This is a genomic window from Fibrella aquatilis, from assembly GCF_017353255.1.
Classification (GTDB): Bacteria; Bacteroidota; Bacteroidia; order Cytophagales; family Spirosomataceae; genus Fibrella; species Fibrella aquatilis.
Genome location: NZ_JAFMYU010000010.1, coordinates 1 through 57,671, shown reverse-complemented (window position 1 = coordinate 57,671; position 57,671 = coordinate 1). Strand labels below are relative to the sequence as shown.

Below are 57,671 nucleotides of genomic sequence, written 5' to 3'. Positions count from 1 at the left end.
TGACATCTTCGTTTCGGCACAAGCAAATGTGTTGTGTTGCGGCTATTTCGGCGTCTTCTCTGGATCGAAAAGCTAAGAGGAGTATAGGGTTGAGCATAACGCCACGCATTAGAATAGCTCGTGGCCGTTCCAAGCCCCCTTTTCGTTTGTTCCAGCCACGTGGCTGTGTCTGCTCCTGCTGCATCGACAGACCATTATAAGACAATCGATGCGTTGCAATTCGGTATAGGCCAAACGGTTCGCTAAGAAGTTCAGGAAACAGCTTGCGCTCAATACCACAGAGGATAGACGGAGTTAGGAATTGCTGACTAAACGTTTCGCTATCCCGAACGGCAGTCCAAGGTTTAATAAAACCAAACGGACCAGAATACTTGACGATGTATAGTGTGTTTTCCATTAACGTAGGGCACCAAAGCCAATACCTGTTGAATTGCCTACGCCTACGCACCAGGCAAAAGCCACCTGTTCTGACGTACCCGATACTATCACCGGGCACATGCTTGCTCGGTTTTGAATACCATTGAATGTGAGAAGTTTAGATTGTGCCTTTGAATATGAGCTGTCAAACACTACTTGAACACCATCATCTGGTAGGTCCGCTGCCCGTAATTTCCGCCGTAGTGTTTCGGTCAGGAAATCATTTGCCTGCGGGTGGTCGTAGAGGATATGCTCAACGTTGCCGTTAATTGTTCGTTTGATGAAAACAGGGCTGGCTACCGTAAAGCGTTGCTCACTGCTAAAGTCAGGCAATGCCTGAATAGTCAGCGAACGAACAGACATGCCAAACGCTATCTCCGGGTCTGTCTGAATGCCATGAACTACTTTCAAGAGCAACTCAGTATTGTAGCTGCTGATGAACCACGACGCTCCATGATCGAAGCGTAAGCCGGTACGTTGTTTGTTGACACGCCCATTCGAGAGCCACGAAAGAGAATAAAGAGATAGCCCGTCGTGTTGCTCATTGTCGCCCAACCATTTGTGGAAGGCTCCAACCAAACGCTGTTGGTAGTCAAACGGAATAAGTTGACGAGTAGGGGTCAGGGAAAGGTTGAGTCTCATAGTTCCGTAAAGAAGAATATTGGTAATGGGGTTAAGGGGAAAGGATTAAAATAAACTCCTCCGCAATTTAATAGCATTTCCGTATGTTTGCTACGGCCCCTGATGGAATTGCAAGTAAAGTCGAATGGTTGTCGTGGGATATTATCCAAATCGAACCTTGGGGGCCACTTTCCCTTTCAATAACACTAGACCTGATTCGCAAATGGAAGACATTGACTTAAGTGATTACGAAAATTTCAAACCAGACTTCAACCTATCACTCTTAAATCTTATGGACTTAAAGAGTCAGGGTGTCTTGAGTCAGGATATCAAAGATGTCTGTATTAACCCGCGCTCTCGATGGGCCAACCTTGAGGGGTTTCCAACAGAAGAGTGTTTCTTTAAGGTGATAGGATTTAGCCGCTTGAATTTCCGGCCTCTATTGGTAGCTTTGAGTTATCAGGATAATAAGATAACAGTTCACCAAGTTGAGCCAGCAAATGAAGACGACATCGAAACCGACTACTGCGGTCAATAAGATTATAGGAAAAACTATCGGCGAAATGACTTGGGATGACATGCGCAAAGTAGCTAAGCCTATTTCGCGTGAAGAGGCTATTAGAAAGATGAAAGCGACTAAGTAATGAATTAGTACTCAGGTTATGAGGTAGTTGTATAAGAATAGTCCTCAACGATTTGAAAAAGAAAACTATCCACATCCGTAACCCTTTTGCTTGGGCCACCGATGAGAAGTTGGTTTGGAAAAAGATATCCGAGAACTCACGCCCAGTGTCTAAAGAAAAATTTATAAAGAAAGCAAAGGCCTCTCGCAAGGAGAAGTAGGCAGGCGTCTTACAAATTTTTGTAAGATTCATAGATATAACCATCGTACTACGGAAGTACGATAGGTGCAGACTCCATGACCGTTCTAAGACTAATTTTCTGGTTACTACATCAGAGCGATATAGGTCGCCTATGTCAAGCCCACACTTACACGAAGTGGGCCAGCCCCTTTTTTGGGCAATAAAAAAACTGGTTGATCCTCCTGCTCCTGTGCCAATACTGGCAACCCCCAACATGAGCTGAGTTATGGAAACAGGCCTACCAGCCAGTTGATGACAAAGATAATTGATGTTGTTCATATCGTACCTGAGTGGAATTGAAATAGCAACTACTGTCCGTTAACCACGTGCGCCCACACACCCGAACCCCTCGGCGTTGTAACGGCCCAATCCGGCCAGGAAACCGGCTTCCAGGACCTCGGCGGGGCCATGTAGCCGGAAATCGAGGCTGTGCCAGCCGCGCACTTTGGTTTCCTGCGGGCTGCCTTCCTTGATCGTCACAAGCCTTGATCGGAGTCGGTCGGGTTTGGTAAGGGGTTCAAACGAGAAATTTTTTAGATTAGGCTCGTCAGTGTCAAAATTGGCGTCGATTCGGGTGCTCCGATACTTGTCGATGAGGTTAATCAGCAGCAACGGGCCAAAGGCGTCGTCGTAGGGATGTAGGTACTGATCCATGCCCGTATTATCCTTCTGGGCCACCACAATGGGCGAGAGCGTCCGCAAAGTCAGTGTGTCGGTCAGGGACGGTAGCGCAAGCGTTTCCACACGTTCAACGGCTAACTCGGTTTGGAAATGGCGGTTCACCAGCGTTAAGTGCTGATCCTGAAACAGGCCCATGATAAACGCCTCCGCCGCCTGCTCGACATAAAAACTCAGCGTCCAGTCTACCACCGGCGAGGTCAGCACAAAGCAGCCTTCTTTGGGCCTCACTTCATACCCATGCATGCGTAAGTCGCTGAACGTAAACAGCTTAAATGTCTTCCGCGACCACGTGCCCGACGCTACCTGATAGCCGCGCTCGTGCAGAAACCGGGCATAATCCCCATCGGCGTCGGCCAGTACGCGGTAGAGCCAGCCCGTGAGCAGGTACTGGTAGTTGAACGGTATTCGGGCCGAAGATTCAGTGGCCAGCAGGCGAAGGGTAAACTGCATGAGAAGAAAAGTAAAGGCTAATTCGGCTGTGGGTCATCACTGTATCGGGCAAAGCACGGAAAGGTGAGTGACAGAATACGTCAAAAGTTGAAGCTGCCCAGTTTTTCTTTCAGGAACGCTTTGAATGGGTCGGGTTCGATGACGCGGACCTGATCGGCCATGCCCAGCACAAACCGACCAATGCCCCGCCAGTCGCGCACCTCGCCCCGAAACTGATACGGAAAATCAGCGTCGTGGGGGCGGGGTTCCAGGTAGGGGCGGGTGAGGGGGCGCTCTTCCAATAGCAGGTGATAGGCGCGGCGGTTGAGGTAGAGCACCACCAGCAGCGGCTCGGGGCCATCCATACCAAAGGCATCGACCGGCAGCTGCGCCGCTACCGTAGGTGCGTGTACGTTACGCTGTTCCAGAACGGCTACGTCTTCTATCCGTTTGATCTTGAAGGTCTTCTCTTTGCCATCGCCAGGATCGTAAGCCTTCAGCGTGGCGTAATTGTCGATCAGTTCCAGCGGCTCCACCAGCCTGTCGGTGATGGTGTTGGAATTGGCCGAGTGGTAGCGCAGCAGCCGTACCTGCCGCCCGGTACGCAGGGCATCGGCCAGGCGCTCTACCAAAACGGCCCGGTGGCGGTCCTGCAACTCGTCGGCAAAGGGCAGCAGTTCAGAGGTGACAAACAACTTCCGCCGAATGCTGTCAGTCAGCGGGTGTTCGGTGGGGAGGGCCGTCAGCAGCCGACTCACCAGCGCCGACTCATCGGCCGTGAACGTGGTCCGCTGTTTGGCGTCGGCTTCGAAGAGAAAATACTGCTTTGTTTGCGGGTGAACGTCTACCGCATAGCCCACGGCTTCCAGCGTTTCTAGGTAGCGGTATACGGTGCGGGTAGTAACGGCCAGCAGCCGCGCCAGTTGCGCAACGGTCTTGCCGGGGCGGTCGGTGAGCAGGCGGATGAGGTTAAGCGTACGTAATAGCTGGGTGTGGTCAGGCATAAGAATGTAGAAAGCTAAATGTATTCATTTGCTACCTACTTGGTATACTCTTGCCGCGTATATTGATTGACCGTTACACCGTAGCCAGCAGTACGTCGAGGCGCTGCATCAGTTCGTCGGGGTCACCCACCACGTTCTAACGATGACTTGTCATTCGTAAGGTGATTTTCGTAGTTGCAAAAGCAAAATCTCGGAAGTGATGCCTGCTGTCACAAAAAATGGATCTTTGTTGTTATCAATCAAAAACTACTTACGCCATGATCGCCAACCAGCCGTCTATCTCTGAAACGCCCGATGCGTTTATTGTTAATGGCATCGCTGTGCCTAAAATGAAGCGAGGGCAGATGAACACGTATGACCCGGCGATCATCAAGGCTATTGGAACCGATTTGTTCTTTCAGTTGATTGGCCCGAAAGAAGCGCTCCCTATTCCCGATCTGGGTTTTTCAGATGCTGAGTGGGACGATTTGGAAAGTCAAATCCATACTGATCAATGATTTACGACACGAACCTGATTATCCGGTACGTCCGTAATCAGACCATGTTGCCCATTCGCGTTGTGATTCCAATTGTTGTTGCTGGTGAACTGGAAGCATTGGCGTTAAAGAATGACTGGGGCTACCAAAAGGTGAAATTTCTACAGCATCTAATCGACTCATACCCTGTTGCTGATCTGAACCGTGAGGTAACACGCGTCTATGCCGAGATCGACGCTTATAGTCAGGGGAAGTCAAAACAGATGCCACTTCCAGCAGGTATCACCGCCCGTAATATGGGCAAGAATGATCTCTGGATTGCGGCTATCGCCCTATACCTCGACATGGAGTTGCACACGGCTGATGGTGACTTTGATCATCTGGTTCACAATGGATTAAAGCTGATTAAGCACAACGCCTGATATTGATTGACCGTTACACCGTAGCCAGCAGTACGTCGAGGCGCTGCATCAGCTCGTCGGGGTCAACCACCACGTTCTGATCTACGTTGCTGTGGTGGCTCTCCTGAACGGGGCCGTGGCAGTAGGCGGCGTAGGGCATACTGAGCTTGGGGGCCAGGTACCGGAAATATTCGGGCATGTAGCCCGCCGGAAACAGCTCGAACAGCCGCGTGCCGGGGCGACACCAGAGGATGTTGGCAAACGAAGCCCCGTGTGGCCCCACCACCACCGACGCGCTGCTGTAGAGCGCATATTGCTCAGCCACGCTGCGCGGCAGGTCGTCGATGATCTCGAACCCGTAGGCCCGCAGGCGCTCCAGCAGGGGTTCTTCGTAAATCACGCGCCGCCGCCCCGCCCGCCTTATATACAGGCGCCGGTCAGCCGTGGGTTGGGGCGACATGTAGGCGTCGGCGTTGCGCTTCAGGCACTGCACGTCGGCAAAGCTGGGGTAAAACCAGCTGCTGTTGTTGGCCACCACACATTCGTCAAACTGCACGTCTACTTTCCGGGTGTCGTAGATACGGTCGTCGCTAAAGCCAATCATGTGAAGCAGTTCGCGCTCGAAATCGGTGTGGAAGAGGGGGTAGGCCACCACCGCCCGGCCAAACACGTCGGGGGGTAGCGCCTGCTTGATGCGGCAAAGCTTGGCGGCAATAAACAGCAGGTAGTCGAAATAGCCACCCCAATAGTGGCTCCAGGGTGCAATGAGCACGTCTGCCTGCACCACCCGACGGCGCGTAGGCCGCAGGCGATCCTGCAAGACTACGCTGTTGCCAAAGTCAGTATTCAGAATAGATTGCCCAATGCGCAGGGCACCGCAACGCAGCAGCCCCGCCTGTCGGTCGGTGTTGGGGTAGCGCCACACAAAATCGGGGGCCGTCACTTCACGCTTATGGTCGAACATGACCTTGTCGGTCTGCACGAGGTCCACTACGGCCTCCAGGTTGGTCACCACCTTCGGTATGGCGTAGATCTGGTAGGGCAGCATCCGCGCCTCGGTCTCGTCTTTGGTCAGCAGCCGCCGCCCCAATAAGCGCAATAATCCCCCGGAGTGGCTTTTTAAGGCCTCCCGAAGGTACAGGGCGAAGGGCGAAAGCGTGAACGAGCGAATAGCGAAAGAGTGAAAGAGTGAATGGCGAACGAGTAAATGGTGAAAGAGTGAAAGAGTGTGGTCCGGCAAGGATTTGCGCTACAGCAAGCACTCTTTCACCATTTACTCGTTCGCTCACCTTGGCCTCGTGAGGATGATGGCAACGATAGACAAAATGCCAAGTACAATGGGTGAAATCTGGTATAACCGGTCGGTGCTGGCAATGCGGGCCTTGCCGGGTTCTACATAGACAACGTCGTTGGGGTGCAGGTAATAAAACGGCGACTGGAAGGCATTGCGGTTGGTAAGGTCAATCCGGGCAAACGTTCGTTTGTTGCCTTCTTCCCTAATAATCAGCACGTTGTCGCGACGGCCATAGATGGTCAGGTCACCGGCAAGGCCCAGGGCTTCGGGCAGGGTGAGCTGCTCGTTGGGGATCGTGAACAGCGACGGGCGGGTTACTTCACCCAATACCGACACGCGGAAATTCTGGTTTCGCACACTCACCGTGGGTTCTTTGAGGTAAGTGCGCAGCTTGGTCCGAATCACCTCGGCGGCACGGCCGTTGCTGAGGCCTTCCAGCTTCACCTGCCCAATCAACGGCAGGGCCACCGTACCGCTGTCGCCCACGAGGTAGCCCGACGTTTGCGGTAGCGAGGTGTTAGTGCCGCGCACCGTGTTACCGTCGCCCACCGAGATGCTCGAATAGGGGTTGAAAATAGCCGAGGCTTCGGCGCTCAGGCTGCTCACCTGAATCGACAGCACGTCGCCGCGTTTAATAGGCGGCACATACCGGTCGCCCAGGGCCAGCGTGTCCTGAGCAGAGGTGGCGGTCTGGAAGTAGGCCAGCTGCCGGGAGTTTACGCAGCCACCCAAAAACAAGGAGACCAACGCAAAACAACCAACAAGAAAAAGGATATTGAAGCGAAACTGGAGTGCGTTCATTATTGGATGCAATTTTTCATTAGCTGAGTGTAAAAACAGGCCAGAAAGGCCCAAAAAGCAGATTTTTCCTAATCGAAAGTACGCTATAAACCGCCCGACAGATGTTTGTCGACTGCTAATCTGAGGTAGTGGTCAGCTGGCTTTGTACTAAATCAACAGCGTAATCATGGCTCAGTGGGCGTGACGCTGCCTGGGGCCGCAGGCTCATATTATGAACGAAACCGGAAAAGGGATCATCTGCCTTGTGTTCTATTGCGTATATCCTCGTACTACTATGTCCTTACAGCTCAACACCACTACTTCTTGCCTGTCTATCAGCCAGTCGCAACTCAGCTTCGTGCCAACGGAGGTGGGCGAAGAGCAGTTCTTGCTCCTCAAAGTAGGGCAGGATGGGGTCACCGAACCCGTCCGGGTGGTGGCCGAGGCGGGCTATTTTCAGGTAGCCGTGCAGGCCAGCCCGCTGCGATTCAGCACCGATGTCACCTTCATACCCGCCCCCGGCGGCACGTTCCTGCACGTGCGCTACGCCCCCAAACAGGCCGGACGGCACATGGGCAAACTACAAATTGAGTCGGACCACGGTGGGCAGACGGTTGCACTTGAGGGGCGTACCATGGGTCTGCTCACCCGCGTGTTGCCTCAGGCCGGACGTTCGTCAGTGGGCGTTGGTCAGGTGCGTACGCTACCCGCGCCGGTGCCCGACAGCCCAACTGCTGGTAGTCGCCCGTGGTTAAATGTAGCCGTTGCCGTAGCACTGCTGGGCGGCGGTGCGCTGGCCTATTGGGGCCTGATGCGCCCCGCACCTACGCCACAGGCCCTGCCGCAAACGACGCAACAGCCCCCGGTAACTGCGCCAGCCCCCGTCGTTATCTCGCGTGAACAACGCGCCCCAAAAAAGACGAAGCCTGTTAATAATGAAGCTGTTGACGAACCTGTTGCCCGGCGTACGCCTGTTGCGCGCCGCGAACGGCTCACACCAACACGTACTGAACCAACTAACGCTGAATTAACCCAAACAGAACTCGAACCCGCCGCCACCGCGCCAGCATCCCGCCCGGAACGTAGCCAGGCTGAAGCACCCGTTGCCCGCGCCGCCAGCACCCGTACTCCCGCAGAACCCGCCAAAAAACGGGTGGCCCCCAAGCCCAAACCTGCCGAAACCCCCGCCGCCGAGTCGGACCTGGAGCGGGAACTGAATAAGAATCAATGAGAAAAGAGTGGTAAGTGCTAAGCGGTAGGTGGTGAGTTTGCTTCCGCCAGCGTATCTGCTCTGGCGGAAGCAAACTCACCACCTACCGCTTAGCACTTACCACTAACTAAATGACAGACGTGATGAAAAAAGGTATTCTTCTGGCCATAATGGCCTTTTTTTCGGTAACTGCCAGCGCTCAGAAGGCCCGCAGTACCACCCAGGCATTGCAGTTTATTAAACTGGCCAACACCCTGCGGGCACTCGACAAACCCCGCGAAGCCACGGCCCTGCTGCTGCGGGCACTGCCCACCGTGCGCGGGCGTGATGCCTACCTGGAGGCCGTTACCAACGAACTGCTGGGGCTGACCTACAACGAGCAAAACAACAAGGCCAGCGCCCTGGTATACCTCGAAAAAGCCCGCGCTCAGTACGGCAAGCTCAAATACGTGGCCAGCGCCTGGGGCGTCAATGAACTGGTGCGCGAAATCAGCGGCAAAAACGTCTACGCCGGGGTGCAGATCGGGACGTCGGCGATTAAACTGGCCATTTTCAAGACCGACTACGAAAGCGATTTCTACGAAAAAGACATTCGGTCGCGCATCGAGATTCCCACCAAGGTACAGCTAGCCGACGCGTCGGGGGGAGGTTTTAAGGCGGAAAAAAGTGCCCTCATGGCCTGCATCGACACCATTCGCCGCTACAACATTCCCGACGGGCGAGTGTTTGTGGTGCTCAGCAACGACGTGCGCGAACGCCTGGCTGCCCAACCCGCCTACCGCCGCGACTTCTATGCCCAGCTGGCGCAGGTGCTGCCCAACGCCAGCATGAAAATAGACACCACGCTCACCGCCACCCGCGAAGCCGAACTGTTTACCGTTGGTACCATCCCCCGCAAAGTGTGGCCCACTACCTCGGCCCTGACCATCGACGACAACCGCATCATTGGCGGCTATTTCGATGCCAACAAAACCTTCACGCCGCTGGTGATTCCCACTGGACCGGGGGCGCTCATTGCGCAACTGGAACAGAAAAAGACCCTGGGCATGGAGGCCTTCCGGCGCGAGGCGCAACGGGCCGTCAATGCCCTGGCTGACTCGCTGCTGGCCGTGCGGATCAACGCCAACGACCGGGGCCTGCAACAGCGCCGCACGGTGGGCGTGGGTGGCGACGTGGCCTTGGCCATGGTGTCGTACCTCTATCCCGAACGGGCCGAAATAGATGCCGTGCCGTTGTCGATAGATGACATCGAGCGGTTTAAGAACATGGCGCTTAACCACTACAAAGACCTCATCTCGCCTAACCTGAACGCCATCACCGACCCTGCCCTCCGCGCCCGCGCCGAGCAAAACCTGACCACCATACAAAGTCGGCTGAACGAAAAGCAGGTGGTGGCAGGTGCTCTGCTGCTCGATGCCCTCTCGCGCACGTATTCGGGCAGGCTGGGTGCCAAGCGGTTTGTGTTCGTCCGCGACTCGGAGGTGGGCTGGGTGACGGGTAAATTCCTCGAAACTATCAGCGGTGAGTACGAAGCGGCCATTGCCCACGGCGCATTGTACACGCGGTAAGCGCCTTCAAATACACATATTTTTCTAAAAGCAGGAAGCAAAATTTAATTGTCAGAGCAGGTCTGTTTTGGCAATCGAATTTCACTTTCTGCTTTTTTTACATTGATTAAACGTATGGGTGATTTTTACGTGAAAATGATAGTAACCGTAAGAAACTGCTTGAGTAATGGCGGGTAACGTAAGTCGTTATACGTGTTCACGTAATAAACTGATTAATAGTAAGTTGTAAGATTTAATTGAGTAAATGAGTTACATAAATTTTTCTAAAAATTTAAGGATATAATTTTACTTAGAAATAGCTGTAATTATACATGAACATATCGTGATTTCGACAATCAAATATTAATTTATTGGGCGGTTATTTCACTTATCGAAGACGTTGTTACCTTTGGCTTACTAAAAAAGAGTGCCCGTTAACCACTAACAGCCTTATTCGTTATGCGTCTTCTTTCCACAACCACACTGTTAATAAGTACTCATCTCGTAAGCCAGCGTTCGTCTGGTGAATCTGCTTTTTTCAGACCCTGTAGCTAACACTGCGCCGGGCTGATTTTTCCCTCAGTACACATCCTGCATTTTCTGGAATCGTATGGAGCGATAATGGCTATTGCCATGCTTGCTCAACCGTAACGGTGTCGTATATACGACTATACCGATAGGTTATATATGTCAAAAAGACCATGTCGTGATCTGACAGACGTTGACCTGCTGCGCTTTTGGTTTGGGTATGGAATGACTCCTAATGACAGCATTGCCGCCCTACAGACAACTTACTTCATTTCTTTTCACTTATCTATGAAAAAAGTACTCCTTACTGGCGCGGCCCTGATGGCTTTCGCCGCAGCGGGCTTCGCCCAAAACACCTCAACGCTGAACCAGAATGGTACCAGCCAAACGGGCATCGTGAACCAAAACGGCTCACTCTTAAACTCAACAATCAACCAGGTGTCGGGGTCAAACGGCACCAACTTCGGTAACTACGGAGAAACCACGCAACGTGGCACGGGGGGTGGCTATAATAGTTCGAAAGACAATGCTGCCGTTATCAATCAGAATGGCGGTTCGGCGGGGGCCTCCAGGTCAAACCGGGCCATTGTTGAGCAGAGTAACCAAACCGGCTACAGTGGCATCAACTCCGGGACCATCAACCAAAATAACAACAGCGGTGGGGGTAGCGTGCAAACAAGTCGGGCCACTCCCGACGGAACTATCAAGGCCGCCGGTGGTAACGACGCGTATATCCAGCAGGTTGGCTACTACGAAACGGGCGTAATCAACCAGAACAATACCTCGTCGTCGAACCGGGCCACGCTGCTTCAGAACACCATCATACCCGGTAGTCAGCGTCAGTCGGGCACGATCAACCAGGAAAACAACTCCACCGGCAACGTGGCCGTGATGAGCCAGACGGGGTCAGGCGCGGGGGCGGCCAACAACACGGCCACCACCAACCAGTCGAATAACTCGTCGGGCAATACGGCCCGCACCACGCAGGGTAGCGCGGGGGCAGGTATTGCCGGGTCTACGGCTACTATTTTCCAGGGCAAGGCGGCACCGGGCGATGCTAACTATACACCTATGGTAGCCGCCGAGTCACTAAACAACAACGCCACGATCAGCCAGACAGCCGACAACAATACGGCCACCATCAAACAGGGATCAACGGGCGATCTGGACGGCGACATGGCTATTTCGGCGGGCCGGTCATCGGGTAGTACGGCTGTCATTACCCAGTCGAACACGGGCAACACCGGCTCTATTGACCAGGGTGTTGAATCGGGTAACGCCGTGGGCAGTCAGGCCAACCTGACGCAGGCAGGTACCAGCAACACCGGCGAGATTGTGCAGGGTGGATTGAATTATGGTACCGACCAGGGTAGCACCGCCAACGTAACCCAAAACGGAACCGTCAGCACGGTAGGCGTCTACCAGGGCTACCTGGGCACGTCGACCGGGAATACGGCTACGATTACCCAAACGGCCAACGCCAACAGCGCCGAAGCCTATGTGTATCAGGGTTTTGGCGGCTACTCAACGTCGACCAACGACAAGGCCACGATTACGCAGGGTGGTAGCGGCGACAACTACGCGCAGGTGGTGCAGGGTGACGCGGATATCACCGGTACGGCATCGAGCAACAACAACACCGCCGCCATTACCCAGGCCGACGGTACCAGCAACAGCGAAGCCCTCATTAACCAGGGTCGCGATGCGGGCGGCTTTGCGCAGGGCAACAATGGTACGATCAACCAGCAAAGCGGCGATCTGAACCAGGCCCTCATCAGTCAGGGTCGGGCAGTGGGGATCACCACCATGGGCGGTGCCATGAACACCGGCGTATCGTCGACCAACAGCGACGCCACCATTACGCAGTCGGGCAACAGCAACGTCGGGAAGATGTACCAGGCGGGTGTCAGCAATGATGTGACGCTGACCCAAAACGGCAACGGCAACGAGGCACGGCTGTATCAGAACAGCACGGGTATGACAGGCAACAGCGCTCTGATTGGCCAAACGGGCAACGGCAACCTGTTGCAGGGCGGCTCGGCCGGTACGGTTGCCTTGCAGTCGGGTGATAGCAACACGCTCAACCTGACTCAGAACAGCACGGCGGGGTCATTCAACGTGTCGAACGTCAGTCAGATGGGCATGGGTAATGCCAGCGTAATTACGCAGACAACCAACAACTAACGTTAGGCTTCATCCACAGCCTGAAAGCCGCTCCCAACTGGGGGCGGCTTTTCTATTTAGTGGCCCAAACCGCCCCTGTTACATTCCGTTAAGTAAGTAGTTTTCATCAGTCACTCATTCAGTTTTTCGCACATGAAGAAGCAACTACTCAGCGGCCTTATAACAATCGCAGTAGCAACGGCGGGCGTGGCCCAAAACAACACGACCAACAACCAGGTTGGCGATCACCAAAAAACAAGTCAGTACCAGACGGGCAACCTCCAGACGTCGTCTATTAATCAACTTGAGGGTACGGGCCAGAACTACGGCAACCAGGCGCGCACCAATCAGTCTGGCCTGCGGGCCAACAACGCCACGGTGAATCAGAATGACGGATCGTCATCAAACTACGCCGACGTGAACCAGACGGCCGGTGCGGCGGTGGGCAACGCGGCGCTGGTGAGCCAAAGTAAAAACAGCGGTGGTGGCACGCCCACAACACCCGTGGGGGGCGGGCAACCGCTACCCGGCTCGCGCGAGGGTAACTATGCGTACGTGCAACAAATAGGCAACAACGGGGTGGTAGTCTTGCAGGAAGGTGGCCCGCGGGGTGGCAGCAACGGTAACGTGTCGGTCACGAGCCAGGTTGGCACCAACACCACCTCGGTGTATCAGCTCGACAATTCAGCTAATAACCTGTCGATGATTGAGCAGGGCACCACGGGCACACCGGTGGTGGGTAGCGACGCCACGGTAAGCCAAACGGGCGGTGCCCTGGGCAGCAGCAACGGCAATAGGGCTACCATCACTCAGCGCCAGGGTGGGCAAACGGCCACCGTATACCAGACCAACTACAGCGCAGACAACAAGGGAACAATCAACCAGGAGGCTGGGGCAGGCACCGGGTTGATCCTGCAAAACAACCTGTCGTACGCCAACGATGCCCAGATCAACCAATGGACCGGGGCTGGGGCCAATACCGCCACGATTACTGAAACCACCAACAGCCACGACAACAGCGCCACCATCAACCAATATGACGCAGGCAGCACAGCCACCATTGAGCAAATTGCCGAAACGGCTAACAATAGGGCCACGATAAACCAGGGGTCGGCGCAGACGCAGGGGCTGGGCAACGTGGCATTCATCCGCCAGTCATATGCCTATGCCGAGGGGAGCCTCAACGGAAATCAGGCTACGGTAAACCAAAATACCACGGCCGGTGGCGGCGGCAACATCGGCGAGGTGTATCAGGGCCAAAGTCCGGCGTCGGTGGGGTATCCGCGCATTGAGGCGCTGGGCATTTCGAGCCAAAACACGGCTACCGTAAGCCAGCAGGGCAGCAGCAACCGGGGGCGGGTGTTTCAGGTGGGCGACGGTCAGACGGCCACTGTAAGCCAGACTGGCAACAACAACGTGGTGCGCGGCACGGGCCTCAACGAGTTTTACGAGTATGCCACGCAGTACGGCGCGGGCAATACGCTGAGCATCACACAAACCAACCTGACCGCTCCCAACACCGCCGCCTCATTTCAGTACGGTACGGGCAATGCCAGTACCGTGGTGCAGACAGGCAGCAATTAACTAACGCTGAATTATATACGTTGAAATGCCGCTATTGAAAAATAGCGGCATTTTTTATGAACGAATCATGCAATTAATATAATCATACCTTATAATTGAGGCGTTGTTAATGATTACTTTTAGGCACCTATACTCAACTACCACTACTCATGCACAAGCTACTACTGACCGGCACCCTACTCATGGCTGTTGCCGCCACTTGTTTTGCCCAGACCACCTATCAGGCGGGTGTTGCCCAGAAAAGTGTACAGACACTAATTGGCAGCAATCAAGTTTCACTCATCGATCAACGGGAAGGGGCAGCACACAACTATGGCAACATGGCCGTAACGACGCAGTCAGGAATCAGCAGTAACAGGGTCACTATCAATCAGACGGAAGGTTCAGCCTCGAACTACGCCGAAGTAACCCAGGCCGACGATGCGGCGCAGGGCACGGGTGGCAACCTGGCCTTTATCAGCCAAAGTAATAATAGCGGTGCGGGTAACGCCACGGTAACCGTGTCGAGTGCAGAACCAGTCCCCGGCACCCGCGACGGTAACTATGCCTTTGTCCGGCAGGTGGGACATAATACGGTCACCATTGCGCAGGATGGCGGTCTGTTTGGTATCAGCAATGGTAACGTAACTACCGTAGATCAACTTGGGGAAGATCACGCAACGATCACGCAGGGTAACGGATCGTTTGGCAACTCAGTCATCATGAAGCAAGCTCCTGCATCGCCTGGGTTGGCTGGCTGGGGCTACGCAACCATTGAGCAAACAGGTGGACTGACCGGTCGTTCGGAGGGTAATACGGCTACGCTGGAACAGCAGGGACAGGGAAGCTACGGCACTATTAGTCAGAACAACCTGAGCCTCGGCAATAATGCCCATATACGGCAGGTTAGCAATGGCCATATGGGTACGATTATCCAGAGCAATGATGCCCGAAACAACGATGCGCGTATTACACAACAGGCGAATACCCTGAACCAACGGGCACTGATTACGGAGGCAGACAATAGCCATAATAACGTGGCTGTTATTGACCAGTCCGGACTTGGTAGCAATAACGCGCAGATTGACCAGACAAATCACTCAAAAAACAACACGGCTTCGATCGTGCAGGGTCGTACCGGCCTGCTGACCTTAACAAACATGGCCAAGATCAGCCAGTCAAATGCTTACGCCGTTGGTGGATCAGGAGGTAATACCGCCATCATTGAGCAGATTGATGGGACCGTTACTACTACCAACAATAACGCTGAGGTATACCAGGGGCGCAATGCGGCGTCGGCCGGCATTGCCCGTATTGAGGCATTGGGCGTCTCTAGCCAGAACGTTGTTCGTATAAGCCAGCATGACGCCGATAATAGTAGCAAGGTGTATCAGGTGGGTAATAAGCAGGAGGCTACGATCACACAAACGGGGAACCGCAACCTTGTGAAAGGCACGTCACTGGCTGATTTCAGCAATTACGCCACGCAGTATGGGGTTGGTAACACGCTGATGATTAACCAAATGGATGGTCAGACGGCAGGTGTATTCCAGTATGGCACGGGCAATTCGGGCATCATCAATCAGTCGAATAACTAAGAAAACCACCACTACCGCTCGGCAAACAATTCTTGCAAACACAAACTTTAGCCCCTAAACTTGCGTTTGTTTAAATGAAGTCTAAATAAGGATACCATGAGCAACCGCACTGTAGCAGACCTGAAACCTGGCGAAATTGCCCGGATCAAGTCGTTTAGTGACCAATGGGCTTCAATCAAATTGCTTGAAATGGGTTGCCTGCCTGGTGAAGAAGTTTGCCTGCACTGCAAAGCACCCATGGGTGACCCCATCTGCCTCAACGTGTCGGGCTATTGCCTGTCATTGCGCCGGGCCGAAGCCGCCACCATTTTACTTGAAGGGGAATAAGCGTTTGGTGCATCCACCGTGCTCAATTGGGGCAATCTGCGCCAAACGCGGTAACTGTGTACATAAACCTTGGCATCGTCTTCCACACTGGCCCTGATTGGGAATCCCAACGCCGGTAAATCATCTCTCTTCAATCAGCTTACGGGCCTTCGTCAGAAAACGGGCAATTTCCCCGGCGTGACGATGGACAAAAAATCGGGCACCTGCCAGCTCACGCCCACCACGCCCATTACCGTGGTTGACTTGCCGGGTGTGTATTCGATCTACCCCAAGTCGCCCGACGAACAACTCGTTACCGACATCCTGGCTAACCCCCGCCACCCCGATTACCCCGACGTGGCCGTGGTGGTGCTCGACGCCTCGAACCTGCGGCGTAACCTGCTGTTATTCACCCAGATCATGGATCTGCACGTGCCGGTGGTGCTGGCGCTGAACATGCTCGACGTAGCCAAACAGCAGCAGCAGGACGTCAACGCCGTGCGGCTGTCAATGCGGCTGGGTGTGCCCGTAGTGCGCATCAACGCCCGCACAGGCGAAGGCGTTGAGCTGGTGAAAAAAGCCGTATTGCAGCAACTAGAGGAGCCAATCGTGGCCGAATCGCTGTTCTTCGACCCCGAAACCGACCCTGTTCTGGCCGAAGCTCTTGCTGCTGGAAAGCCCGGCCTGCTGGCCGAAACCAAAGCGCAGTATGGCCTCGACAACAGCTACCTGGCCCTGCAATACGTCATTCAGCACGACGGCTTCACGTTCCTAAACCGGCAGCAGCGCGAAGGCCTGGACGTACTAATCGACAGCTACCAGTTCAGCGAACCGGCCTTTCAGGTGCGCGAAACCATCCGGCGCTACGAGCTGATTGCGGGTGTCATTACGGATGCCGTCACCAGCAACCGGCCAGTAGGGCAACCTACGTGGAGCCAGAAACTCGACCGGTTTTTGCTGCATCCGGTCTGGGGGTATGTCATCTTCGGGGCTATTTTGCTACTTATTTTCCAGGCTATTTTTGCCTGGGCCACGCCCTTTCAGGATGCTATCGACGAGGGTATTGCCTGGATCAATGGGTCGCTTAAAGACGGTCTGCCCCCTGGCCCGTTGTCTGACCTGCTCACCGACGGCGTCATTGTTGGCATTGGGGGCATTCTGGTCTTTATTCCGCAAATCGCGCTGTTATTCTTGCTCGTCTCACTGCTCGAAGAGTCGGGCTACATGTCGCGGGTGATGGTGCTGATGGACCGGATCATGCGCAAGTTTGGGTTGAACGGGCGGAGCGTGGTGCCACTTATTTCAGGCGTGGCCTGCGCCGTGCCCGCCATTATGGCCACCCGCGCCATTGCCTCGCGCCGCGACCGGCTCATCACCATTTTGGTCACCCCGCTGATGAGCTGCTCGGCTCGGTTGCCCATCTATACCATCCTGATTGCCCTGGTCGTGCCCGACCGGCGCGTGGGGGGGCTGTTCAATTTGCAGGGGCTAGCCCTCATGAGCCTGTATCTGCTGGGACTGGTGTCGGCCCTGGGGGCAGCGTGGGTATTTAAAAAGCTGCTGAAAACAAAGGAGCGGAGCCTGTTTGTGATGGAGTTGCCTACCTTCAAATGGCCTCGCTGGAATCACGTAGGCCTTACGGTCTGGGAAAGCGTACGCTCGTTTGTGTGGGAGGCCGGGCGAGTTATTCTGGCCATATCCATTGTGCTGTGGGTGCTGGCAAGCTACGGCCCCGGCAACCAGATGGAGCAGGCCGAAGCCCGCGTTCGGCAGCAGCATCAGGGCAAACCCATCACCGACGACGTGGCCAACGCCATTGCCGCCCAACGCATGGAGGCCTCCTACGCTGGTCACTTCGGCCATTTCATTGAACCGGCCATTCGACCCCTGGGCTACGATTGGAAAATCGGCGTGGCCTTACTGGCTTCCTTCGCCGCCCGCGAAGTGTTTGTCGGCACCATGTCGACCATCTACAGCATCGGTGCGGGCAACACCGAAGACAACCCCACGATCCGTCAGCGGCTGCAAAACGAGCGCAACCCCGAAACGGGCGGACCGCGCTACACCCCTGCCGTAGCCTGGTCGCTGCTGGTATTTTACGTCTTCGCCATGATGTGCATGAGCACAATTGCCACTACCTACCGCGAAACCAAAGGATGGACCTGGCCCCTGGTGCAACTCGGCTATATGAGCGTGCTGGCTTACGTCTCGGCGCTAATAACGTACTTGATTCTGAAGTAATTAACCCGTTCTGCCAGGCAGAATCAATACGTCGGTGCCTCGGAGACTACTAAACTTTTCGTCGGCGGTAACGAGTGGTAAACCCGTCTCAATGGCTGATGCACCAACAATGGCGTCCATCAGTTCAAGGCGTGCAGAAAGGCGCACTTTGACGGCCCGGTTTTTAATGGCCGCTGTAAGATCAATGATTGTCAGGTAAGTCAGCAATTCCCGAATGATGGCGCGTTCCGCAGCCTTCATGTCTGGTTTACATTGTAGTTCCATCTCTGTGATCGCCGAGATGAACAACCGCTTTCCAGAAAGCAGTGGGACTACTGTTTCGTCATTTTCCAGAAACCGAATGAGGGCGTTTGTGTCGCAGAAAAGTTGCTCCATTTACTCTTCTCGCCGTAGTTCTCTCTGAAATTCGACAGCATCCTGCCCCCATGTCAGCGCACCGGCGAATCGACTGATATCGAATGGTTTATGTGTCTCTTTTGCTTTGTGCAAAATAGCTTTGACCTGCTTTTGTGCCGTTTTCGGCTTAAGTCGAACGACCATTGTTGGCTGTGCTTTATGAGCGAAGAATAAGTTTAAAGATACGAAACTAACGGCTCTGTCAGCACCATTGCTACCACCTATCGCGAAACCAAAGGCTGGATCTACCCCTTGGTGCAACTCAGCTATATGAGCGTGCTGGCTTACGTCTCGGCGCTGATAACGTACCTGGCTTTGAGTTGATGTCAAACACGAAGACAAAGAGAATTCATAGAGCGCACAGGGCAACCGTATTTTTTCTCCGCGTTCTCCGTGGAACCTCTACGTCTTCGTGTTTAATCGTATCCAAACGAAAAAGCCCGCTCAGAAGAACGGGCTTTTTGCAGGAGTGGAAAGTAGTGCAATAACAAACTATAAAATGCTTAGAAGAGCAGACCTTTGGCCACGAGGGGATAAACGAAATGATACACGATATAGGCAAACAAAGCTACTGTCGTGCCGCCCAGCGCGGCTGTTTGGCCTAAGTCGGCCCGCGATTTGGAGGGGGACTGACTAAGCCGCCACTCGCGTTGTGTGTAATTTCCCATGTTTCTCGTGATTGTTGTTAAGTGAGGCTGTGTGCACAATCACAAGTCAAATTTGGTGCCTGATCGTTAGGCGAGATAGCGTATAACTACGCGATTCGCTCAACTGACAGTAAACTGTTGATTAAGCGGTAGTTAAGTAAGTTGTACGCTTCACAAAATTGCATTATAGACACATGTATTAGTATCTATCTTAGGAAAAAAGTGGCATCAACTGGGGATTTTTTTTCACAATTCTGTAGAAAATCATCACTCCATTACCACGTCCATTGCAGGCTGTCGGTTACGTCAGAGGCGGTCAGACCAACCTCGCCATGTTGCTTGGCAGCCAGATCGCCAGCATGGCCGTGGGCAAAAACGCCCAGCACCGCTGCCTCAACGGGGTCGTACCCCTGAGCCAGCAAGGCCGTTAGTACACCCGTTAGCACGTCGCCGGTGCCGCCGGTGCTCATGCCAGGGTTGCCCGTTGAGTTGAAATGCACATCGCCGTTGGGAAGGGCCACGGCCGTGTGGGCACCTTTCAGCACCACAATCACTTGCTTGCGCTGGGCAAAATCGCGGAGGATTTCGAGCTTGTCGTAGTCGTTCTGCCAGCGCTGAGTGAGCCGTTCAAACTCTTTGGGGTGGGGGGTCAGAATGCTGTTTTCGGGCAACAGACCCATCAGGTCCCGCTGTTCGGCCAGCAGGTTCAGGGCGTCGGCATCTACCACCACGGGCTTGCGGCAGTTGGTGAGCACTTCGCGCAGAAAGCGGGCCGTTTCGGGTGCTTTGCCAATGCCCGGCCCAATACCCACGGCGGCGTAATCGGCCAGGGCGGGACCTTCTACTTCGCTGGGGCCGGTGAGCAGGCGTTCATGCACGTCGGGGCGGCACATGACTTCGGGCACCGCCGTTTGCAGAATGCCGTAGCCGCAACGGGGCACCTGCACCGTGAGCAGCCCTACCCCCGACCGCAGGCAGGCCCGCGCCGCCAGCACCCCCGCGCCAATTTTGCCGTAGCTGCCCACCAGCAGCAGGGCATGACCAAAGGTGCCTTTGTTGGAAAACCGTTCGCGCCGCCGCAGCAGCAGCCGGGCTTCGTCGCGGGTGGTATAATAATACGGTGTCGGCGACTGGTCGATGAAGCGTTGGTGCAGGCCGATGTCGACCACGTGCCACTCCCCAACCGACTTGGCATTGCCCGGCAGCATCATGGCCAGCTTGGGCATCTCGAAGGTTACCGTGTGGTCGGGCGTAATGGTGATCTCGCCCGGTTCGGTAGCTGAGTTGGCGTATAACCCGCTGGCCATATCGACCGACACTACGCAGGCCGGGGCGCGGTTGATGGCTTCGATAACGGCCCTGACAATGCCCTCGGCCGGCCGCGAAATGCCCGAACCCAGGATGGCGTCGATCACCACATCGCTATGGCGCAGGGTGGGAATATCGCCCCCATTTTCGATGTAGATGGGGTTGGTAAGCAGTTTGAGGCGGCGGTGGTTATGCGCAAAATCGTCAGACTCTCGTGGGGCATAGCGTACCACAAATACCTCTACATTATAGGCTGCCTGAATGAGCATCCGGGCAATGGCCAGGCCGTCGCCGCCGTTGTTGCCTAGTCCGCAGAAGACCTTAACGGCGGTTTTTGTGTCGTAATGGGCCATAAACCAGTTGGTAAAGGCCTGCGATGCCCGCTCCATGAGCTGAATAGGGGCAATGGGTTCGTTGAGTATGGTGTACTGATCGAGTTGCCGAATCTGGTCAACGTCAAGGATTTTCATGCGGCTGTGTCAACTGTATTCGACAAAACTATTTTCTATGACTGAATAAACTACTATCTTTGCGCCTCGATTTAGAAAATCTTACCTGCGATATACGATTACGGTCATGAGTGAGCTGATTAAATTAGTGGAAGCCGACAACGCCCAGCGGCGCACCGAACTGCCCGTATTTCGGGCCGGTGATACGGTCAATGTACACGTGAAGATCCGTGAAGGCGCCAAAGAGCGTATCCAGATTTTCACCGGTACGGTAATTCAACGCCGCAACCCGAATACGGGTGGTGAGACGTTTACGGTACGTAAAATTTCAAACGGTATTGGTGTAGAGCGCATTTTCCCGCTGCTGTCGCCCAACGTTGATAAGATTGACGTAGTACGTCTGGGCAAAGTACGCCGCGCCCGGTTGTTCTACCTCCGTGGTCGTCAGGGTAAAGCTGCTCGTGTGAAAGAGCGTCTGCCCAAAGCTGCCAAAGTAGCGTAATCTTTCCCTTAGCTGGAACACAGAAAAGGCTACCCTAGGGTAGCCTTTTCTGTGTTCCAGCTAAGGGAAAGATTAGTTCAACGTCCAAGGTCTGATGTCCAAGGTTGCTTCGCATACGGTACTCTAAGCGCGAAACCACCTTGAACATTAGACCTTAGACCTTAGACCACCTTCTCATGACCTTCTTCAAATACCAGGGCACCGGCAATGACTTTGTGATGATCGACGACCGGGCGCGTACGTTTCCGTCGGCTGACCAGGCACTGGTAGCGCAGCTGTGTCACCGGCATTTTGGCATTGGAGCCGACGGCCTGATTCTCTTGCAAACTGCTCCTGATGGTGCGTTGACGATGGTGTATTTCAACGCCGACGGGGCCGAGGGCAGCATGTGTGGCAACGGGGGGCGGTGCTTTGTGCGCTTTGCCCATGACCTTGGCCTCATCACCGACCAGGCCCGGTTCATGGCCGTCGATGGCGAACATGAAGCGGAGGTGCGGGGCACCGACATTCACCTGCGCATGAGCGACGTAGCCAGCCTGGAACACCATACGGCCTTCAGCTTTCTCAACACCGGATCGCCCCACGTGGTGCAGTTTGAAGCCGACGTAGCCAGCCTCGACGTGGTGGCGGTGGGCCGTCCCATGCGCTATGCTGCCCAGTTTAGCCCCGGTGGTACCAACATCAATTTCGTAGAAACGCAGTCTGACCAGACGCTGTTTGTGCGTACGTATGAGCGCGGCGTGGAAGACGAAACCTATTCCTGCGGTACCGGTGTGACGGCCGCCGCCCTGGTAGCGCACATACAACTGAACCTATCCAGCCCTGTGGCCATCCGCACGTTGGGGGGCAACCTGCGCGTAGCCTTTACCGCTCAGCCCGGTGGTGGTTTCACCTCTATTTACTTAATCGGCCCTGCCCAGCGTGTCTTCGAGGGAGAAATAACCGTTTAGCCGTTGGCTGAGTTAAGAGAAGCAAGAAGTAAGAGGCAAGAGGTAAGAAATGAGAGGTCAAAGCTGAGAGATAAAATTGACCAAAATAGTCTTTTGGGTCTCACCTTTTACGTCTCGGTTCTTGGCTCTTGCTTCTCATTTCTTGCTTCTCCCTTCTCAACGTGATTATCTACCAAAAAGACGACTGGTTTCAGGCCATCTGGCATTTCCATTCGGGGCGCACGGCCCTGTCTATTTTCAAGCGGCTGTCCTGGGTACTCGCCTACCTGATTGTTGTTACCATTGTTGAACTGCACTACGCCGACCTACGGCTGAAGAATACGCCGGGCGAGTTTTTATCGGGCATGGGTATTTTGCTGAGTCTGATGTTGGTGTTTCGTACCAATACCGCCTATGATCGCTTTTATGAAGGCCGCCGGGCGTGGGGCACGCTGGTGAACACCAACCGTACGCTGGCTACGTACCTCAATGCGCTGCTACCTGCCACCCGCCACAACGACCGCTTGTTTTTTGCCAAAATGCTTTCGAACTTCTCGTTTGCCCTCAAAAACCACCTCCGCAACTCGCGTGACCTGACGGAACTGGAAGACGCCGACGGTCAGCAGCTAAGCACGCTGCAACATTACGACCACCTCCCCAACGGCATTATGGCGCAGATACAGGTGCGGAAGCAGCAACTCTACACCGAGGGGTTAATTACTGATTCGCAGCTTATTAGCCTGGACAGTATGCTGTCCGTTTACCTCGACGTGTCGGGCATTTGCGAGCGGATCAAGAGTACCCCCATTCCGTTTTCATACAGCTTTTTCATCAAGCTGTTTATCCTGCTTTATGTAGGCATCATGCCATTTACGGTGATCGACGAGTTTGGGTATCTAACCATTCCGGCCGTGATGGCGGTGTCGTATGTGTTGGTGGGGCTGGAGATTATTGGTGAAGAAATTCAGCAACCCTTTGGCACCGAGCGTAACAACCTGCCCTTGAATCAACTGTCGCGTATGATTCGACTTAACATTCACGAAATCATGCAGTTATATATGCCTCCTGTAGAAAAAGACGCTGCTAAACCGGCGTTTTTAATCGTTGACTAAAAAGCAATCTACAGTTTTGTTACCCTTCGCTCTCCACGATCCCCCCCGCCAGGTGGTAGAGCGTTTTCTCCCGAAACTCGGGTTGGCGGAGCAAGTCTTTGGCGGCCACACGGCTACGGACGCCGTTGGTACATATCACGAGTAGCGGGTTGTAAGGCAACAGTTCGTGTCGTCGGGTGCGGATGTCGGGCAGGGGTATGTTGGTACCACCTAAATTGAATTCATCAAATTCCCACTCATCGCGGACGTCAACAACCACCGCGCCGGGTTGCTGACGCAACCGGTGAAACTCGGCCATCGATATGTCGGCGAAAGTGGGTAGAGCAGGAGCAGCAGCCATAGTGCTGAAACAGCCCATAGCGCCTGCCGGTTTCAGGCAGCGGCTCCAATACCCACCAGAAACTGCCTGATGGCGGCGTTGACGGCATTGGGTGCCTCCACGCTCGACGTATGGCCAGCCTCTGGAATGGTCATCAGCAGTGAGCCTGCTATTTTTTGGTGAATCCGGTGAGCTTTGGCGGGCACGGTGGCCACATCCTCGTCGCCGACAATGACCAGGGTAGGGCAATGGATGGCCCCCAATTCGTCGTATACCCCCCGACGCGTAATCACTCCCTCAACGGCTTTGGTTATGGACGGGCGATTCTTACGAAGTTCGGCTTCCCAGCGTTTTCGGTCGGCAAGGCGGGCGGGGTCATGCAGGAATGTGCGGCTAAACATAATTCTCATCACGGGTTTTACCACCGCCCAGATACCAATGTAGCGCACCATGGTATTTAGCAGGGTGTATTTGACCCGGTTCTCTTCCGGCTCAGGATCGGCCGATGTTTCGAGCAACATCAGTGATCGCAACAAATCGGGCCGGCGGCTAGCCAGACGCATGCCCACAAAACCACCCATCGACAGCCCGGCAAAATGGCAGGGACCAAGTTGCAGGCCTTCAATCAGCGCTACGGCATCGGCATAGACTGTCTCCATATCGTAGCCGTTTGTCGGCGCACTGCTCTGACCCTGCCCGCGGTGGTCGTAGGTAACTACCCGATACCGGCTTTTAAAAGCCAACACCTGATCGATAAACATGCGGCCACTCCACAGCAGGCCATGCGAGAAGACAATTGTTTCGGGATTAACCACCAATGGGCCGGGTTCGTGGATCTCGTAAAAGAGATCAACCCCGGTGGGTGTGGAGAAAATAGGCATATATAAGGCTGTTTTAAGCTGTATTGACTGTATAAACTTTGGAAAATAATGGCTTAATATACGACGCCCAGTTGCCTTTAGATTGAGTTTTTCTAATTAAAAGGGTTACGCAACAACACGTCGTTTTCTGTCAATCTGACAGATTATACTTGTCTGGAACGCCTTTTGGTGGCCCCTAAGCAGACATTAGGCAGCGAACTAGTAGTCGCTCATTCACTCTTTATCTCTTTCACTCTTTCGCTTATGGAAGCCGTACAAAACGAAAAGGGGCAGATCTCGATCCATACCGAGAACATCTTTCCGATCATCAAGAAATTCCTGTATTCCGACCACGAGATTTTCCTGCGGGAGTTGGTCAGTAATGCCGTTGATGCCAGCCAGAAACTGCAAAAACTGGCTTCATATGGCGAATACGGCGAAGAAGTTGGTGAGCTGAAAATCACCGTGGCCCTCGACGAGGAAGCCAAAACGATCACTATCAGCGACCGGGGTATTGGCATGACCGCCGATGAGGTGAAGAAGTACATCAACCAGATCGCGTTTTCGGGCGCCACTGAGTTTATTGAAAAATATAAAGACAAGAACACTGGTGAGGAGACCAACATCATCGGTCATTTTGGCTTAGGATTCTACTCGGCGTTCATGGTGTCGGAAAACGTGGAGATCGTCACAAAGTCGTACCGCGAGGGGTCGCAGGCCGTGCGGTGGGTGTGCGACGGTTCGACGGAATACGAACTGAGTGAGGCCGACAAAGCCGAGCGGGGTACCGACATCATCCTGCACATTGCACCTGATTCAGAGGAGTTTCTGGACAAGGGCCGCATCCGGGGCATCCTGGAAAAATATGGCCGGTTCCTGCCCATTCCCGTTGAGTTCGACGGGGCCGTTATTAATGATGCCACACCGATCTGGACCAAATCACCCTCGGAACTAAGCGACGACGACTATCGGACGTTCTACCGCGAGCTGTATCCCATGAGTGAGGAACCCCTGTTCTGGATTCACCTTAACGTAGACTATCCCTTCAACCTCACGGGCGTACTTTATTTCCCGAAACTGGCCAACGACAAGTTCCAGATGAAGCGGGAGAAAATTCAGCTTTACAGTCGGCAGGTGTTTATTACCGACGAGGTGAAAGACGTGGTGCCCGACTTCCTGATGATGCTTCACGGCGTAATCGACTCGCCCGATATTCCGCTCAACGTGTCGCGCTCGTTTTTACAGGCCGACGGCAACGTGAAGAAAATCAATGGCTACATCACCCGCAAAGTGGCCGATAAGCTGAACGAGATCTTCCAGAACGACCGCGCCGGTTTCGAGCAGAAGTTCGACGACATCGGGCTGTTTATCAAGTACGGCGCCATCAGTGACGAGAAGTTCTACGAGAAAGCGAAAGACTTCGCATTGGTGAAAAACACTGAGGGTAAATTCTTCACCATCAACGAGTACCGCGAACACATACAGGCCAACCAGACGGACAAAAACGAGCAGGTGGTCCTCCTCTACACCACCGACCGCAACCAACAGGATGCCTACATCGACTCGGCCAAACGCCGGGGCTACGACGTGCTGCTGATGGATACCGTCATTGACCCGCACTTTATCAACGCGCTGGAATACAAGCTCGAAAAGACCACCTTCAAACGCGTGGATGCCGACACCCTCGACAAGCTCATCGACGCGGGTATCAGCAACGAGAGCGTACTTTCCGACGATGACAAAACGAAGCTGAAGACGGCTTTTGAAGAAACGCTGAATGATAAGTCGCTGTCTATCAGCGTTGAATCGCTCCCCGCCGACGAAATGCCCGTGTCAATCACGATGCCGGAGTTCATGCGGCGGATGAAGGACATGTCGGCGCTGAGCGGCGAGGCCAACATGTTTGGTAACATGCCCGGCGGCTATAACGTAGCCATCAACGCCAATCACCCGCTGGCCCAAAAGGTGTTGTCGCTGGAAGGAGAGGCGCAGCAAAAACTGGCCAAGCAACTCTACGACCTGGCCCTGCTGGCGCAAAACCGCCTCACCGGCCCCAGCCTCACGGCCTTCGTGAAGCGCACGGTGGAGGGGTTGTAGGGAAAGGAGGAAAGGGAATAAAGGGAGGAGGGGGAGGAAAGGGAGCTTCGCACACTAGCTTATGACTATAGCGCGAAGCTCCCTTTCCTCCCCCTCCTCCCTTTATTCCCTTTCCTCCTTTCCTCCTTTCCTGCGTTCCTCCCTTTCCTCCCCCTTTTCCAACCCTTCCTCCTTTCCTGCGTTCTTCCTTTCCTCCTTTTTCCATTAACTTTATCAACGAAAAGCATACCTCTTGCATGAAAGCAAAAATCCTTGTCGTTGATGACGAGCCGGACCTGGAGCTGCTGATCAAGCAGAAATTTCGGAAACAGATTCGGGAACAGAAATACGAGTTTTCGTTTGCACATAATGGTGTCGAGGCCCTGACCATATTGCAGCAGGAACCCGACATGGATGTAGTACTGGCCGACATCAACATGCCCGAAATGGACGGGCTGACTTTGCTGGTGAAGATGGGTGAGATGAACCCATTGCTGAAGGCCGTAATGGTATCGGCCTATGGCGACATGGAAAACATTCGGATGGCTATGAACCGGGGGGCCTATGATTTTGTCACAAAACCAGTCAATTTCGAGGACCTGGAGCTAACCATGCTCAAGACCATTCAGCACGTGAGTGACCTGCGGCAAACTGTACAGGCGGTGAAGGAAAACAATATCCTGCGCATGTATGTAGACGAGAGCGTGCTGAAATTCATGACCAAGTCGGGGTTTGAACAGTCGCTGACGGCCTCCGAAACCATCAACGCCAGTATTGTTTTTGTCGACATCTGCGGGTTCACAGCCATTGCCGAACGCGAGACACCAGCCACGGTAGTGGCCCTGATTAATAAGTACTTCGACGTGATGGTGAAGGAAATTATTGCCCAGGGCGGCTACGTAGACAAGTTCATGGGCGACGCCGTCATGGCCGTTTTCCAGGGTGAGTACCACCTCGACAAAGCCATTGAAACCTGTTTGTCGATACGCACGCAAATCCAGACCATTAAAGAAGAACTGTCGGGTAAGCCTTACCAGCCCGAAGTCTCTATCGGCATACACAGCGGCGAAGTGGTGTCGGGCAATATCGGCTCCGTTACCCTGCGCCGCCTCGACTACACCATGATCGGCGACGTGGTCAATACGGCTTCGCGCCTGCAATCAACAGCCCAAGGCGGACAAATCCTGATTACCGAAGCCTGCTACGACATCGTGAAGGAGTCATTTCACTGCGAAAGCGTAGGCGAACACAAGCTCAAAAACAAAAAAGCCCCCGCCAAGCTCTGGAATGTCATGGCGTAGGGCCGAAATTACTTCACTTTCACCAGCAACGTCAGACTATTGGCTACCATGCCGGTGCTGCGCGTGTAGTGGCCATAGCGCAGTTCCAGCGCGTTCCAGGCGCGGATGCCCAACACGCCACCCGGCGGGGCCATACGGATGCCGGTTCCAATAAACTGTGTGCTGATGTTGCCAATATCGTAGTCGCTCGTGTGGTAGAGCAGGTTGGGGTCGTGCCCACCGTAGGGCCGGAAAAAGGAGACCGCCGTTTGGGTGTGGAACCGGTAAAAAGGACTAATCGACAAAAACGGCGTGAGTTTCACGGGCACTTCCAGGTTGGCCGTGTGCGCCTGCATGCCCCAGTCGTCGACGTAGAACCGATAGAACGAACGGATGATAACGCGGTCGCCGTAGAAATAGTTGGCCCTCAGGCCAATAGGTAACTTCAGGCGGGTGCCCGGCAGGCGTTCAATACGCTCCGAACCGTCGGTGAAGTAGACGCGATGGAAGGGCGTGCTAAGCAAACCCTGCTGCAACGACGGCTCCAACACCACCAGTAGTTGCAGCCGCTTATTCACCACCTGCGACAGCGACAGGGCCATGTTAAACGAATTCCGGGGTTTATAATCAACCCCCGCGCGGTCGTTATGCGCGCCGGAACCGTAGTTGGCCGGGCGCAGTTCGCTGGGCAAAATAGCTTTCCAGGTATCGAAAAAGGCACTTCCCCGCACACTCACCTCCCGATTATTATCGGCCGATGTTTTAGAAACCTGCGCCGTAAACCCGTGCGACTGGTAGTCGTACTCACGTGAATAGGAATACCCCAGACTTCGGGAAATCCGGGTGCGCGGGTCGGCCACGCGCCAGGTGACGGACGGGTAGAAATGGATATCGCTCTTGGAGGCCGACGAGATCGTGAGCGGGTCGATATTGTCTGACGACGCCGAGGTGTAGTAGTCGATGTTGGCGTCGATGCTGAGCGTATGGACTCGGTTGAAGCGGTCGATTTTGCTCAGTACCAGATCGAATGAGTTGGCGTAATTAGTGAGTTTTTCGGTGCCGATTCCGCCCGTCACGGCTGAATTGTTGCCTTCCTGGTGGTAATAGTTCGATACAAAATTGATCTCTTCGATCTTGAGCTGCCGGGCTTCATAGCCCGTTTCGGCGGCGGGCTGGGTTTGCGCACGGCCCACCAGACCCGCCAGCAGGAGGGCTACGGTAAGGGTAAATTTCTTCATCGCGTCGGCCTAGTTACACCCACAGCCACCACTGCTCTTGCCGCCGTTGGCCCCCGACGGCCCTTCGCGGTAGAGGTAGAAACCGGTCTCGAATTTCTCGGCTTTCCGCGCCGACAGCTCCATCTCCGAATCGTTGATTCGGCTCTTCTGGTACTCTTTAACGGTCATGCAGGAGGCTAGACTCAGGCACACTAATACGGCAAGCAGACTACGTGTTATGTTCATATTGTTGTGATTATCAATTGGTTAGGTGAGTTTCATATTTTTCGATGTGAACAGCCGGTCGTGTTCATCTACGATCACACAGCCCACGTGGGGAAGTTGGTTAATCAGGTGCAGGCCCACGCGGGTACCCATTACCATCACGGGCGTAGCCAGGGCGTCGGCCAGTTCGGCGTTGGGGGCCAGGATCGTCACGCTCTTCAAACCCGAAATAGGGTAGCCCGTGCGCGGGTCGATGGTGTGGGCGTAGCGTTTGCCGCCAATGACCACAAACTTCTCGTAGTTGCCCGACGTAGCCACGGCCAGGTTGCTGATGCACAGGTGCGAAAACGCCTGCGTGGCGGTGTGGCTGGTGGCGGGCGTGGGGTCGGCAATGCCAATGGTCCAGGGCTGCCCGTTGGGTTGGTGGCCCCAGGCCGTGAGGTCGCCTGCCGCGTTGACCACGCCGTTTGCTACCCCCTGCTGCTGCATGATGGCCTTGGCCCGTTCGGCGGCGTAGCCTTTGCCAATGCCGCCAAAGCCAATGCGCATACCGGTTTCGGTCAGGAAAACGCTGCTGTCGGCGGGGTCGAGGCGCACGTTGCGGTAGTTGATCAGCCGCACCAACTGCCGGGCCGTTTGGGGATCGGGCAGGGCGGTGAGTTGTTTGTCGAAGTTCCACAGCCGCTTGTCGATACCCCCGTAGGTGATGTCAAACGCCCCCTGCGTGAGTGCCGACAGCCGCAACGACCGTTCGACCAGCGCGTATACCTCCGGGCTGACAGGCACTGGCCCGATGCCCGCCCGTGCGTTGATGCGGTTGGTTTCGCTGGCTTCATCGAACGTAGTCAAGAGCCGTTCAACTCGGCTTATTTCGGCTACGGCGGCGTCAATTCGCGCTTCGGCCCAGGCACCGTCGTTGGCGGTTACTACGCTGATTTCAAAGCGGTTACCCATCAGTCGGAGTACGCGCCGATGCAGCGTAAGGGCGTCAGTGAGTGGCGAGACGGGCAGCGTCGAGGTCATCGCGCAGGGTTTGCAGAGTGAGCGAGGCGGGGTAACCGGTCCAGGTTTTCAGCACCTTTCCCTCGGCGGAGAGCAGCACCGTAAAGGGGAATTTGCCTTCGGGGTTATAGCGTTCGGCCAGGCTCTCGTTATGCGCCGTTTGCCGGGCGTCGAGTTGGTTTTTGGCCGCCCGTGGAAAGTCGGCCCGCACCAGCACAAGCTTATCGGTGGCGTATTGAAGGAAGGCGTCTGAATCCAGGATTTCTTTTTTCAGCTTAATGCACGGCCCGCACCAGTCGGAACCCGAAAAGTTGAGCAGAATGAGCTTGTGGGCCGTGGTAGCTTCGGTTTTGGCCTGCTCGAAATTGGTCAGCCAGGCGGATGAACCCGTTGATAGTAAGAGTGTTACGACAAGAATGAGCGTTTTCATAGGTTAGTACACGACAAGGGTTTTGCCGTCGGAAATGGTTTTGTAAGCGGCAATACCCCGGCTACCGAGGCTGTTTTTTCCGGAACCGTCGAGGTTAAAACGGGCACCGTGGGCCGTGCAATAGAACTCGTTGACGTTATAGACAACCTGCTTTTTGGGTTCGTGGCTACAGGTCTGCGTTACGGCGGCATATACTCCCGCCGATGTCTGCGCCACCACAATGCTGCTCTTCACCAGATAGCCCCCCACCGACCGTAGGGCCGCATTGGTACTGCTGGTGAGGTCGATGGTGAGCAGCGGATTTTTGATGCCCAGCACGTCGGCGGTGGTGCCGGTGCTGCTGACGGGGCCAGCCACCGTGGCCGACACCGGCCCGCCGCTGGTGGTGCCGTCTTTAGCCAGCGTGAGGGCATCAACGTAGGTGTCTTCTGGTTTTACGCACGAGGCCATCACGGCCATCAGCGCGGCCCCCCGGAATCCCATAGCTTTCAGAAAGTGATAGCGGTTCATTCGTAATCTGGATTTGCGTGTCTGGGTCAATAACGAACTTGACCTCTTCAATAATACGCACAAATAGGGCGGGGCGTTGCTACGTAGTTGGAAAACACTGCTTACTCTAGTAATTGAGTATATTGAATGTAAATTTTTAATGATTGTAGTTGTATATACTTGATTGTTTATCTGACGATAAGACGGTAGCTTGTCACCCTAATTCTATTCTTAAGAACGTAGCTACCATTTATGCACTTTTCTATTAGTATGTGGCTGTTTATCAGCCTGTTTGCCTATTTGCCTGGTACTGCCCCTGCGCAGACCGGCCCCACCTCCAGCACCTTCATCGACCCTCGCGACACGCTCCGTCGGCAACTGGAAGACGAAAAGCGCCGCACCCTTGACCCGTTGCTGGGTACCGTCCCCTACGAACGCTTGACCGCCGCCCGCGAGAAAATCCTGAAAGACCGGCGTCAGGGCGTGATCTCCCAAGCTGGCATTCCGGGCGTAACCTGGCAGGAACGTGGTCCAAACAACTTCAGCGGTCGTATTCGCACGGCCATTTTCGACCTGAGCGATGCCGCCCGCAAGCGCGTCTGGGCGGGTACGTTGTCGAGTGGCCTGTGGCAAACCAACGACATTACCGACCCCAACGCTACCTGGACACCCCTCAGCGATACCTGGGAAAACACGGTAGTCACGGCCATCGCCGCCGACCCGTCGAACCCGCAGATTGTTTACGTAGCCACCGGCGACTGGTACGGCAATAAACCAGGCGGCGGTATCTGGAAAACAACCACGGGCGGCACCAACTGGACGCGCCTGAGCAGTACCATCCCCATTAACACCGGCAGCTACCCATCGTTGGGTCGGGCGTTTAATTACGTGCAGCGGTTGGTGGTAACCAGCAGCGGACAGGTATTTGCCGCTACCCAATATGGCGTGGTGCGGTCGGCCGACGGGGGTAGTACTTGGCAATTTGCGCTGTCGCCCAACATGGGTGTTGGCTTTGGCACATCCACCGGGCAGTATTATAATGACTTTGTCAATGACCTGGAAGTGGCCAGCGACGGTATTCTTTACGCCAGTTTCAACCCTGGCCGGGTATTTAAATCGACCAGCACAGCCGGCACTTCCTGGACCGAAATAACCCCTGCCACGGGCGGTGAGCGCACGGAATTGGCCGTATCACTCGCTACAAGCGGAGCCGGACAGGTGCTATACGCCGTGGCAAGAGCGTATAACAACGTAAACTATAACCAGGACATCAAGTGGTTCAAAAAAAGCGTAAACGCGGGCGTTTCCTGGATTGATGTGGCTATACCAGTTCCCTACCCTAATGCTTACTTCACGGTTGGTAATGGCTACGTTAATATGGACATCACGGCGCACCCAACTGACCCGAATATAATTTATGCGGGTGGTGGCTATGGCCTCTTCCGGAGCGTTGACAACGGGGCAGCCTGGACTATGCTAACCGAAACACCAACTAACAATTTTCTGTATAACCAGACTGGACTACAATGTACACCGGGAGGAACTGGCTTCATTAATACGTCTGATAGAGGCATTTTTTGGTCAGCCGACGGGGCCAATGCAGCCGTGGCAACACCTACCATTGTATCTAGAACAACTGGATTCAAGGCTGGCGAGGCTTACACTGTAGCCCTGAAAGGCAGCCCAGGCAGCAACTACTTCATGGCGAATGTACAGCCGGAAGGAATTATCACGATGACTGCACCTAACGGCAGCACCGGAACGAGCAATGGAACGCTCTGGGGAACAGGCAGCACCAACACGCCTTATATTGACACCAACGAACCGCGCATTCAGATCTTTTCCGGCTACAACTCGGTCAACGTCTATGATGGAGCGAATTACCAGCAGATCTTCACCATCAACAACAGCCCGTTTACCGCCGACTACGACAGTCAGGCTAATACGCTGTATACCTACGATTATGTAAACAGCCAGCACATCATTCGCCGCACCACGGGCATTGGCACCTCGCCAACGAATGCTACGATGGTGTTGACGGGGGTTACGGACCAACTGAGCTACCTCAAACTGGGCACCGACCGCACTGCCTTGTTTGCCGGTAGTACGGCAGGGGCGTTGTATAAACTGACCAATCTGGCCCAGTCCACGCCCACCCTGGTGCGGATTGATAATGGCGTGTTTGGCCAGGGGACAATATCGTGCATCGACGTGGGAGCCACCGACAGCGAACTGCTGGTGACACTTTCAAACTACGGAATGCAGTCAGTCTGGTACACGACCGACGGCGGCGACTCCTGGGTGGGTAAAGACCAAATCAATTACGGCCTGCCCGACGTGCCCGTTCGTACGGCAATGTTCAACCCCCAAAACCGACAGCAGGTGTTGCTGGGTACTGACTTAGGCATCTGGTCAACCACCACTATTCAGGCTGGTAATCCTGGCTGGGGTCTGATGAACGGGGCGTTGCCGCCCATTCGGGTAAATCAACTCCGCTACCGCGCCTCTGACGGACGCATTGCCGCCGCCACCGTTGGACGGGGCATCTGGACAACCGATGCCTTTGCTATTCCCTACACACTGCCCACCGTGGCTATTACGGCGCTTTCCAACACATCGCTATGTGCAAGTAGCACCCTGGCTGTGTCGTTCAACACGACCGGTACGTTTGGGGCGAGTAATCAATTTGAGGTCTGGCTCTCTGACGCGTCGGGAAGTTTTGCCAATCAGCGCAAACTGGGTTCAGGCACCAGTAGCCCCATATCTGTAACCTTACCCATCACTTTTAATGCGTTGCCATACGGGACTAACTATCAGCTAAAATTGCTGGCCACCGACCCCGACATATTGAGCGAGGCCAGCATGCCAATGGCCATCGGCGACATGACGGGTGCCAACGTCGTTGACCGCAATAATAACTCAGGTGGTTGGACTATTTGTGTGGGAAGTCAGGCGACGCTGTCGCTTAAAGCCCGCACCTATTACAACAACAATACACCTGCCGAACGCTACCAGTGGACCAAAGACGGTGTGTTGATAAGCGGTGCCACAAGTGCTTCGTATACGGCTACACAGGCAGGTGTGTATGCGGGCAGTGTGGTCCAGGCAGGTTGTACTCAGATAGCCTACTCGTATAACCTGGGTTTTGCCAATTCACCCAGCGCGGTGATCTCTCCGTCCAGTTATGAACAAGTGCAGTGTACAAGCCAATTTGTGAACCTTTCTGCTATGTATGCGGGTGATAACGCTGCCTATCAATGGAGCAAAGATGGTGTTATTATTCCCAGTGCCACTCAACTAACGTACTCCTTAAATCAGAGCGGACGGTATGGCCTGCTGATTCGTGACCAAGCATGTACCCTACAAACCAGTACACTTGATTATCAGTTTGGCACATCCATAGTAGCGGCGATCTATTTCTACACGCCTAGTGATTCGCTCATCTGTACGGGATATACTACGGAGGCCACTATGTATGTGGGTAATTCTGGCAAGTACAGCGCCTTCCAATGGTATAGAAATGGCGTGCTCATTCCGGGCGCTACTAATTACTACTATTACGCACCGGGTCCGGGTGCTTATTCAGCGTTGGTGAAACAAGGCACCTGTCAAACGTTTACCAACACACTCACGCGCGCCTATGCCACCCAAATCCCCGTAAGCATCCGGTATCTCGGCGGTAATAGCTTGTGCACCGGAGAAAGCCGGACGCTTTATGCGCAGTCTGCCTCGAATTCTTCGTTTCGCTGGCAGCTAAATGGGGTTGACATTCCAGGGGCAACGTCCTCACAATATACGGTGGTGAGCAGCGGCACGTATAGCGTCCGGGATTCAATTGGCCGGGTTTGTGGAGCCGTATCTGATCCCATGTCGTTTACGTTCAGTAACGCTATTCAACCCAAATTGGTAGCTTCGGGCAACAACGTCACCGAAATCTGTTCGCCAACTTCACTTTTTCACGCTGAATATTATTACGGAATTAGCACCTTATCAGGCTATACCTATCAATGGCAGCAGGACGGTGTTGACCTAAGCGGCGCTACGAATCCTTCGCTGTATGTGGCCACAACGGGTTTATACAAAGTTCGCATCACTAACGGAGCTTGTTCAGGGTTGTCTAAAGGCATCTACATCAGAATAGGCAGTAATCCCAAGCCACTGATAAATTACGAAACGTTGGAAAAATGTGCCAATAACGCCATACAGCTAAGGTATAACTATGGCTACAGTTCGATTCAGTGGAAACGAAATGGCGTACTGATTCCCGATGCAACACAGGGTATCCACTATGCTACCCAGTCGGGTCGGTATTCTGTTGGGGTTGTCAACGGTTGCACCGGCGAATCAGACCCTGTTGGTATAAAGATTGGGGAGCCTGTGGCGGCGACGATTGCGGGGGCGGGGCTGGTGAGCGCGGGGCAAACGGCCCTGCTGCCCATCTCGTTTTCGGGACCGGCCCCCTGGTCATTTACGCTTAGCAACGGGCAGTCGGCCACGGCTATTACCCAGAACCCGTACCTGATGCCCGTGTCGCCAACGGCCACCACTACCTACGCTATTTCGTCGGTGGTCAATGCCTGTGGCACGGGCACTACGGCGGGCAGCGCGGTGGTAACCGTAGGCACGGGTAACGCCGACGTGTCGTTGGGCATGGCCGTCAGCACCCGCACACCCAGGGTGGGCGACGTGGTGAGCTATTCGCTGAACGTAACCAACGCCGGGCCGACAGACGCCGCCGGTTTGCAACTCCAGAGCCTGCTGCCAGCGGGGGTATCGTTTCTGGATGCCCCGTCGCCGGGGGTTACGCATAGCAACGGCCTGGTAAGCGTGGCGGCAGGGTCGGTGCCTGCGGGTACGACCAGCTCGTTTGTGTTCCGGGCCACGATCACCGCGCCGGGCACACTGGCCACCGCCGCCCAGATCACCGCCTCGCAAACTCCCGACCCCGACAGTCAGCCCAACTCCGGCACCGGCGACGGGCAGGACGATGCCGCCCAGGCAGACCTCCGCACCGCCGACCAAAGTGGTCCCTTTGTGGTGTCGGCCAACCCAAACCAGGTGCCACTGCCCAAACTGCGGGGTAATCAACCACCCGTAAGCCCGTCGGCGGTAGAGCTTAGTCTGCAGATGGACCTCGACAAACTGGTGGCCAACGTAACGCAGCAGGAGGTGGTTACGGCCACGCTCACCGTACGCAATCGGGGCGGGATACCCGCTACGGGCGTGGTGGTGCAGGTACTGTTGCCCAACGGCGTACCCATGCCTGCGGCGCAAACAGGCTGGCAGGCGGTGAATGCCCAAACCCTAAACGGTTATCTGAACACCATTCCGGCAGGCGGCTCGGCTACGCTGAAACTGCTCTGGCGTCCGGCAGGGGAGGGGGTACTGAAAGCCCAGATCCTCGACGTGATTGAAACGCCCTACGCCTCAACCCCCGGCAACGGCTACGTGCTGGGTGAAAAAGACGACGTACAGGCGAGGATTAGGGTGAGGTGAGTTCAAGGTTTAAAACACTTCGTTCAAATTAAAATACAACCCACTAGATCCGCCCGCACCAATGGCATAGTCAATGGCCATGTTGGTGCGGGCGTTCTTGTTGACCTTCACCCGAATGCCGCCACCGACGCCCGGCCAGACCACAATACCGTGGGTGGGGGTAATAATGTCGATGGGAGTTGCCGAACTGCCGCGCCAGTCGGTTACGGTCTGGGCGTTGGCAAAGAACACCGCGCCCAACAGGCCGTTGGTGGTAAGCTGGGTGCGGTATTCAGCTTCGGCGTAGTAAAAGCCCGTGCCCCGGAAACGCCCCAGCGTGTAGCCCCGGCCCGTGTTGCCGAAGGTGTCCCAACTGGTGGCGGGCAGGTCGAGGTAGGGGGCCGCGCCGCCAAACGTAACCCAGTCGAAGGCCCAAAAAGCCAGCTGCTTTTCCAGCCGACCACCCAGCGGCACATACCGGCGGTAGTCGAACCAAAGGGCTTGCCAGTTGCTGCTACCCCCCAGGGCCTGGGTGAAATAGCGGTACTGGACCATCAGGTAAGAGCCGCCCGTGGGGTTGTTGGGGTTGCCCCGCCGGTCGCGCAGCAGGCCCACCGCCACCCCCGACGATGTTGACGCGGCGGTGCGTCCATACCGATCAAAATCGGTGGGAAGGCCGTCGGCGGCCACGTTGTCTATATCGAAGTGGCGGTCGTAGAGGAAACCCGTGCCCAGCATGTAGTCGTGGCTGATGGCGGTGTAAACGGTCTGGTGAAACCGGATATGGTTATACGTCACGTCGCTGGCGTTAGCCAGTTGTGTATGACTGCCCAGCCCAAACGTGACAGTGGGGAAATTATGGAAGCGGTAATCGCCCTGAATGTTGAACCGGTGGCCCCGCGTCCAGATGTTGCTCAGCGCCGACACAAACGTCTGGTTATACTGCGAATAGCCCACGTAAAGCTGAGCTGTTGACAGGCGGGTACGGGGCGTGTTTTTCGGATAAAACGTGCTGGTCAGAATGCCCCCAATGGCAAAACCCGTGGCGGGGCCGTAGTTTAATGAAGGCAGAATAGCCCACTGCGGTTTGTTGGGGTGCGACGAGTCGGCCCCCGGCACCAGTTTGACACGAAACCACCGCTGCCCCAAGTCCGAGAGGTCCAACTGCGCCGGGCGCGTGCTGTCGGCGGCAGTTTGCCCCCGCGCCGCGTGGCACAGCATCAAAAGCAACAGTAGGGGTAAACGGTATGGCATGCGTTACGCTATATAGTCAACTCGGTTAACTAGTTGCTACGCCGAATGATTCAGCCCCGTTGCAACAATTGTGTGAACGGACAGAAACCGCTCTACCCTAAATAAGCACATAATCAGCTACAGCGGCGTGCCAAGCTGAGCGTTGGTCCGGTTTAATCCATTGATACTGAATTTTATAGCTGTTCAATAAATAATGCCCGATGAGGCTGAGTGTTACCTATAATTTTATGCAAAACCCTCAACGCGCTATGGCCTATGTACTGTTTTGCCTGACCATGCTATGCTACATCGGCCTAGCGATGCTGACTGCTTCCAAGCCTACTCTTGTAGGTGATGGGGGCATGGGATACGGGCTGGGCTTGGGGTTTTTGGGGCTTAGTCTGGCCATCAGCAGTCTCGCCTTAACCATTTTTCTGTTGGCCAAGGGTCATTTCCACTGGATGGCCGGTAGCCCTGAAGCACGCATTGGCCTAGCCCTGTTAGCTTGGCTCTGCATGGTGCTTACTGTCTTTTTTTGTGCTGCGTTTAAGTGGGAGTGGCATAGCGACGGCGACACATACCCTGAGTTTTTGCATTGGTTAGCCGTTAACCACGGGCAAATCTGGTTGCCATTGCTGTGGCTGACGACCTGCTTCTTGTCCATCAACAGTGCATTGACGGCAAACTTGCCCCCTAGTACCCCGAAAGGTATTTTTTATACTAGTCTGGTGCTGAGCGGCGTATACAGCGCGGGCCTGCTAATTGGCTTCCTGCGCGATTCGGCCCAAACCGCCAGCCGGACCATGGCCGAAGAACAGCAGCGAAGTGACACCTGGCACCAAAAAGTGCTGGACGACATTGCCGCCCACAAACCCACCGACTCTATCTACGGCCTGTTGAGCCAGACCACGCAGGTACGCCCCGCCGACACGCGGGCGGCGGCAGTGGCCAAAGTCAAAAGCCACCCCAGCTGGGAAACGGATTTGCTGACCCTGCTGAAGACCAAACAGTCGTACCGCGAGGTGTATTATTTCCTGGACGGCAACGCTCTGGAACACCCCCAACAGTTTGTCGAGCCACTGAAGCAGAGCATGGTATGGCTGGCCGACGACATCCGCGCCAACATCACCGACAGCAACAACCTGCAACATTGGAGCTTCGATATGTATGGTATCGACAACCTGCTACGGGGTATCGACGGGCAGTTTCCAGACAAAAGCAGCGAGTTTGAGCCGAACGTGGTTCGGCTCAAACTCGCCCTCAGTACCACCCCGCCTGAACGCTTCAAGGGCATACGCTTTACAGCAGCCGACGCCGTAGATGCGTGGCTCGACAAACATGGCCACTAATGGTTTTCTCCAAAACCCCGGCTATTTTTTCTGTAGCTCGGCCAGGGCTTTTTCGTAATCGGCGGGGTCTTCGCCAGCGGCTTTGGCTTTGGTAAGTGCCTCTTGCTCCATAGTTATGGCCTCCGATTTGCGACCCGCTTTGCCCAGTAACTGGGCGTGGGTGTCGAGCAGGGCGGGCTTACGGTCTAGCTCCACCATCCGCGTTGACCAGACAAGTGCCTGCTTGATGTCGGCGGGGTCGGTCATTTTCTCGAAATAAGTCCACGCCAGGCTATTCAGCTTACCTGACACCTGCTGCGTCTCGATGGTCTTCATCATGGCGGCGTAGCGCGTAAAATTAGGGCTGGCCTTCACCGAATCAGGTACCAATTTGGCCTCGTCCATAAACCGCTGGAAAGTGGCGGCATCTCTGGCCTTCAGCGAATCGGTCGATATGGCCAGTAGCTTGTTACCAACAACGGTGGCGAGTTCGCGGTATTTGGGCAGGTTTTTGGTTCGCAAATAAAAACTCAGCTTGCTGTCGTTGGTCATTGTTTGCTGGTCGGCGGCAGAAATAGGTTTTCCCGACATAGTGGCGCGCAGTTTCAGGGTGTTGGCAATGGCGGTTTCCAACTCAGCTTCGGTCTTGGCCTGTCGCTCGTCGCGCCCCGCTGCCTGGCTTACCGCCTGCATAATGGTCTGTGCCGTTTTCATCCGCGATTTGTCCATACGGATGGTTTTAACTTCGGCAAGCAGCGGTTCAAACGCCCGCGACCGGGCCGTAGTCAGGTTGCCTGCTACGGCGTCGATGTTGGCGGCGCTGGTCCATTCGGCCTGGGGAACGGCGGTCAGAAACGCTTCCAGGGCTTCGGGGCTGGGCATACCAATCTGCGCCCGTTTGGCCAGGTAAGCCCGCAGGAAATCGGCGTCGCGTTTGCCCCCTTCAAACTGCTTATCCATCATCGATACCGGGTTGGGGTCTTTGGCAGCGGCAATGGCTTTGTCGGCTTCGGTCATCATGCCTGGAATACCGCTATAGCCCACTACCCGGTAAATCAGGTCGCCATCGCCCGATACGTAGAGCGAGGTGGGGTAGGCCGTTACGGCGTATTTTTTGGCCACGTCGATACCCTCGCCTTTCTCGGCGTCGATCTGGTAGCTGATGAAATTAGCGTTGAATTTCTCGCCCACTTTCTGGTCGGGAAAAGCCTGCTTGGCCATCAGTTTACAGGGACCGCACCAGGTAGTGAAGATGTCGACAAAGACGGGCTTGTTTTGCTTTTTGGCTTCGGCTAGTACTGCTGGCCAAGAGCCTTTAAAGAACTGAATACCAGTAGGTTCGTCGGCAGAGAAGGGCGTTGCAGCGCGGGTGAGCAGGGTAGTACAGACAAGGGCAAGCAGCAGAAGCAGCCGCCCGGAGTGGAAAAGGGAATGGGTTTTCATCGTGCTAGTTAGTTAAGGAGTTAATAGGTAAACGCAGCTATTTAAATGACCACTAAACGAATGACAAAATGAGTTACTTCGTTTGCCATTCGGTCAGTACTTTCTCGTAGACCGTTATGTCGTCGCCTCCTGTTTTGGCCTTGTCAAGAGCTTCTTTCTCGGTCGTAATGGCTTCGGCTTTGCGGCCCAACCGGTGCAGTAAATGGGCGTAGGTGTCTAAAAACATTGGTGCACGGTCTAGTTCTACCGAGCGCCCCGACCACGCCAGGGCCTGTTTCAGTTCGGCAGGCGTGGCGTCTTTTCGGTCGTAACAAGCCCAGGCATAGTTGTTTAGCTGCATGGCCACTTTCCGCGATTCGGCCTTTTTCATGCCTTCGACGTACTTCCTGAACAGCTCGTTGCTTTTGACCGAATCGGGCATGGCGGCGGTTTGTTTCAGGGCCAGTTGGTAGGCGGCGTTGTCTTTGGCCGTCAGCGTATCGGCAGGAATGCTCATCAGCCGTTTGGTGTCTTCAGCCACCATAGCCTGGTATTTACCCATGTTCCTGGTCTGTTGGTAGAAACGCATCCGGTACATCCTGTCGGTTTCGGCGGGGTCTTCGCGACTACCGATCTGCATGGGTAAGGCCGTCGTCATTCGTTTCCGGTTGGCCAGCATGGTGTTGAGCAGCGCCTCGTCGTTTTGCTTCACCGCCAGGTTATAATCTTTTTCCAGCGAACTGAACAGCCCGTTCACCAGCGGTTGAGCCACTGCCCGCCGCGCCGGATTCATCACCACGTCGGGGGCGTTTTTCAGCAGCACGTCGAACCCCTTCGAGGTGGCCGTGGTGAGGTTGCCGCCAATGACAGTCAGGTTCTTATCGGTCGACCACTCCGATTCGGGCACGGCATCGAGGTAGGCCGTCAGCACGTCGGGCCGGGGCATACCCACGTGGGTGAGTTTGGTAAGGTAGCTGGCCAGAAAATCAGCATCGCGTTTACCGGCGGCATACTGCTTATCCATCACTGAAATAGGCATGGGATCTTTGGCCGCCGTAATGGCTTTGTCGGCCTCATCCAGGAAGTGTTTGACGTTACCGTAGCCCGTGGACCGGTGCACCAGATCACCGGTTGCCGATACGTACAGCACGGTGGGATAGCTATCTACGGCATATTGCTTGGCCAGGGCGATGCCTTCCCCTTTTTCGGCGTCGATCTGGTAGCTGATGAAGTTAGCGTTGAATTTTTCGCCCACGGCCTTGTCTGGAAACGCCTCTTTGGCCATCAGTTTGCAGGGGCCGCACCAGGTAGTGTAGACATCGACAAAGATGGGCTTGTTCTGTTTTTTTGCCTCGTTCAGCAAAGCCGACCAGGTGCCTTTGAAAAAACGGATGCCTGCTGTTGTATCAGCTGCTACGGCAACGGTTGGCCGTTTCGCATAAGCAACGGAAGTGCTGGTGAAACAGGCTAACGCTAGGACCACGCGTAGTGCCTGGGTACGTATAAAGGTGTTCATGGTTGTTGATTGTGGATGGGTTTTGCCTATGTAAGTAGCTGATACTGTAACGGCTGTGATTAACTAATTGTATAGTTATTGGCGAATTTATTTTTGACCTAGCTGGTGGAGCACTTGCGCGTGGGTGTCGAGGTTTGCGGGTGAAGCCACGAGTTCAACAGCACGTGCCGACCAGATCAGAGCCTGGTTCAGATCGGCGGGACTGGTCATACGCAGGAGGAGATAGGCAGCGGCCAGTTTGTGCAACCGCTGAGCGTAATGCTGCGAATCTTGCATATGCTTCGTACGTTCTGCCACAAGGCGGGCGGCAGTAATTTTTCCCGTTTCAGACTGGTCTTTGTAGTCGATGGGCTGTCGAAAATCAGCGTCAATTGCCTGCCGTAATCCCTCGGTGGCAGTCATGGCCTGCACACCAACGAGGAGTGCCAGTTCACGGTATTTGGCTTCGTTTTTGGTGCGTCCATAAAAGCTCATCCGTTTGCCCATGTCTTGCTGAGCCTGTTCGTCTGCCGAATGTGACTTGCCCGACAGTTGGTCGATGCGGTGCCCGATGGCGATAACCCGTTCCAGGTCGGCGGGTGTTTTGGCCATTTCCCACTCACGTTCAACCACGCGGTTGGCTGTGGTCAGCGCGTAGAAAATCAGGTTCGATTGCCGTGGGTCGCGTTTGGCCTGTTCGGCGGTGGTCAGGAGCCAATCGAAGGTGGGCAGGCGGGCCGTTTCGCTGTTGCTGGCAATCAGACGAACGTTTTTGGGTAAGGCCCAGTCTGCTTTCGAGACGTGTTGGAGATACGCCTCCAGAGCGGCTTCGTTGGGTAGGCCGAGGTACGCCCGTTTGTCTAAATAGGCCCTTAGGAACTCAGCATTGCGCTTTCCCGCCAAAAACTCGCTGTCCCAAACCGCAATTGTTCTGGGATTGCGGGCTGTTTCGAGCGTAATGGCTGCGTCGGTGAGCAACCCTTTTGCCCCGGAATTGCCCAGGCTGCGATGCAGTAAGACTCCGTCTTCCGACAGAAAAAGCAGCGTTGGGTAGGCTGTTACGGCATACTGTTTCACCAATGCCGGGCCGTCAGCATCGGCGATGGTCAGGATGTAGCTAATAAACGAGGTACCATATGTTCGCCCCACTGCCGGGTCGGAAAAGGCTTCTTTTTCCAGCGTTTGGCAGGGTTGGCACTCACTCCGCTGAATGGCAACAAAGATGGATTTATGTCGTGCTTTGGCCTCGGCCAGTATTGTTTTCCACGGTCCTTTCACAAACGGAATATCACCCGGCATAGTACCGTCGGCAGGTAGAGCGGGGTAGCTTACGCAGGTAATCAGATAGCCAGTCAACACCCATACAAGGCGCTGAGTACGTAGAAAAGGCTTGGTTTTCATGTACTGTGAGTATGCTTGTGTATTATCCGAAAAGATACTGGTTTCAGGATATTTCCATAAAATCTGTCGATTTAATTTATTTATCGACCCGGCTATATCATCGGCTATACGATAGTAATGGCCTGGCAGACCGCTTTATTTGCTACCTAGAATAGTTTTCAGCGTTTAAGCCATGTGGCTATTGACAGGTTGCTGCTGATTTTTCTTCGTCGAAAGCGTCAAGCTGTATCGTTGCCGTCTCACACTGTGTTTGGTAAGTAGTTGATAATCAAGATTATGAATTTAAAAGTCTGGTTTGTTCTTCCCTTTTTACTGTCAATAACCTTCACGCTCGTGGCTGGGCACGTCGACACCGTTCAGGTGGCTAGTCCAGCTATGAACAGAACCGTCAAGTGCGTGGTCATCACCCCCGACCGCTACGCCTCGGCCCCCGCCGACCGCTTTCCGGTGGTATATCTGCTGCATGGATTTGGGGGGAGCCACCGCGACTGGATCGGCAACCTCCCCGAACTAGCCACTTACGCCGACCGCTATGGCATCATCATTGCCTGCCCCGACGCGCAAAACAGCTGGTACCTCGACAGCCCAATTAACCCGGTCATGCGTTATGAGACGTTTATGACCACCGAACTGATCCCCTACCTCGACACCCAGTACCGCACCCTGGCCGACCGGCAGCACCGGGCTATCACGGGCTTATCTATGGGTGGACACGGTGCCCTGTACCTGGCCGTGCGCCACCGCGACCTGTACAGTCAGGCCGGGAGCCTGAGTGGCGGGGTCGATTTCAGGCCGTTTCCCGGCAACTGGGAGATCAAGGGGTTGCTGGGCGAAGAGCCTGCCAATCAGGCGGTTTGGGATAAAAACGTGGTCATCAACGTGATCGAATCATTACAAACCGGCGAACTCCGCCTGATGATAGACTGCGGCACCGACGACTTTTTCACGACCGTAAACCGGAACCTACACCAGAAGCTGTTGCAACGAAACATCGCCCACGACTACGTAGAGCGCCCCGGTGGCCACACCTGGGACTATTGGCGCAACAACATAGAGTCGCACCTGCTCTTCTTCCGCAACGGCTTCCCGCGATAGGAATGGGTGAACATATACCCAGTGCAGTCCATCTCTCATCTTGGGCGATTTGCTACAATGCACCCGCCCGATACAGCAAATTATCCATGTGTTCCGTCACTGTACCGTTGTGCCCGATCTGGCGCAGCTCACGGCCCGTGCCGTCATCCTGCATCTGGATGGTCTGCCCGTTGGTGAAGCTAATCAGCCGGGGTCTGTTCAGGTAGGTGTAATCGTGGTTTCAATTCAGGGCTTACTAAATCTATATTCTGTAATGAGAGACCCCGTTCCTTTATCTAATGTATATAACCACCTCACTTTACGTCTTACGTTTACTATTAAATACTTATGTGTTTTAGAAATAGGTTGGTAGTCAACACTTAAAATCCATTTAGGATATGCAGGTTGCCAGTTCAGAACTATATTACTAAATTGATACTGTTTACCATTTGCTTTAATACGTAAATTAGCTTTTCTTTTGAAAAGACTGTCTGGGATAAAAAAACCGGTATCATCTACGTTTAATTTTATTTCTTCTCCATTTACAGTTACTGTAACTACCCGTAGTTTATCTGCCGAAGGAAGGATGTTTTCAATGTGAAAATATAACGATATCTTAACGTTTTGAGCTATTCCTTTAGTTAGGGTGAAGCTCAACAGTAGAGTCAAAAATTGAATTTTCATTGTTTGCTGACAATAGTCGGGGGCTTAGTCATTTTAACAAAAATTTTACTGACAACTGTACTCATAATCGTACACACCAATCAGACCCGGATTTTCGGCAAATTGCCAGTTGCTACCAGAGTACTCAGTATCCACCTGAACCTGCCGGACTACCCGCCCGTTGGTATCATAAGTGTAGATAAAATCCTGCTTATACACCGGACCCTCCTTATAAAAAGGGCTACCCGATGCATTCGTTGTTATAGAGGACACTAAATTTTTGCTACCAACACCCTCAAACTGGAAGATATAGGGTAAGGCCAGGCGGGTTAAATCATAAGTGGCTACACGGTATATCTTGCCTGCCTCCAAGGGCATCATAGAATAAGTTTTGTTATTGTCTACCCAGCGCGAGGGTTCCATGTTTTTGACTCCCTTGTATAGCATCACATGGCCTTGCTCATCAAATATGCTACGATCATCAAAGCCGTGCCTGTTTAGCGGAATTGTATCTAATACAATTTGTGTGTCGAGTCCGTCCTTGCTAGCGTTGACTCGTCTCGTGTAAAGCTTAGTGGCTGTATACATATACACAACCGTTGAGTAGCCACCCCATGTAAAGCTCTCTTGTTTTATGACCCTGCCGTCTGCATCGTAAGTATATTTATATTCCACCCATGTGTACAAATCGTACGATTTGTTTCCTGCCATTAACTTTTCGTACCCTACTTTAGGACCGCTGATGTAGATGGTTTTGTAGGCCGTTTTCACAATCCGGCAAGCGGGTACAGGTTGAGTAATGACCGGCTCTATATCTACGTCTACCTTATCATGACAGGCTATGCCAGCAAACAATACGGCAAGCAGCAAGAGGCTGGCGGTGAGGGAGTAGCGCATCGGCTTGACAAAGTTTGGCGTTGAGTTGGGAGTAGTGGTGGCAGACACATTTTCTGCCTGTCAGATAACGTTTGAAAGGTAGAAAAAAAAAGATTAGTAGACAAAATGTCTTGCCAAGTACCTATTAAATGGTTACAAACAAAGAGTTACTGCTATATAAATTATATTCATTATTTATTTTATATCGTTGATTATCAGTTAGTTAAATTGTTATATAAGTACAAACTCAGCCTCCATACGGTACATATTAAGCAGATACCTATGTATGTATAGTTTTGCTCTTGGCTTTGCGTGATGCCCTTGTTCAGTGGTCGGATCAGTAGTGGCTTCGTGAAAAAACGCAGGCCCCTATACGTTGGTGCCTATATCGGGTAATGCGTAGTAAGGGAAACAGAGCCGCTGAACCAATACCCGGCGTGGCTTGTCTTTTTTATAGATGACGCCAACAACAATACGTCCGCAGGTGCCGCCTAGCGGGGCCGTGCCGACGGAGAAAAAAGATGCCCTTTCGGATCAGCTTAGCTGGCGCGACCGCTTTGCCGCGCTGGGCAACCTGCCCGCCTTTTTCCGGCTGGTCTGGGAGACCTCACCGCCTCTTTTCGTGGGCGATGCGCTGCTGCGGCTGGTGCAGGCGGCCATTCCGGCGGCTTCGCTCTACATCGGCAAACTCATTATTGATCAGGTGGTTAGCCTGACTAAAGCGGGCGGTAGCACCACCGATACGATGCTGCTCTGGCAACTGGTGGCGGCTGAATTTGGGCTGGCCATCCTCTCAACGGCCATTGGCCGGGCTATCTCGCTCATGGACGGCCTGCTGGGTGATAAATTTGCCAACGCCACGTCGATCCGCCTGATGGAACACGCCGCCGAGCTGGACCTGGAGCAGTTTGAAGATGCCACGTTCTACGATAAGCTCGAACGGGCACGCCGCCAAACGTCGGGTCGAACGGTGCTGCTGACGGGTGTGTTCGGGCAGGTGCAGCAATTGATCTCGGTGGGCTTTCTGGCGGCGGGGCTGGCGGTGTATAACCCGTGGCTGTTGTTGCTGATTGCCGTGGCCGTAACTCCCTCGTTCATCGGCGACAATTACTTCAACAAGAAAAGCTATTCATTATCAAGAAGTTGGACGCCCGAACGCCGCGAACTGGACTACCTCCGCTACGTGGGTGCCAGCGACGAAACGGCTAAAGAGGTGAAGATCTTCGGCCTGTCGGGCTTCCTCATCGACCGGTTTCGAGTGCTGTCGAACGAGTATCTGGGTAAGAATCAGGCCATTGCCATGAGTCGGGCAGCCTGGGGTACGCTGCTGACGGTGCTGGGCACGGCGGGCTACTACGGGGCCTACGTCTGGATTGTGCAGCGGGCCGTAACGGGGCAGATTTCGCTGGGCGACCTCACGTTTCTGGCGGGGTCGTTCCGGCAGGTCAGGGGGTCGCTGGAGGGGATTTTGTTGCAGTTCAGCAGCCTCACGCAGGAGGCCATCTATTTGCAGGATCTGTTCGATTATTTCGCCATCAAGCCGCTCATTCACTCGCCCAAAACGCCGCTGCCGTTTCCACGCCCGGTGCGCGAGGGGTTCACGTTCGAGAATGTTGGGTTCAAGTACACGAACTCCGAACGGTGGGCCTTGCGGGGCTTGTCGTTCACGCTGAAACCCGGCGAAAAACTGGCCCTCGTGGGCGAAAACGGGGCCGGCAAAACCACGCTCGTGAAACTCCTGGCCCGCCTCTACGACCCCGCCGAAGGCCGCATTCTCCTCGACGGCCACGACATACGCAACTATAACCTGGACGACCTGCGGCGTAACATCGGCGTGATTTTCCAGGATTACATCCGCTTTAAAATGTCGGCGGGTACCAACATTGCCGTGGGTGATATTGACGAACGGACCAACCAACCCCGCATCGAGAATTCGGCGCAGCGTAGCCTGGCCGATTCGGTCATTGCCAAACTGCCCGACGGCTATCAGCAGCAGCTGGGCAAGAGCTTCAACAAAGGCGTGGAGCTGTCGGGCGGGGAGTGGCAGAAGGTGGCGCTGGGGCGGGCCTACATGCGTGATGCGCAGTTGATTATATTAGACGAACCCACCGCCGCCCTCGACGCCCGCGCCGAGTATGAGGTCTTCCAGCGGTTCAACGCCCTCACGGAAGGCAAGTCGTCGGTGATTATTTCGCACCGGTTCAGTACTGTCCGCATGGCCAACCGCATCCTGGTGCTGGAAGGTGGTCGCCTGGTCGAAATCGGTTCACACGAGGAGCTTCTGGCCCAAAACGGCCGCTACGCCGAACTGTTTGCGTTGCAAGCAAGGGGGTATCAGTAAGGTTTTATGCAAAACTCCTTCATCACCGCCCTTACCCACTTCTCGCCGCTTTCGGAGGCGAGTCAGCAGGCGTTGGCTGCGGTGTCGCGGCGGTTGGTTTTGGAGAAGGGCCACGTGCTGGTGAACGCGGGTATGGTGAGCGACTACATCTATTTTATTGAGCAAGGCCTTTCGCGGACGTACTACCTGAAAGAAGGCCGGGAAGTGACCGACTGGCTCAGTGCCGACGGCGAAATAGCAGGGTCTATTGTCAGCTTCATCAGTCGCCAACCCGACCAACGGATTGTGCAATTGTTAGAGCCGTCGGTGGTGTGGGCGGTATCATACGGGTCATTAGAAACGCTCTATGCCCACCATCACGACCTTGAACGGCTGGGTCGGTTGCTGGTGAGTCATGGCCTCTTGCAACTACAGCACCGGTTCGACGCCCTGCACATGGCTTCTGCCCTAGAGCGCTACCAGGGGTTGCTGGCCAACAGACCCGCGCTGATACAACGGGTGCCGCTGGGCATGCTGGCTTCCTATCTGGGCATCACGTCTGAAACGCTCAGTCGGATTCGTGCGCAGGTCTAATTTTTTGACAATTGTCAAAGGATTGCGACGCGGCGGGCAGGATTTTCACGGCATAAAACAAACCGCGAAAATAACCCTGCTATGAACACGATCCTCTGGCTGGTTCAGGTGTTGCTGAGCCTCGAATTTGGTTATTCAGGCGTTATGAAAGCTACCCAGTCAGCCCCGAAACTGGTGGCTATGGGACAGACTGGCGTAGAGCACCTGCCGCTGCCGCTCATTCGGTTTATCGGCCTGGCGGAACTGGTCGGCGTGGTGGGGCTGCTACTGCCGGGCTTAGTACACCGGCTGCTTTGGCTCACGCCACTGGCCGCAGGCTGTCTGGGCCTGATCATGATCCCGGCGGGCATTATCCATTACCAGCGCGGCGAGTACAAAACGATCTGGATCAACGTGATCACCCTGGCGCTATGCCTGCTGGTGGTTTATGGGCGTTATGAACTACCGCGCTAGTAATAGCCGACCCTGCATAGCGGGCAGGCGGGGGTCGGGGCGGATGATGTACGTGTACACACCGTCGGGTAGGTCGGTGCCGCTTTGGCGACCGTCGAAGGCAGGCTGATCAGAGCCTGTGCCGTGGAACACCACCGTGCCCCAGCGGTTCACGACCGTAATATCTACGTTGGGGAAAGCCGCCAGATTCATCACGGTCCATAAGTCATTTTGCCCGTCGCCGTTGGGGGTAAAGACATCGGGTGCAAACAGGCGGTTGACCACGTCAATCCGTATAGAATCGGTGGCGGTGCAGCCCCCGGCATTCGCCACCCAAAGCGTGTAGGTAATTGAGTTTTGAATGTTATCTATCTGTGCCACAGCTGTTTGACTGTCTATCAAAAACGTAGAGGGTGACCATTGGAACCGCACCGGATTGCCCGTCAGCACAGGTTCCAGCGCCAGCGAATTACCCCGGAACGTGAGCAGTTCATCGGGCAGGTTGATGGCAGGAATGGGGTAGACAATAGCCGTTTGGCGGGCCATCACGGCGGCGCATTCGGGGGCGGGGCGGAGGCTGTAGGTGAGCGTGAACGACCCCACGCCCGCGCTGGCCGGCGAGAAGACGTTGGCCGCTGTGCCCGGCCCGGCGTAGGTGCCGCTGTCGGGATGCCCAACCAGGGTGAACGGGGCGGCTTTAGGTCCGCAAAACGGCGGCAGGCTGTCGAGGCTGGGCGAGACTGGGGCCACTGCGCTGAGGGTGAGGGGCGGTGCAGCGGCCCGGCAGCCGTTGGCATCGGTCACGGTAAGGCTATATACGCCCACTAGTTTGGTGGTGTAGCCGGTGCCGGTCTGGGCATTTAGCACCTGCCCGTTTTGTGCCCATCGGTACAGTATGCCCCCGTCGCCCAGCAGCGGCAGCGAATCGCCGGGGCAGATTCGGTTTTGCCCGCTGCCCGACCGCAGGGTGGCCAATACGGCCGGGGCGCGGGTTAGCGAGATCGAGTCGCTGCGTACCTGACAACCCAGTGTGCGGTGGGTCAGCACGGCGCGGTATAGACCGGGCTGGCTGGTGAGTAGTGAATCGCCCACCTGCCCCGCCAGCGATTGCCCGTTGCGGAACCACTGATACGTTACATCGGGAATGGTTGAGACGTGCAATTCGGCCGAGCCGTCGGTAGCGCACAACTGCCCCGCCGATGTGATAGATGGTTTGGTATTCAGTGAATTAACGGTGAGACTCTGTGCGCTGCCTACTTTGGCACAGGCATTTTTCAGCGATACCTGCACCGTATACTCGCCCTGGTCGCGCACGGTGAGGCTGCTGCTGGTGGCGTTGGTGAGGTTAATGCCGTTGCGTTGCCATTGGTAATTCCAGTTGGGGTCGGGTGTGGCCGACAGCACCGCCGACTCGCCGGGGCAGAGCGTGGTTTTGGTGGCTGTGGCTGTTGAGTTTATGATCTGCGCGGCCGGGTCGGGGGTTTGCGCGGGCGGACAATCGACTACCAGAAACTGGAAATCGCGCCGCACCTCGCCAATTTTTTGCCCGTTTCGGTACTCCTCAATTTGTACGGCAAAGACAAACAAGCCCAGTTGCGAGGCCGTTAGCGAGAGCTGCCCGGTTTGGGGGTTCACACTCAGAGCGGGCGATCCTGGTATGGCGTTGGTGGCCGAAAACCCTGCCGCAAAGCCCACGGTAGGGTAGGGGCCGGGGGCGGTGGTGTTGCCATTGACGGCATTAAACGGAGGCGCCATGCTGTAACGAAGCTCGTCGCCGTCGGGGTCGGTACCACCAAACGAATAAGTAAAGGGTTCGCCCAGGCACACGTATTCGCCGTTGACGGGTGTAAACTGCGGCGACGAGTTATTGAGGTATTTACCCGTAATGTTCAGCGGCGGAAATTCGAGATAGAACGTGAATCCCGTCTGTAGCGGATTGGTGAGGTTATTGATGCCGCCGTTGCGGTTACGCGTTTGGTAGGATAGGTAATACCCTTGTGGATCAGTGTATTGCGCGGGCGACAGCTGAATGTCGGCGGTAAACGTGGCCGTGATATACTTTAGGTTGCGCTGAGTGGAGCAGAACGAGTTGGCATAAATGATAGACGACCGCTGCCCCGACTCGTAGGCCGTGAAGGTGGCCATTTGCCCGTTGTCACGCTTGCGATAGATACCCAGCGGGGCATTCGTAACGGTGCTGGCCCGGACGTTGTCTTCGAGGTAGTTGGTAACGGTAATTCTGAAATGACCCGGTACGTCGCCCACGGCACGCATCTCCAACTGCCCGCCCACCTGGTGCGTTGCCCATGCTGCCAACGGACCAAGCAGACTAAAGACCAGTAAGAGCGGGTAGACTAGTTTAGTCATACGTCTGTAAGCGGCGCGGATGGCTAATTTACTTCCGGGATACAACGCAGAAAAGGGCACTGCCGCCTCAACAAGTTGTTGTGCAGTAGTGCCCTTTCTACGCGTTTACCCAGCCCAATCGTTGCGGCGGCCGGGCCATCTACCCGTTAATTGTTGCTCTGCGTAATGGTCGAGCTGTTGCCAATACCCACCTGCTGCACGTTGGCAAGCTGCCCTGGCCCACCTGTGGCACTTGTCTGGCTGATAGTCAGGGTGTTATTATCGCCAAACTGTTTGGCAATATTGTCGAAACTATACCCACCGCCAGTGACACCCTGCACTTTGTTCAAATCGCCGGTCTGGCTGATGTCTACCGTGTTGGTGTTGCCCGTTGTCCACATGCGCGTTTGGTTGTTGCTGCCCCGCTGTTTAATCGTGGCGGTATTGCCATCGGCAGCGGCACTGCTACCCGAATAACCTAACCAGTCACCTTGGTAGAGAAATGCGTAGTTGGTAGACCCGGTGGTCATCTGATCGATGGTGGCCTTGTTATTGCTGCCTTTGAGTTGGTACAGTTCAGCCTGGTTGCTGGCCCCCCCCTGCATGATCGTAGCCGTTGATCCAGTCTGATTGAGACCCTGCAAGAGCAGTGCCGTACCATTAGTACCACTCTGGGTTACGGTACCCGTATTACCGGTGGCTCCGCCGCTGCCGCCTATTAAGGCAAAGACATCACCCTGATACATAGTTGCCGCATTGCCACTGCCGCTCTGGGTTAAGGTCGCTTTGTTGTTTTCGCTGACGTTGTTCTGGATGATCGTACCTGTCTGATTTGTACCCGACTGCGTGGCATAGGCTTTATTGTTTTTGCTGAAACCTGCGCTGCCACCATCCTGAGTGACCATAACCGTCTGATTAGTGCCCGACTGATCTACGTCGGCCAGGTTGCCGAGGCTGTTGTTGCTCTGGCTGATAGTGGCTTCGTGGTCATCGCCCGATCCGGCAGTAGAACCCACCTGCTTAGCCTTTGCCTCGTTGCCATTGCTATTGCCCAATGCCCCGGCGTTCTGGTTGATGGTAGCCAGGTGACCTTTACCCGTGCCCTGCTGGTCAACGGTGATTTTGTTGTTTTGGCTGCTATTCCCCCCCGATGTAGCCTGACCGTTCTGGTTCGTCTGCGCATTATGGCCATCGCCGTCCTGCGTTACCGTAACCGTGTTAGTAGAGCTGTTCGTGTTCTGGTTCAGGTCAGCGTTGTTGCCGCCGCTGTTCATCGAGTTTTTCTGGGTCAGCGTGGCTTTGTTAGACGAACTGCCGTTGTTCTGGTTAATCGTAGCGTAGTTGTCGTTGGCCGATTGCGTCACGGTTATCTCGTTGTTGCCGGAACTGCCCAACGCCCCGCCCGATTGTGAGGCATCCAGGTTCTGGTTGTCGTCTTTCTGGTCAACGGTCGTCTTGTTATAATAACTGCTGCCCCCGGCTGCGCCATTCTGCTTCAACGTGACATCGTGATTTACACCGTCCTGAGTAATAGTCGCCTGGTTGTTGTAGCTGGCATCGTTGGGTGTGCCCCCGTTTTGCTCTACATAGGCTTCATTGTAACCGGCCCCCGACGAGTTCTTCTGAACAATCGTGGTTTGGTTCTCATCGCTGTGCGCAATCTGGTCGATGGTGGCCCGGTTATCCTGCTCCGACTGCGTAATGGTGGCTTGGTTGTCGCGTGAGTGGTAGTTAGCGTTGGCATTCTGCCGAACGCGGGCGTATTGGCTTGCTCCCGACTGGTTGAGGGTCGCCTGGTTGTTATAGCTGTCTTCGCCGTTCCCCGCGTTCTGCTGCACAATGGCCTCCTGGTTAGTACCTAGTTGCTGTACCCGCGCTTTGTTGTTGTAGCTCTGGCCCGCCGTAGTACCGTCACCGTCCTGGTTTACCGTGGCTTTGTTGTTGTTGCTGGCTGTTCCAAGCGCGCCTGCCCCCGTGTAGCCCTGAAATACATCAGCTCTGTTACCATCGCTGTTGTTGCTCTGGCTGATGGTGGTGTTGCTGTTGTTGTTGCCATTCTGCCAGATCTCGCCAAAGTTGTTGCTACTCAGGTTGTTCTGGTCAATTTGAATCCCTACGTTGCTGCTACCCTTTTGCGATATGCCCGCAAAATTACCGTTAGGCTGAGGGGTATTGAGGTTACCTGGGGGCGACGTTGTTCCGCCACCGCTGATGCCCAGCGCGCCGCCGTTCTGATTGGTGGTGGCCACGTTGCCGCTGCCTCCACTTTGCGTAATGCCCGACCGGTTACGCTGCGACCCGTTGGCCCCAACTCCGTTCTGGTTGATGGTCGCCGTGTTAGCCGCCGACCCCGTTTGGCTGGTGTAGCCTACGTTGCCGTAATTGACGGCACTACCTCCGCCTTTGTTCTGGTTGATGGTGGATGTTTGCAATGATCCCACCTGGATTTGGGTGGCCGACTGGGCGTTACCATTTTGGTTGAGTGTGGCCGTGTTCTGTGCGAACGAGGCGGCGGCGAAGGCCACTAGGGCAACGCCGGAAAGGACAATTTTTTTCATGTGGAAACAGTATTTTTTCCACAAAGGATGATACACTAATATGGCATCGCAAGCACCAGCGCGATAAATATATTAAGCGAAATCTTACTTATTTGTATGTGAAACTCGTGCAAAAATCTCTATCTGACGGTTAATACTTATGAGTATCTATTCATTGACTAATACGAACACAATAGTAGATCAAAAATTACAAAAGAGTTTACTCTTGTGTCATTTTGACGCTGTTTGTCATACGGTAGCAGAGGCGGCAGGGCTTCTCTATAACCAGTCTATGCCTGATAAATTGAGTACCTAAAACCGTAGAAAACTGGTTTTAGGTACAAAGAACAGGCCAAGAAATAAACTGAACGGTAGTAAAACACTAGGTACTTAGCGCAGCGTAATGACCAATGACCTACTGCTCTTCCTCCTGTTGACCACCACCGTTATTTTTCTTCCGCTTGCGGGGTTCAAAGGTCATTTTGCCAATGCGGTAGTTAAGCGTCAGCTTGATGTTCTGGTTGTAGAGGTGGTTCACGCCCGTTTGTTGTAGCGTGGGCGAGGCAAACGTGGAGGTCATCACCACCCCGCCAACGAAGTTTTCGGCGGCCAGGCCAATGCTGCCCAGCTTGTTGGCGAAGTCGTGGCGCACGCCCAGCGAGTACATATACATGCCCCCCTGCTGCCCCTGCAATTGCACCCGTGGGCCGCTGTAGAACGCGTTGGCCTGTGCACCCCAGCCTTTGCCCAGCGTGAGTTGGGTCATCAGCCGCCCGCCAATGATGAGGCCCGCGTTGGTCTGCGTCACCGACCGCCCGTCGAGGCCCGCTACCAATCCCTGCAAGGTGCGGTAGTAGAGGTCGATGCCCCCGTTGACGCTCCACTTCTGGGTGAACTGGATGTTGCCAAACACGTTGCCGCCCAGTGTACGCTCGTAGCCAATGTTGCTGAACGTGGTGATGATGCCCCCCGGAATGGTGTCGTTGGTGGTGCGTACCTGCGTGATCTCGTTGTTGGTCTGCCGCCCGAAAACACTGAAATTCAAATAGGTTTTCTTGATCGTAGTGCTTAGGCCAAGCTCCAGGTTATCCGTCAGTTCAGGGCTGAGCGACGGATTGCCCCGGCTGATGTTCTGGGGGTTCGAGGCGTTCACGTTCGGGTTTAGCTGCTGCAAACCAGGCCGCTGAATCCGGCGGTTGTAGCCCGCTTTCAGCGTGGTACTCTTGCTGATGGGTTTCGACAAATTGATGCTGGGCACCAGGTTGCCATAGTCCGGAATGGGCAGCAGCTGTCCGTTGGTGCCGTAGGCCGTGATGTTGGTGTGTTCATAGCGGGCACCCACTTTCAGGGTGTACTTGCTCCGGCTGGCGTAGGTGTAGGAGAGGTACGCCGCCTGAATGCCCTGCTGGTAATCGAGCGAACCCGACGGGCTACTGGGATCGGTCAGGAAGGTGTTGCTGTTGCCCGTGGCGTAGAGGTAGTTAAACTGGCTGTTCACCTGCCGCATGGTCAGCTTGCCGCCCATTTCGATCAACTGCCGCGTACCCAGGGGAGTTTGGTAGTCGGCCTGGAAAATCAGTTCCTGGTTGGTGTTGTTGTTATTGTTTTGCTGTTTCCGCAGAATCTCATTACCCCGGTTCAGCAGGTTGGCCGTGAAATCGTTGGTCACATTGGCATGGCTAATCTGCGCCGACAGGCTCAATTCCTGCTGGGGTTTGTAGGTATGCAGGTAGTCGATGCTGGCGTCAACACTGTTCGACAGGTTTTTGATGGCCACGTCGCGGTTGGTGCTGCTGGTATAGAGGCTATTGAGGAAGAAATCAGTGAGTTGCTGTTGCTGCTGCACGAAATTCCGCGTACCAAGCCGCACGTTGGCACTGATCGACTCGTTGGGTTTCAGGTCGTAATCGCCGCCCAGGGTGTAGGTGCCAAACAGGGGGTGGTCGCTCGAACTGGCCTGCTGTAAACTCTGCTGCGTACCGGCGGTGGTCTGGGTGGTCTGGTCCAGTGTAGAGGCCGACCGGTTGTACATGGCCCGCCCGAAAGCGCCCATCGTAAGGCCCAGTTTACCCTGCCGATACGACCCGTTTAGCCCCAGGTTCGACCCCCGCGTGCCGCCGCCAATGTCGCCGTTGATGGTGATGCCGTGGAGGGTGTTTTTCTTCGTGATGATGTTAATGATCCCGGCTGACCCTTCGGCGTCGTACTTGGCCGAGGGGCTGGTGATTACTTCCACGCTCTTGATCATGTCGGCGGGGAGTTGTTTGAGGGCATCGGCCACGCTGGCGGCCACAATGGTGCTGGGCTTGTTATTGATCAGCACCCGGATGTTGCTACTGCCGCGCAGGCTCACGTTACCGTCGAGGTCGATAGACAGCAGGGGTACTTTTTTCAGAATGTCGGAGGCATCGCCGCCGCGGGCGGTAAGGTCTTTTTCGGCGTTATACACCAGCCGGTCCACTTTTTCTTCAATCATGGCCCGCTGCCCCGTCACGGTCACTTCGCCCAGCTGCCGCACGTCGGGGGCCAGGATAACCGCACCCAGGTTGATGTCGCTTTTGTTTTCCAGTTTGATAGGGGCTGAGGTACGGGTCTGGTAGCCAATAAATGAGTACTGGATTTTATAGTCGCCGGCGGGCAGGTTCTTGAGCGAAAAACGACCGCGCCCATCGCTCACGCTGCCGTCTACGGGTTTGCCCGTGGCTACGCTGAGCAGGGCCACGGTAGCGTATTCAACGGGCTGCCCCGTGGTCGAGTCGGTGAGTACACCCGCCAGTTTGGCGTTGCCTTTGGGACCTTCGGGGGCATCTACGCCGGGAATAAATTCCTTCTTCTTTTTCTCGTCCTGCCCACGCCGGTCGCCACCGGGTCCGCCAAAACCACCGGGACCACCCGGCCCGCCGAAACCGCCCCCACCGCCACCGGGAGGACCAAACTGAGCCTGTGATAGAACTGGGAGCAGCAGTAGTCCCGTGAAAAGAAAAATGTGTACGAAGCGGTTCATAGTCAGCGAGTTGTAGAATTGACGCTGGCAAAGGTGACGCCCCCCATTTTATGATAAAAACAAGTGTAGAGACAAAAGCGGTATGTGTCGATGAAGAAGGGAGTAAAG

General features: G+C 54.8%; 46 protein-coding genes (1 of these 46 running past the window's edge). 21 read left to right on the top strand and 25 right to left on the bottom strand.

Annotated elements, in window-relative coordinates:
• Positions 1-397, bottom strand: the 5' portion of a protein-coding gene (locus J2I48_RS13730) for a hypothetical protein (RefSeq protein ID WP_207336037.1). The gene continues 191 nt to the left of window position 1, outside the view; 397 of the gene's 588 nt are visible here — the first part of the coding sequence; its start codon is at positions 395-397; the stop codon falls past the left edge of the window.
• Complete coding sequence (gene cas6 / locus J2I48_RS13725; RefSeq protein ID WP_207336036.1) at positions 397-1,059, bottom strand: CRISPR-associated endoribonuclease Cas6; 663 nt, start codon at positions 1,057-1,059, stop codon at positions 397-399. Before cas6 (J2I48_RS13725) ends, J2I48_RS13730 begins: the two co-directional genes overlap by 1 nt.
• Positions 1,060-1,261: 202 nt before the next feature.
• On the opposite strand from cas6 (J2I48_RS13725), the gene J2I48_RS13720 reads away from it, so the two are divergent.
• The gene (locus J2I48_RS13720; RefSeq protein ID WP_207336035.1) at positions 1,262-1,576 is read left to right on the top strand and encodes a hypothetical protein; all 315 of its coding nucleotides are present in this window, start codon (positions 1,262-1,264) and stop codon (positions 1,574-1,576) included.
• 643 nt (positions 1,577-2,219) lie between these two features.
• Here J2I48_RS13720 and cas6 (J2I48_RS13715) read toward each other — a convergent pair.
• Together cas6 (J2I48_RS13715) and J2I48_RS13710 are read right to left on the bottom strand one after the other, a co-directional pair.
• Positions 2,220-3,032 carry a CRISPR-associated endoribonuclease Cas6 gene (gene cas6 / locus J2I48_RS13715; protein ID WP_207336034.1) on the bottom strand — a complete coding sequence of 271 codons (813 nt, stop codon included), beginning with the start codon at positions 3,030-3,032 and terminating at the stop codon, positions 2,220-2,222.
• 80 nt (positions 3,033-3,112) lie between these two features.
• A complete protein-coding gene (locus tag J2I48_RS13710) occupies positions 3,113-4,015 on the bottom strand; it encodes a helix-turn-helix transcriptional regulator (RefSeq protein ID WP_207336033.1) in 903 nt (300 codons plus the stop codon).
• A 257-nt stretch (positions 4,016-4,272) separates the two neighbouring features.
• On the opposite strand from J2I48_RS13710, the gene J2I48_RS13705 reads away from it, so the two are divergent.
• Both J2I48_RS13705 and J2I48_RS13700 read left to right on the top strand, forming a co-directional pair.
• Entirely contained in the window at positions 4,273-4,512 is a 240-nt protein-coding gene (locus J2I48_RS13705) for a hypothetical protein (protein ID WP_207336032.1), read from the top strand.
• On the top strand, positions 4,509-4,913 hold the full coding sequence (locus tag J2I48_RS13700; protein WP_207336031.1) for a PIN domain-containing protein: 405 nt from the start codon (positions 4,509-4,511) through the stop codon (positions 4,911-4,913). The genes J2I48_RS13705 and J2I48_RS13700 overlap by 4 nt, the downstream gene beginning before the upstream one ends.
• A gap of 13 nt (positions 4,914-4,926) precedes the next feature.
• Here the strand turns inward: J2I48_RS13700 and J2I48_RS13695 are convergent, their stop codons facing one another.
• Positions 4,927-5,991 carry a glycosyltransferase family 61 protein gene (locus tag J2I48_RS13695; RefSeq protein ID WP_207336030.1) on the bottom strand — a complete coding sequence of 355 codons (1,065 nt, stop codon included), beginning with the start codon at positions 5,989-5,991 and terminating at the stop codon, positions 4,927-4,929.
• Positions 5,992-6,177: 186 nt separating this feature from the next.
• Positions 6,178-6,987 carry a polysaccharide biosynthesis/export family protein gene (locus tag J2I48_RS13690; RefSeq protein ID WP_207336029.1) on the bottom strand — a complete coding sequence of 270 codons (810 nt, stop codon included), beginning with the start codon at positions 6,985-6,987 and terminating at the stop codon, positions 6,178-6,180.
• Between the two features lie 274 nt (positions 6,988-7,261).
• On the opposite strand from J2I48_RS13690, the gene J2I48_RS13685 reads away from it, so the two are divergent.
• The 7 genes from J2I48_RS13685 (at position 7,262) to feoB (ending at position 18,122) form a co-directional block, all read left to right on the top strand.
• Positions 7,262-8,197 (top strand): hypothetical protein, encoded by a 936-nt coding sequence (locus J2I48_RS13685; protein WP_207336028.1) that lies wholly within the window; start codon positions 7,262-7,264, stop codon positions 8,195-8,197.
• Between the two features lie 122 nt (positions 8,198-8,319).
• On the top strand, positions 8,320-9,744 hold the full coding sequence (locus J2I48_RS13680) for a tetratricopeptide repeat protein (protein WP_207336027.1): 1,425 nt from the start codon (positions 8,320-8,322) through the stop codon (positions 9,742-9,744).
• A 795-nt stretch (positions 9,745-10,539) separates the two neighbouring features.
• Positions 10,540-12,435, top strand: a complete 1,896-nt coding sequence (locus tag J2I48_RS13675) for a beta strand repeat-containing protein (RefSeq protein WP_207336026.1) — start codon at positions 10,540-10,542, stop codon at positions 12,433-12,435.
• A gap of 132 nt (positions 12,436-12,567) precedes the next feature.
• A complete protein-coding gene (locus J2I48_RS13670) occupies positions 12,568-13,998 on the top strand; it encodes a beta strand repeat-containing protein (RefSeq protein WP_207336025.1) in 1,431 nt (476 codons plus the stop codon).
• Positions 13,999-14,147: 149 nt separating this feature from the next.
• Positions 14,148-15,575 carry a hypothetical protein gene (locus J2I48_RS13665; RefSeq protein WP_207336024.1) on the top strand — a complete coding sequence of 476 codons (1,428 nt, stop codon included), beginning with the start codon at positions 14,148-14,150 and terminating at the stop codon, positions 15,573-15,575.
• Between the two features lie 96 nt (positions 15,576-15,671).
• Complete coding sequence (locus tag J2I48_RS13660; RefSeq protein ID WP_207336023.1) at positions 15,672-15,902, top strand: FeoA family protein; 231 nt, start codon at positions 15,672-15,674, stop codon at positions 15,900-15,902.
• Positions 15,903-15,971: 69 nt separating this feature from the next.
• Positions 15,972-18,122, top strand: coding sequence for a ferrous iron transport protein B (feoB, locus tag J2I48_RS13655; protein ID WP_207336022.1), 2,151 nt, complete (start codon positions 15,972-15,974; stop codon positions 18,120-18,122).
• Here the strand turns inward: feoB and J2I48_RS13650 are convergent, their stop codons facing one another.
• The 3 genes from J2I48_RS13650 to J2I48_RS13640 all read right to left on the bottom strand — a co-directional run bounded on the left by J2I48_RS13650 (position 18,123) and on the right by J2I48_RS13640 (position 20,943).
• Positions 18,123-18,497: a PIN domain-containing protein gene (locus J2I48_RS13650; protein ID WP_207336021.1), complete on the bottom strand. Its 375-nt coding sequence runs from the start codon at positions 18,495-18,497 to the stop codon at positions 18,123-18,125.
• 524 nt (positions 18,498-19,021) lie between these two features.
• Positions 19,022-19,186 carry a hypothetical protein gene (locus J2I48_RS13645; protein WP_207336020.1) on the bottom strand — a complete coding sequence of 55 codons (165 nt, stop codon included), beginning with the start codon at positions 19,184-19,186 and terminating at the stop codon, positions 19,022-19,024.
• 254 nt (positions 19,187-19,440) lie between these two features.
• Positions 19,441-20,943 (bottom strand): NAD(P)H-hydrate dehydratase, encoded by a 1,503-nt coding sequence (locus J2I48_RS13640; RefSeq protein ID WP_207336019.1) that lies wholly within the window; start codon positions 20,941-20,943, stop codon positions 19,441-19,443.
• A gap of 106 nt (positions 20,944-21,049) precedes the next feature.
• Here J2I48_RS13640 and rplS point away from each other — a divergent pair, with 106 nt between their 5' ends.
• The 3 genes from rplS (at position 21,050) to J2I48_RS13625 (ending at position 23,465) form a co-directional block, all read left to right on the top strand.
• A complete protein-coding gene (rplS, locus tag J2I48_RS13635; protein ID WP_207336018.1) occupies positions 21,050-21,424 on the top strand; it encodes a 50S ribosomal protein L19 in 375 nt (124 codons plus the stop codon).
• A gap of 176 nt (positions 21,425-21,600) precedes the next feature.
• Positions 21,601-22,374, top strand: coding sequence for a diaminopimelate epimerase (gene dapF, locus J2I48_RS13630; protein WP_207336017.1), 774 nt, complete (start codon positions 21,601-21,603; stop codon positions 22,372-22,374).
• 161 nt (positions 22,375-22,535) lie between these two features.
• On the top strand, positions 22,536-23,465 hold the full coding sequence (locus J2I48_RS13625; protein ID WP_207336016.1) for a bestrophin family protein: 930 nt from the start codon (positions 22,536-22,538) through the stop codon (positions 23,463-23,465).
• Between the two features lie 19 nt (positions 23,466-23,484).
• Here J2I48_RS13625 and J2I48_RS13620 read toward each other — a convergent pair whose 3' ends face one another.
• Positions 23,485-23,805, bottom strand: coding sequence for a rhodanese-like domain-containing protein (locus tag J2I48_RS13620; protein WP_229376238.1), 321 nt, complete (start codon positions 23,803-23,805; stop codon positions 23,485-23,487).
• 32 nt (positions 23,806-23,837) lie between these two features.
• Positions 23,838-24,665, bottom strand: a complete 828-nt coding sequence (locus tag J2I48_RS13615) for an alpha/beta fold hydrolase (protein WP_207336015.1) — start codon at positions 24,663-24,665, stop codon at positions 23,838-23,840.
• Positions 24,666-24,908: 243 nt separating this feature from the next.
• Here J2I48_RS13615 and htpG point away from each other — a divergent pair, with 243 nt between their 5' ends.
• Together htpG and J2I48_RS13605 are read left to right on the top strand one after the other, a co-directional pair.
• Positions 24,909-26,741: a molecular chaperone HtpG gene (gene htpG, locus J2I48_RS13610; RefSeq protein WP_207336014.1), complete on the top strand. Its 1,833-nt coding sequence runs from the start codon at positions 24,909-24,911 to the stop codon at positions 26,739-26,741.
• Between the two features lie 236 nt (positions 26,742-26,977).
• Entirely contained in the window at positions 26,978-28,021 is a 1,044-nt protein-coding gene (locus tag J2I48_RS13605) for an adenylate/guanylate cyclase domain-containing protein (protein WP_207336013.1), read from the top strand.
• Between the two features lie 8 nt (positions 28,022-28,029).
• Here J2I48_RS13605 and J2I48_RS13600 read toward each other — a convergent pair whose 3' ends face one another.
• Genes J2I48_RS13600 through J2I48_RS13580 form a run of 5 tightly spaced genes read right to left on the bottom strand, consistent with a single transcriptional unit; the run spans position 28,030 to position 31,384 of the window.
• Positions 28,030-29,238 carry a DUF3570 domain-containing protein gene (locus J2I48_RS13600; RefSeq protein ID WP_207336012.1) on the bottom strand — a complete coding sequence of 403 codons (1,209 nt, stop codon included), beginning with the start codon at positions 29,236-29,238 and terminating at the stop codon, positions 28,030-28,032.
• Positions 29,239-29,247: 9 nt separating this feature from the next.
• Positions 29,248-29,463 (bottom strand): DUF4266 domain-containing protein, encoded by a 216-nt coding sequence (locus J2I48_RS13595; RefSeq protein ID WP_207336011.1) that lies wholly within the window; start codon positions 29,461-29,463, stop codon positions 29,248-29,250.
• 21 nt (positions 29,464-29,484) lie between these two features.
• On the bottom strand, positions 29,485-30,465 hold the full coding sequence (locus J2I48_RS13590) for an FAD:protein FMN transferase (RefSeq protein WP_207336010.1): 981 nt from the start codon (positions 30,463-30,465) through the stop codon (positions 29,485-29,487).
• Complete coding sequence (locus J2I48_RS13585; RefSeq protein ID WP_207336009.1) at positions 30,431-30,874, bottom strand: thioredoxin family protein; 444 nt, start codon at positions 30,872-30,874, stop codon at positions 30,431-30,433. The genes J2I48_RS13590 and J2I48_RS13585 overlap by 35 nt, the downstream gene beginning before the upstream one ends.
• 3 nt (positions 30,875-30,877) lie before the next feature.
• Positions 30,878-31,384, bottom strand: a complete 507-nt coding sequence (locus J2I48_RS13580; protein WP_207336008.1) for a Rieske 2Fe-2S domain-containing protein — start codon at positions 31,382-31,384, stop codon at positions 30,878-30,880.
• 231 nt (positions 31,385-31,615) lie between these two features.
• On the opposite strand from J2I48_RS13580, the gene J2I48_RS13575 reads away from it, so the two are divergent.
• Positions 31,616-36,859 (top strand): DUF11 domain-containing protein, encoded by a 5,244-nt coding sequence (locus tag J2I48_RS13575; RefSeq protein WP_207336007.1) that lies wholly within the window; start codon positions 31,616-31,618, stop codon positions 36,857-36,859.
• A gap of 9 nt (positions 36,860-36,868) precedes the next feature.
• Here J2I48_RS13575 and J2I48_RS13570 read toward each other — a convergent pair whose 3' ends face one another.
• The gene (locus tag J2I48_RS13570; protein WP_207336006.1) at positions 36,869-38,092 is read right to left on the bottom strand and encodes a BamA/TamA family outer membrane protein; all 1,224 of its coding nucleotides are present in this window, start codon (positions 38,090-38,092) and stop codon (positions 36,869-36,871) included.
• Between the two features lie 227 nt (positions 38,093-38,319).
• Between J2I48_RS13570 and J2I48_RS13565 the strand changes: the two genes are divergently transcribed.
• The gene (locus tag J2I48_RS13565) at positions 38,320-39,420 is read left to right on the top strand and encodes a hypothetical protein (RefSeq protein ID WP_207336005.1); all 1,101 of its coding nucleotides are present in this window, start codon (positions 38,320-38,322) and stop codon (positions 39,418-39,420) included.
• A 21-nt stretch (positions 39,421-39,441) separates the two neighbouring features.
• On the opposite strand, the gene J2I48_RS13560 is transcribed toward J2I48_RS13565, so the two are convergent.
• The 3 genes from J2I48_RS13560 to J2I48_RS13550 all read right to left on the bottom strand — a co-directional run bounded on the left by J2I48_RS13560 (position 39,442) and on the right by J2I48_RS13550 (position 43,717).
• A complete protein-coding gene (locus J2I48_RS13560; protein WP_207336004.1) occupies positions 39,442-40,842 on the bottom strand; it encodes a thioredoxin family protein in 1,401 nt (466 codons plus the stop codon).
• A 73-nt stretch (positions 40,843-40,915) separates the two neighbouring features.
• Positions 40,916-42,337 (bottom strand): thioredoxin family protein, encoded by a 1,422-nt coding sequence (locus J2I48_RS13555; RefSeq protein ID WP_207336003.1) that lies wholly within the window; start codon positions 42,335-42,337, stop codon positions 40,916-40,918.
• Between the two features lie 87 nt (positions 42,338-42,424).
• Entirely contained in the window at positions 42,425-43,717 is a 1,293-nt protein-coding gene (locus tag J2I48_RS13550) for a thioredoxin fold domain-containing protein (protein ID WP_207336002.1), read from the bottom strand.
• Between the two features lie 375 nt (positions 43,718-44,092).
• Here J2I48_RS13550 and J2I48_RS13545 point away from each other — a divergent pair, with 375 nt between their 5' ends.
• A complete protein-coding gene (locus J2I48_RS13545; protein ID WP_229376235.1) occupies positions 44,093-44,812 on the top strand; it encodes an alpha/beta hydrolase in 720 nt (239 codons plus the stop codon).
• Positions 44,813-45,037: 225 nt separating this feature from the next.
• Here the strand turns inward: J2I48_RS13545 and J2I48_RS13540 are convergent, their stop codons facing one another.
• Positions 45,038-45,475: a hypothetical protein gene (locus J2I48_RS13540; RefSeq protein WP_207336000.1), complete on the bottom strand. Its 438-nt coding sequence runs from the start codon at positions 45,473-45,475 to the stop codon at positions 45,038-45,040.
• A gap of 45 nt (positions 45,476-45,520) precedes the next feature.
• Positions 45,521-46,351, bottom strand: coding sequence for a hypothetical protein (locus J2I48_RS13535; RefSeq protein ID WP_207335999.1), 831 nt, complete (start codon positions 46,349-46,351; stop codon positions 45,521-45,523).
• Between the two features lie 436 nt (positions 46,352-46,787).
• On the opposite strand from J2I48_RS13535, the gene J2I48_RS13530 reads away from it, so the two are divergent.
• The 3 genes from J2I48_RS13530 (at position 46,788) to J2I48_RS13520 (ending at position 49,697) form a co-directional block, all read left to right on the top strand.
• Complete coding sequence (locus J2I48_RS13530) at positions 46,788-48,671, top strand: ABC transporter ATP-binding protein (RefSeq protein ID WP_207335998.1); 1,884 nt, start codon at positions 46,788-46,790, stop codon at positions 48,669-48,671.
• 6 nt (positions 48,672-48,677) lie between these two features.
• Positions 48,678-49,244 carry a Crp/Fnr family transcriptional regulator gene (locus tag J2I48_RS13525; RefSeq protein ID WP_207335997.1) on the top strand — a complete coding sequence of 189 codons (567 nt, stop codon included), beginning with the start codon at positions 48,678-48,680 and terminating at the stop codon, positions 49,242-49,244.
• Positions 49,245-49,325: 81 nt separating this feature from the next.
• Positions 49,326-49,697 (top strand): DoxX family protein, encoded by a 372-nt coding sequence (locus J2I48_RS13520; protein ID WP_207335996.1) that lies wholly within the window; start codon positions 49,326-49,328, stop codon positions 49,695-49,697.
• On the opposite strand, the gene J2I48_RS13515 is transcribed toward J2I48_RS13520, so the two are convergent.
• The 3 genes from J2I48_RS13515 to J2I48_RS13505 all read right to left on the bottom strand — a co-directional run bounded on the left by J2I48_RS13515 (position 49,686) and on the right by J2I48_RS13505 (position 57,563).
• Positions 49,686-52,043, bottom strand: coding sequence for a T9SS type B sorting domain-containing protein (locus J2I48_RS13515; RefSeq protein WP_207335995.1), 2,358 nt, complete (start codon positions 52,041-52,043; stop codon positions 49,686-49,688). The genes J2I48_RS13520 and J2I48_RS13515 overlap by 12 nt on opposite strands.
• Before the next feature lie 146 nt (positions 52,044-52,189).
• Entirely contained in the window at positions 52,190-54,580 is a 2,391-nt protein-coding gene (locus J2I48_RS13510; protein ID WP_207335994.1) for a beta strand repeat-containing protein, read from the bottom strand.
• A gap of 394 nt (positions 54,581-54,974) precedes the next feature.
• Complete coding sequence (locus tag J2I48_RS13505) at positions 54,975-57,563, bottom strand: TonB-dependent receptor (RefSeq protein ID WP_207335993.1); 2,589 nt, start codon at positions 57,561-57,563, stop codon at positions 54,975-54,977.
• Between the last annotated feature and the right edge of the window lie 108 nt (positions 57,564-57,671).

Bases quoted from the DNA above. Each gene is read 5' to 3' on its own strand.
- cas6 (WP_207336036.1), bottom strand. From the start codon at position 1,059: ATGAGACTCAACCTTTCCCTGACCCCTACTCGTCAACTTATTCCGTTT.
- J2I48_RS13720 (WP_207336035.1), top strand. From the start codon at position 1,262: ATGGAAGACATTGACTTAAGTGATTACGAAAATTTCAAACCAGACTTC.
- cas6 (WP_207336034.1), bottom strand. From the start codon at position 3,032: ATGCAGTTTACCCTTCGCCTGCTGGCCACTGAATCTTCGGCCCGAATA.
- J2I48_RS13710 (WP_207336033.1), bottom strand. From the start codon at position 4,015: ATGCCTGACCACACCCAGCTATTACGTACGCTTAACCTCATCCGCCTG.
- J2I48_RS13705 (WP_207336032.1), top strand. From the start codon at position 4,273: ATGATCGCCAACCAGCCGTCTATCTCTGAAACGCCCGATGCGTTTATT.
- J2I48_RS13700 (WP_207336031.1), top strand. From the start codon at position 4,509: ATGATTTACGACACGAACCTGATTATCCGGTACGTCCGTAATCAGACC.
- J2I48_RS13690 (WP_207336029.1), bottom strand. From the start codon at position 6,987: ATGAACGCACTCCAGTTTCGCTTCAATATCCTTTTTCTTGTTGGTTGT.
- J2I48_RS13685 (WP_207336028.1), top strand. From the start codon at position 7,262: ATGTCCTTACAGCTCAACACCACTACTTCTTGCCTGTCTATCAGCCAG.
- J2I48_RS13680 (WP_207336027.1), top strand. From the start codon at position 8,320: ATGAAAAAAGGTATTCTTCTGGCCATAATGGCCTTTTTTTCGGTAACT.
- J2I48_RS13675 (WP_207336026.1), top strand. From the start codon at position 10,540: ATGAAAAAAGTACTCCTTACTGGCGCGGCCCTGATGGCTTTCGCCGCA.
- J2I48_RS13670 (WP_207336025.1), top strand. From the start codon at position 12,568: ATGAAGAAGCAACTACTCAGCGGCCTTATAACAATCGCAGTAGCAACG.
- J2I48_RS13665 (WP_207336024.1), top strand. From the start codon at position 14,148: ATGCACAAGCTACTACTGACCGGCACCCTACTCATGGCTGTTGCCGCC.
- J2I48_RS13660 (WP_207336023.1), top strand. From the start codon at position 15,672: ATGAGCAACCGCACTGTAGCAGACCTGAAACCTGGCGAAATTGCCCGG.
- J2I48_RS13650 (WP_207336021.1), bottom strand. From the start codon at position 18,497: ATGGAGCAACTTTTCTGCGACACAAACGCCCTCATTCGGTTTCTGGAA.
- J2I48_RS13645 (WP_207336020.1), bottom strand. From the start codon at position 19,186: ATGGGAAATTACACACAACGCGAGTGGCGGCTTAGTCAGTCCCCCTCC.
- J2I48_RS13640 (WP_207336019.1), bottom strand. From the start codon at position 20,943: ATGAAAATCCTTGACGTTGACCAGATTCGGCAACTCGATCAGTACACC.
- rplS (WP_207336018.1), top strand. From the start codon at position 21,050: ATGAGTGAGCTGATTAAATTAGTGGAAGCCGACAACGCCCAGCGGCGC.
- dapF (WP_207336017.1), top strand. From the start codon at position 21,601: ATGACCTTCTTCAAATACCAGGGCACCGGCAATGACTTTGTGATGATC.
- J2I48_RS13620 (WP_229376238.1), bottom strand. From the start codon at position 23,805: ATGGCTGCTGCTCCTGCTCTACCCACTTTCGCCGACATATCGATGGCC.
- J2I48_RS13615 (WP_207336015.1), bottom strand. From the start codon at position 24,665: ATGCCTATTTTCTCCACACCCACCGGGGTTGATCTCTTTTACGAGATC.
- htpG (WP_207336014.1), top strand. From the start codon at position 24,909: ATGGAAGCCGTACAAAACGAAAAGGGGCAGATCTCGATCCATACCGAG.
- J2I48_RS13605 (WP_207336013.1), top strand. From the start codon at position 26,978: ATGAAAGCAAAAATCCTTGTCGTTGATGACGAGCCGGACCTGGAGCTG.
- J2I48_RS13600 (WP_207336012.1), bottom strand. From the start codon at position 29,238: ATGAAGAAATTTACCCTTACCGTAGCCCTCCTGCTGGCGGGTCTGGTG.
- J2I48_RS13595 (WP_207336011.1), bottom strand. From the start codon at position 29,463: ATGAACATAACACGTAGTCTGCTTGCCGTATTAGTGTGCCTGAGTCTA.
- J2I48_RS13590 (WP_207336010.1), bottom strand. From the start codon at position 30,465: ATGACCTCGACGCTGCCCGTCTCGCCACTCACTGACGCCCTTACGCTG.
- J2I48_RS13585 (WP_207336009.1), bottom strand. From the start codon at position 30,874: ATGAAAACGCTCATTCTTGTCGTAACACTCTTACTATCAACGGGTTCA.
- J2I48_RS13580 (WP_207336008.1), bottom strand. From the start codon at position 31,384: ATGAACCGCTATCACTTTCTGAAAGCTATGGGATTCCGGGGGGCCGCG.
- J2I48_RS13575 (WP_207336007.1), top strand. From the start codon at position 31,616: ATGCACTTTTCTATTAGTATGTGGCTGTTTATCAGCCTGTTTGCCTAT.
- J2I48_RS13570 (WP_207336006.1), bottom strand. From the start codon at position 38,092: ATGCCATACCGTTTACCCCTACTGTTGCTTTTGATGCTGTGCCACGCG.
- J2I48_RS13565 (WP_207336005.1), top strand. From the start codon at position 38,320: ATGCAAAACCCTCAACGCGCTATGGCCTATGTACTGTTTTGCCTGACC.
- J2I48_RS13560 (WP_207336004.1), bottom strand. From the start codon at position 40,842: ATGAAAACCCATTCCCTTTTCCACTCCGGGCGGCTGCTTCTGCTGCTT.
- J2I48_RS13555 (WP_207336003.1), bottom strand. From the start codon at position 42,337: ATGAACACCTTTATACGTACCCAGGCACTACGCGTGGTCCTAGCGTTA.
- J2I48_RS13550 (WP_207336002.1), bottom strand. From the start codon at position 43,717: ATGAAAACCAAGCCTTTTCTACGTACTCAGCGCCTTGTATGGGTGTTG.
- J2I48_RS13545 (WP_229376235.1), top strand. From the start codon at position 44,093: ATGAACAGAACCGTCAAGTGCGTGGTCATCACCCCCGACCGCTACGCC.
- J2I48_RS13540 (WP_207336000.1), bottom strand. From the start codon at position 45,475: ATGAAAATTCAATTTTTGACTCTACTGTTGAGCTTCACCCTAACTAAA.
- J2I48_RS13535 (WP_207335999.1), bottom strand. From the start codon at position 46,351: ATGCGCTACTCCCTCACCGCCAGCCTCTTGCTGCTTGCCGTATTGTTT.
- J2I48_RS13530 (WP_207335998.1), top strand. From the start codon at position 46,788: ATGACGCCAACAACAATACGTCCGCAGGTGCCGCCTAGCGGGGCCGTG.
- J2I48_RS13525 (WP_207335997.1), top strand. From the start codon at position 48,678: ATGCAAAACTCCTTCATCACCGCCCTTACCCACTTCTCGCCGCTTTCG.
- J2I48_RS13520 (WP_207335996.1), top strand. From the start codon at position 49,326: ATGAACACGATCCTCTGGCTGGTTCAGGTGTTGCTGAGCCTCGAATTT.
- J2I48_RS13515 (WP_207335995.1), bottom strand. From the start codon at position 52,043: ATGACTAAACTAGTCTACCCGCTCTTACTGGTCTTTAGTCTGCTTGGT.
- J2I48_RS13510 (WP_207335994.1), bottom strand. From the start codon at position 54,580: ATGAAAAAAATTGTCCTTTCCGGCGTTGCCCTAGTGGCCTTCGCCGCC.
- J2I48_RS13505 (WP_207335993.1), bottom strand. From the start codon at position 57,563: ATGAACCGCTTCGTACACATTTTTCTTTTCACGGGACTACTGCTGCTC.